At 43.0% G+C, this 57,671-nt stretch carries 51 protein-coding genes, 16 tRNA genes, 2 rRNA genes, 6 pseudogenes, 1 riboswitch and 1 other annotated feature (1 of these 77 only partly in view); of the genes and pseudogenes, 17 read left to right on the top strand and 58 right to left on the bottom strand.

The window, feature by feature from the left end; genetic code table 11:
- The 4 genes from leuS to NXM86_RS02995 all read right to left on the bottom strand — a co-directional run.
- On the bottom strand, positions 1-1,110 hold the 5' end (the start) of the coding sequence (gene leuS / locus NXM86_RS03010) for a leucine--tRNA ligase (RefSeq protein ID WP_062755036.1). The gene continues 1,308 nt to the left of window position 1, outside the view; the window shows 1,110 of its 2,418 coding nt (coding positions 1-1,110); its start codon is at positions 1,108-1,110; the stop codon falls past the left edge of the window.
- 72 nt (positions 1,111-1,182) lie between these two features.
- Positions 1,183-1,415, bottom strand: a binding site (T-box leader).
- Positions 1,416-1,621: 206 nt separating this feature from the next.
- Positions 1,622-2,815 carry an MDR family MFS transporter gene (locus tag NXM86_RS03005; RefSeq protein WP_498958600.1) on the bottom strand — a complete coding sequence of 398 codons (1,194 nt, stop codon included), beginning with the start codon at positions 2,813-2,815 and terminating at the stop codon, positions 1,622-1,624.
- 99 nt (positions 2,816-2,914) lie between these two features.
- Positions 2,915-3,082 carry a hypothetical protein gene (locus NXM86_RS03000; protein WP_062755040.1) on the bottom strand — a complete coding sequence of 56 codons (168 nt, stop codon included), beginning with the start codon at positions 3,080-3,082 and terminating at the stop codon, positions 2,915-2,917.
- Positions 3,083-3,096: 14 nt separating this feature from the next.
- A complete protein-coding gene (locus NXM86_RS02995) occupies positions 3,097-3,360 on the bottom strand; it encodes a YtzC family protein (protein WP_062755042.1) in 264 nt (87 codons plus the stop codon).
- Positions 3,361-3,519: 159 nt separating this feature from the next.
- Between NXM86_RS02995 and mnmL the strand changes: the two genes are divergently transcribed.
- Positions 3,520-4,482, top strand: a complete 963-nt coding sequence (gene mnmL, locus NXM86_RS02990; protein WP_062755044.1) for a tRNA modification radical SAM protein MnmL/YtqA — start codon at positions 3,520-3,522, stop codon at positions 4,480-4,482.
- On the top strand, positions 4,479-5,051 hold the full coding sequence (gene mnmM, locus NXM86_RS02985; protein WP_089098031.1) for a tRNA 5-(aminomethyl)-2-thiouridylate-methyltransferase MnmM: 573 nt from the start codon (positions 4,479-4,481) through the stop codon (positions 5,049-5,051). The genes mnmL and mnmM overlap by 4 nt, the downstream gene beginning before the upstream one ends.
- Before the next feature lie 13 nt (positions 5,052-5,064).
- Here mnmM and tbcS read toward each other — a convergent pair whose 3' ends face one another.
- Together tbcS and NXM86_RS02975 are read right to left on the bottom strand one after the other, a co-directional pair.
- Entirely contained in the window at positions 5,065-6,165 is a 1,101-nt protein-coding gene (gene tbcS, locus NXM86_RS02980; protein ID WP_328268601.1) for a tetraprenyl-beta-curcumene synthase, read from the bottom strand.
- A gap of 29 nt (positions 6,166-6,194) precedes the next feature.
- Entirely contained in the window at positions 6,195-6,986 is a 792-nt protein-coding gene (locus tag NXM86_RS02975; RefSeq protein WP_498958599.1) for an alpha/beta hydrolase, read from the bottom strand.
- 90 nt (positions 6,987-7,076) lie between these two features.
- Here NXM86_RS02975 and NXM86_RS02970 point away from each other — a divergent pair, with 90 nt between their 5' ends.
- Positions 7,077-7,595 (top strand): gamma carbonic anhydrase, encoded by a 519-nt coding sequence (locus NXM86_RS02970; protein WP_062755052.1) that lies wholly within the window; start codon positions 7,077-7,079, stop codon positions 7,593-7,595.
- Between the two features lie 175 nt (positions 7,596-7,770).
- Here NXM86_RS02970 and asnB read toward each other — a convergent pair whose 3' ends face one another.
- Together asnB and metK are read right to left on the bottom strand one after the other, a co-directional pair.
- Positions 7,771-9,669 (bottom strand): asparagine synthase (glutamine-hydrolyzing), encoded by a 1,899-nt coding sequence (asnB, locus tag NXM86_RS02965; protein ID WP_498958598.1) that lies wholly within the window; start codon positions 9,667-9,669, stop codon positions 7,771-7,773.
- Between the two features lie 202 nt (positions 9,670-9,871).
- Complete coding sequence (metK, locus tag NXM86_RS02960; RefSeq protein WP_015864870.1) at positions 9,872-11,083, bottom strand: methionine adenosyltransferase; 1,212 nt, start codon at positions 11,081-11,083, stop codon at positions 9,872-9,874.
- A gap of 180 nt (positions 11,084-11,263) precedes the next feature.
- Positions 11,264-11,378: riboswitch (SAM riboswitch) on the bottom strand.
- Positions 11,379-11,563: 185 nt separating this feature from the next.
- On the opposite strand from metK, the gene pckA reads away from it, so the two are divergent.
- Positions 11,564-13,150 (top strand): phosphoenolpyruvate carboxykinase (ATP), encoded by a 1,587-nt coding sequence (pckA, locus tag NXM86_RS02955; RefSeq protein WP_498958597.1) that lies wholly within the window; start codon positions 11,564-11,566, stop codon positions 13,148-13,150.
- 30 nt (positions 13,151-13,180) lie between these two features.
- On the opposite strand, the gene NXM86_RS02950 is transcribed toward pckA, so the two are convergent.
- Positions 13,181-13,423: a DUF2584 domain-containing protein gene (locus tag NXM86_RS02950; RefSeq protein ID WP_062755058.1), complete on the bottom strand. Its 243-nt coding sequence runs from the start codon at positions 13,421-13,423 to the stop codon at positions 13,181-13,183.
- Positions 13,424-13,452: 29 nt separating this feature from the next.
- Positions 13,453-14,239, bottom strand: a pseudogene (locus NXM86_RS02945) (alpha/beta hydrolase family protein).
- A 104-nt stretch (positions 14,240-14,343) separates the two neighbouring features.
- On the opposite strand from NXM86_RS02945, the gene NXM86_RS02940 reads away from it, so the two are divergent.
- From NXM86_RS02940 to NXM86_RS02930, 3 genes are read left to right on the top strand one after another with little or no spacing between them, the layout of a single operon-like run.
- Positions 14,344-15,342 (top strand): ABC transporter substrate-binding protein, encoded by a 999-nt coding sequence (locus NXM86_RS02940; RefSeq protein WP_015864874.1) that lies wholly within the window; start codon positions 14,344-14,346, stop codon positions 15,340-15,342.
- Between the two features lie 17 nt (positions 15,343-15,359).
- Entirely contained in the window at positions 15,360-16,133 is a 774-nt protein-coding gene (locus NXM86_RS02935) for an ABC transporter ATP-binding protein (RefSeq protein ID WP_015864875.1), read from the top strand.
- Positions 16,117-16,926: an ABC transporter permease gene (locus tag NXM86_RS02930; protein WP_089098034.1), complete on the top strand. Its 810-nt coding sequence runs from the start codon at positions 16,117-16,119 to the stop codon at positions 16,924-16,926. Before NXM86_RS02935 ends, NXM86_RS02930 begins: the two co-directional genes overlap by 17 nt.
- 14 nt (positions 16,927-16,940) lie before the next feature.
- Here NXM86_RS02930 and ytkD read toward each other — a convergent pair whose 3' ends face one another.
- The 4 genes and pseudogenes from ytkD to NXM86_RS02910 form a co-directional block, all read right to left on the bottom strand.
- Entirely contained in the window at positions 16,941-17,402 is a 462-nt protein-coding gene (gene ytkD, locus NXM86_RS02925) for an RNA deprotection pyrophosphohydrolase (protein WP_015864877.1), read from the bottom strand.
- A gap of 86 nt (positions 17,403-17,488) precedes the next feature.
- Positions 17,489-17,832, bottom strand: a pseudogene (locus tag NXM86_RS02920) (hydrolase).
- 61 nt (positions 17,833-17,893) lie between these two features.
- Positions 17,894-18,289 carry a phage holin family protein gene (locus tag NXM86_RS02915; protein ID WP_062755064.1) on the bottom strand — a complete coding sequence of 132 codons (396 nt, stop codon included), beginning with the start codon at positions 18,287-18,289 and terminating at the stop codon, positions 17,894-17,896.
- A gap of 111 nt (positions 18,290-18,400) precedes the next feature.
- Complete coding sequence (locus NXM86_RS02910) at positions 18,401-18,841, bottom strand: Dps family protein (RefSeq protein ID WP_143415047.1); 441 nt, start codon at positions 18,839-18,841, stop codon at positions 18,401-18,403.
- A gap of 209 nt (positions 18,842-19,050) precedes the next feature.
- On the opposite strand from NXM86_RS02910, the gene ytzI reads away from it, so the two are divergent.
- Positions 19,051-19,188: a YtzI protein gene (ytzI, locus tag NXM86_RS02905; protein ID WP_498958596.1), complete on the top strand. Its 138-nt coding sequence runs from the start codon at positions 19,051-19,053 to the stop codon at positions 19,186-19,188.
- 33 nt (positions 19,189-19,221) lie between these two features.
- Here ytzI and NXM86_RS02900 read toward each other — a convergent pair whose 3' ends face one another.
- Complete coding sequence (locus NXM86_RS02900; protein ID WP_062755068.1) at positions 19,222-19,695, bottom strand: S-ribosylhomocysteine lyase; 474 nt, start codon at positions 19,693-19,695, stop codon at positions 19,222-19,224.
- A gap of 158 nt (positions 19,696-19,853) precedes the next feature.
- On the opposite strand from NXM86_RS02900, the gene yidD reads away from it, so the two are divergent.
- Both yidD and NXM86_RS02890 read left to right on the top strand, forming a co-directional pair.
- Complete coding sequence (yidD, locus tag NXM86_RS02895; protein ID WP_041269731.1) at positions 19,854-20,090, top strand: membrane protein insertion efficiency factor YidD; 237 nt, start codon at positions 19,854-19,856, stop codon at positions 20,088-20,090.
- A gap of 314 nt (positions 20,091-20,404) precedes the next feature.
- Entirely contained in the window at positions 20,405-21,349 is a 945-nt protein-coding gene (locus tag NXM86_RS02890; RefSeq protein ID WP_081188757.1) for a metal ABC transporter substrate-binding protein, read from the top strand.
- 131 nt (positions 21,350-21,480) lie between these two features.
- Here the strand turns inward: NXM86_RS02890 and NXM86_RS02885 are convergent, their stop codons facing one another.
- Positions 21,481-22,029, bottom strand: coding sequence for a hypothetical protein (locus tag NXM86_RS02885; protein WP_015864884.1), 549 nt, complete (start codon positions 22,027-22,029; stop codon positions 21,481-21,483).
- Between the two features lie 15 nt (positions 22,030-22,044).
- Positions 22,045-22,335 carry a DUF2325 domain-containing protein gene (locus NXM86_RS02880; RefSeq protein ID WP_062755071.1) on the bottom strand — a complete coding sequence of 97 codons (291 nt, stop codon included), beginning with the start codon at positions 22,333-22,335 and terminating at the stop codon, positions 22,045-22,047.
- Positions 22,336-22,505: 170 nt separating this feature from the next.
- On the opposite strand from NXM86_RS02880, the gene NXM86_RS02875 reads away from it, so the two are divergent.
- Positions 22,506-22,667, top strand: coding sequence for a DUF1540 domain-containing protein (locus NXM86_RS02875; protein WP_015864886.1), 162 nt, complete (start codon positions 22,506-22,508; stop codon positions 22,665-22,667).
- A gap of 86 nt (positions 22,668-22,753) precedes the next feature.
- On the top strand, positions 22,754-22,954 hold the full coding sequence (locus NXM86_RS02870) for a hypothetical protein (protein WP_062755073.1): 201 nt from the start codon (positions 22,754-22,756) through the stop codon (positions 22,952-22,954).
- 14 nt (positions 22,955-22,968) lie between these two features.
- Here NXM86_RS02870 and NXM86_RS02865 read toward each other — a convergent pair whose 3' ends face one another.
- The 5 genes and pseudogenes from NXM86_RS02865 to NXM86_RS02845 all read right to left on the bottom strand — a co-directional run bounded on the left by NXM86_RS02865 (position 22,969) and on the right by NXM86_RS02845 (position 29,475).
- On the bottom strand, positions 22,969-24,447 hold the full coding sequence (locus tag NXM86_RS02865; protein ID WP_062677556.1) for an o-succinylbenzoate--CoA ligase: 1,479 nt from the start codon (positions 24,445-24,447) through the stop codon (positions 22,969-22,971).
- A gap of 272 nt (positions 24,448-24,719) precedes the next feature.
- A complete protein-coding gene (gene menB, locus NXM86_RS02860) occupies positions 24,720-25,538 on the bottom strand; it encodes a 1,4-dihydroxy-2-naphthoyl-CoA synthase (RefSeq protein WP_015864889.1) in 819 nt (272 codons plus the stop codon).
- Complete coding sequence (gene menH / locus NXM86_RS02855) at positions 25,538-26,350, bottom strand: 2-succinyl-6-hydroxy-2,4-cyclohexadiene-1-carboxylate synthase (protein ID WP_015864890.1); 813 nt, start codon at positions 26,348-26,350, stop codon at positions 25,538-25,540. The genes menB and menH overlap by 1 nt, the downstream gene beginning before the upstream one ends.
- Positions 26,347-28,101 (bottom strand): 2-succinyl-5-enolpyruvyl-6-hydroxy-3-cyclohexene-1-carboxylic-acid synthase, encoded by a 1,755-nt coding sequence (menD, locus tag NXM86_RS02850; protein ID WP_328268597.1) that lies wholly within the window; start codon positions 28,099-28,101, stop codon positions 26,347-26,349. The genes menH and menD overlap by 4 nt, the downstream gene beginning before the upstream one ends.
- A pseudogene (locus NXM86_RS02845) lies at positions 28,094-29,475 on the bottom strand (isochorismate synthase). The gene menD and the pseudogene NXM86_RS02845 overlap by 8 nt, the downstream one beginning before the upstream one ends.
- A gap of 171 nt (positions 29,476-29,646) precedes the next feature.
- Here NXM86_RS02845 and NXM86_RS02840 point away from each other — a divergent pair.
- The 3 genes from NXM86_RS02840 (at position 29,647) to NXM86_RS02830 (ending at position 32,314) form a co-directional block, all read left to right on the top strand.
- Positions 29,647-30,585, top strand: a complete 939-nt coding sequence (locus NXM86_RS02840) for a 1,4-dihydroxy-2-naphthoate polyprenyltransferase (protein WP_081188762.1) — start codon at positions 29,647-29,649, stop codon at positions 30,583-30,585.
- Positions 30,586-30,670: 85 nt separating this feature from the next.
- A complete protein-coding gene (locus NXM86_RS02835) occupies positions 30,671-31,432 on the top strand; it encodes a yteA family sporulation protein (protein ID WP_089098039.1) in 762 nt (253 codons plus the stop codon).
- Positions 31,433-31,519: 87 nt separating this feature from the next.
- Complete coding sequence (locus NXM86_RS02830) at positions 31,520-32,314, top strand: TIGR00266 family protein (RefSeq protein ID WP_089098040.1); 795 nt, start codon at positions 31,520-31,522, stop codon at positions 32,312-32,314.
- A gap of 26 nt (positions 32,315-32,340) precedes the next feature.
- On the opposite strand, the pseudogene NXM86_RS02825 reads toward NXM86_RS02830, so the two are convergent.
- From NXM86_RS02825 to glgB, 5 genes and pseudogenes are all read right to left on the bottom strand, one after another.
- Positions 32,341-34,742 (bottom strand): annotated as a pseudogene (locus NXM86_RS02825) (glycogen/starch/alpha-glucan phosphorylase).
- Complete coding sequence (gene glgA, locus NXM86_RS02820; RefSeq protein WP_089098041.1) at positions 34,729-36,183, bottom strand: glycogen synthase GlgA; 1,455 nt, start codon at positions 36,181-36,183, stop codon at positions 34,729-34,731. The pseudogene NXM86_RS02825 and the gene glgA overlap by 14 nt, the downstream one beginning before the upstream one ends.
- A pseudogene (gene glgD, locus NXM86_RS02815) lies at positions 36,180-37,210 on the bottom strand (glucose-1-phosphate adenylyltransferase subunit GlgD). Before glgD ends, glgA begins: the two are co-directional and overlap by 4 nt.
- A gap of 6 nt (positions 37,211-37,216) precedes the next feature.
- The gene (locus tag NXM86_RS02810; RefSeq protein WP_089098043.1) at positions 37,217-38,368 is read right to left on the bottom strand and encodes a glucose-1-phosphate adenylyltransferase; all 1,152 of its coding nucleotides are present in this window, start codon (positions 38,366-38,368) and stop codon (positions 37,217-37,219) included.
- The gene (gene glgB, locus NXM86_RS02805) at positions 38,319-40,250 is read right to left on the bottom strand and encodes a 1,4-alpha-glucan branching enzyme (protein WP_498958594.1); all 1,932 of its coding nucleotides are present in this window, start codon (positions 40,248-40,250) and stop codon (positions 38,319-38,321) included. The genes NXM86_RS02810 and glgB overlap by 50 nt, the downstream gene beginning before the upstream one ends.
- A gap of 199 nt (positions 40,251-40,449) precedes the next feature.
- On the opposite strand from glgB, the gene NXM86_RS02800 reads away from it, so the two are divergent.
- Positions 40,450-41,403: a cation diffusion facilitator family transporter gene (locus NXM86_RS02800; RefSeq protein WP_062677567.1), complete on the top strand. Its 954-nt coding sequence runs from the start codon at positions 40,450-40,452 to the stop codon at positions 41,401-41,403.
- A 118-nt stretch (positions 41,404-41,521) separates the two neighbouring features.
- Here the strand turns inward: NXM86_RS02800 and NXM86_RS02795 are convergent, their stop codons facing one another.
- The 10 genes and pseudogenes from NXM86_RS02795 to NXM86_RS02750 form a co-directional block, all read right to left on the bottom strand.
- On the bottom strand, positions 41,522-42,007 hold the full coding sequence (locus NXM86_RS02795; protein WP_171698907.1) for a processed acidic surface protein: 486 nt from the start codon (positions 42,005-42,007) through the stop codon (positions 41,522-41,524).
- A gap of 153 nt (positions 42,008-42,160) precedes the next feature.
- Positions 42,161-42,325: a hypothetical protein gene (locus NXM86_RS02790; protein ID WP_328267482.1), complete on the bottom strand. Its 165-nt coding sequence runs from the start codon at positions 42,323-42,325 to the stop codon at positions 42,161-42,163.
- 103 nt (positions 42,326-42,428) lie between these two features.
- On the bottom strand, positions 42,429-42,839 hold the full coding sequence (locus NXM86_RS02785; RefSeq protein WP_015864898.1) for a DUF3021 domain-containing protein: 411 nt from the start codon (positions 42,837-42,839) through the stop codon (positions 42,429-42,431).
- Positions 42,836-43,294, bottom strand: a complete 459-nt coding sequence (locus NXM86_RS02780; protein WP_047818056.1) for a LytTR family DNA-binding domain-containing protein — start codon at positions 43,292-43,294, stop codon at positions 42,836-42,838. Before NXM86_RS02780 ends, NXM86_RS02785 begins: the two co-directional genes overlap by 4 nt.
- A gap of 498 nt (positions 43,295-43,792) precedes the next feature.
- Positions 43,793-44,641, bottom strand: a complete 849-nt coding sequence (locus tag NXM86_RS02775; RefSeq protein ID WP_498958592.1) for a sugar phosphate isomerase/epimerase family protein — start codon at positions 44,639-44,641, stop codon at positions 43,793-43,795.
- 33 nt (positions 44,642-44,674) lie between these two features.
- On the bottom strand, positions 44,675-45,319 hold the full coding sequence (locus NXM86_RS02770; RefSeq protein WP_205424481.1) for an SDR family oxidoreductase: 645 nt from the start codon (positions 45,317-45,319) through the stop codon (positions 44,675-44,677).
- 62 nt (positions 45,320-45,381) lie between these two features.
- A complete protein-coding gene (locus NXM86_RS02765; protein ID WP_020961348.1) occupies positions 45,382-46,326 on the bottom strand; it encodes an LLM class oxidoreductase in 945 nt (314 codons plus the stop codon).
- 224 nt (positions 46,327-46,550) lie between these two features.
- Positions 46,551-47,663 (bottom strand): tRNA 2-thiouridine(34) synthase MnmA, encoded by a 1,113-nt coding sequence (mnmA, locus tag NXM86_RS02760; protein WP_089098047.1) that lies wholly within the window; start codon positions 47,661-47,663, stop codon positions 46,551-46,553.
- Between the two features lie 115 nt (positions 47,664-47,778).
- A complete protein-coding gene (locus NXM86_RS02755) occupies positions 47,779-48,189 on the bottom strand; it encodes an RrF2 family transcriptional regulator (RefSeq protein ID WP_015374305.1) in 411 nt (136 codons plus the stop codon).
- Between the two features lie 393 nt (positions 48,190-48,582).
- Positions 48,583-48,705 (bottom strand): annotated as a pseudogene (locus tag NXM86_RS02750) (IS256 family transposase); the annotation flags it as partial.
- Positions 48,706-48,905: 200 nt separating this feature from the next.
- On the opposite strand from NXM86_RS02750, the gene NXM86_RS02745 reads away from it, so the two are divergent.
- Positions 48,906-49,028 (top strand): hypothetical protein, encoded by a 123-nt coding sequence (locus NXM86_RS02745; RefSeq protein WP_255265204.1) that lies wholly within the window; start codon positions 48,906-48,908, stop codon positions 49,026-49,028.
- A 59-nt stretch (positions 49,029-49,087) separates the two neighbouring features.
- Here NXM86_RS02745 and NXM86_RS02740 read toward each other — a convergent pair whose 3' ends face one another.
- The 21 genes from NXM86_RS02740 to NXM86_RS02640 all read right to left on the bottom strand — a co-directional run bounded on the left by NXM86_RS02740 (position 49,088) and on the right by NXM86_RS02640 (position 57,095).
- Positions 49,088-49,465, bottom strand: a complete 378-nt coding sequence (locus NXM86_RS02740; RefSeq protein ID WP_073967997.1) for a tyrosine-type recombinase/integrase — start codon at positions 49,463-49,465, stop codon at positions 49,088-49,090.
- Positions 49,459-49,881, bottom strand: a complete 423-nt coding sequence (locus NXM86_RS02735) for a site-specific integrase (RefSeq protein WP_498958591.1) — start codon at positions 49,879-49,881, stop codon at positions 49,459-49,461. The genes NXM86_RS02740 and NXM86_RS02735 overlap by 7 nt, the downstream gene beginning before the upstream one ends.
- Before the next feature lie 133 nt (positions 49,882-50,014).
- A tRNA-Leu gene (locus NXM86_RS02730) sits at positions 50,015-50,097 on the bottom strand.
- Between the two features lie 56 nt (positions 50,098-50,153).
- Positions 50,154-50,239, bottom strand: a tRNA-Leu gene (locus tag NXM86_RS02725).
- Positions 50,240-50,250: 11 nt separating this feature from the next.
- Positions 50,251-50,324, bottom strand: a tRNA-Cys gene (locus tag NXM86_RS02720).
- A 7-nt stretch (positions 50,325-50,331) separates the two neighbouring features.
- Positions 50,332-50,403 (bottom strand) — tRNA-Gly (locus NXM86_RS02715).
- A gap of 10 nt (positions 50,404-50,413) precedes the next feature.
- A tRNA-Gln gene (locus NXM86_RS02710) sits at positions 50,414-50,488 on the bottom strand.
- Between the two features lie 16 nt (positions 50,489-50,504).
- Positions 50,505-50,577 (bottom strand) — tRNA-His (locus tag NXM86_RS02705).
- Positions 50,578-50,594: 17 nt separating this feature from the next.
- Positions 50,595-50,668, bottom strand: a tRNA-Trp gene (locus NXM86_RS02700).
- A gap of 9 nt (positions 50,669-50,677) precedes the next feature.
- Positions 50,678-50,759, bottom strand: a tRNA-Tyr gene (locus NXM86_RS02695).
- 7 nt (positions 50,760-50,766) lie between these two features.
- A tRNA-Thr gene (locus tag NXM86_RS02690) sits at positions 50,767-50,842 on the bottom strand.
- Between the two features lie 178 nt (positions 50,843-51,020).
- A tRNA-Phe gene (locus tag NXM86_RS02685) sits at positions 51,021-51,096 on the bottom strand.
- A gap of 155 nt (positions 51,097-51,251) precedes the next feature.
- Positions 51,252-51,327, bottom strand: a tRNA-Asp gene (locus tag NXM86_RS02680).
- 5 nt (positions 51,328-51,332) lie between these two features.
- Positions 51,333-51,409: transfer RNA gene (locus tag NXM86_RS02675), tRNA-Met, on the bottom strand.
- A 7-nt stretch (positions 51,410-51,416) separates the two neighbouring features.
- Positions 51,417-51,492: transfer RNA gene (locus NXM86_RS02670), tRNA-Val, on the bottom strand.
- Positions 51,493-51,504: 12 nt separating this feature from the next.
- A tRNA-Glu gene (locus NXM86_RS02665) sits at positions 51,505-51,576 on the bottom strand.
- A gap of 16 nt (positions 51,577-51,592) precedes the next feature.
- Positions 51,593-51,683, bottom strand: a tRNA-Ser gene (locus NXM86_RS02660).
- A gap of 4 nt (positions 51,684-51,687) precedes the next feature.
- Positions 51,688-51,762: transfer RNA gene (locus tag NXM86_RS02655), tRNA-Asn, on the bottom strand.
- Positions 51,763-51,863: 101 nt separating this feature from the next.
- Entirely contained in the window at positions 51,864-52,010 is a 147-nt protein-coding gene (locus NXM86_RS02650; RefSeq protein WP_169712580.1) for a hypothetical protein, read from the bottom strand.
- Positions 52,011-52,071: 61 nt separating this feature from the next.
- Positions 52,072-55,005 (bottom strand): 23S ribosomal RNA (locus NXM86_RS02645).
- 535 nt (positions 55,006-55,540) lie between these two features.
- Positions 55,541-57,095, bottom strand: a 16S ribosomal RNA gene (locus tag NXM86_RS02640).
- The 16S and 23S rRNA genes sit together here, the layout of an rRNA operon.
- Positions 57,096-57,671 lie beyond the last annotated feature (576 nt).

The following is a 57,671-nucleotide window of genomic DNA, read 5'->3' as shown; positions in this document are numbered from 1 at the left end:
ATACGCTTCTTTCGCAATATCGCCGCCGGCGACCACTTCTTTGATTGGCAAATTAAATTTTTTCGCAAATTCATAGTCGCGCTCATCGTGTGCTGGCACGGCCATAATCGCGCCCGTACCGTAGCTCATTAACACATAATCAGCAATCCAAATTGGCAGCTTCTCGCCAGTGACCGGATGAATCGCGTATGCACCGGTGAATACTCCTGTTTTTTCTTTCGCCAAATCCGTACGCTCAAGGTCGCTTTTGCTTTTAATTGTATCTAAATATGCCTCTACTGCCGCTTTTTGTTCCGGAGTTGTAATTTTTTCGACAAGAGGATGTTCAGGCGCCAACACGGTATATGTTGCGCCAAACAGCGTATCTGGGCGAGTTGTAAAGACAGTGAACGTTTCATCATGGCCATCAACTTCAAAACGAATTTCTGCCCCTTCTGAGCGCCCAATCCAGTTTCGCTGCATTTCTTTAACGCTTTCCGGCCAATCTAGCTCTTCTAAGTCTTCCAAAAGGCGATCCGCATACGCTGTAATGCGAAGCAGCCACTGTTTCATCGGTTTGCGGATGACTGGATGGCCGCCGCGTTCGCTTTTTCCGTCAATTACTTCTTCATTTGCCAGCACCGTTCCTAGCGCCGGGCACCAGTTGACCGGAACTTCATCCATATAAGCTAATCCTTTTTCATACATCTTTAAGAAAATCCATTGTGTCCATTTATAGTAATTCGGATCGGTCGTATTAATTTCTCGGTCCCAGTCGTACGAAAATCCTAACGATTTAATTTGGCGGCGGAATGTATTAATGTTTTTCTCCGTAAATTCCGCAGGGTCATTTCCAGTATCAAGAGCGTATTGCTCAGCAGGCAATCCGAAAGCGTCCCATCCCATCGGATGAAGCACGTTATATCCTTGCATTCGCTTCATTCGTGCTAAAATATCCGTCGCTGTGTAGCCTTCCGGGTGTCCGACGTGAAGCCCAGCTCCCGAAGGATACGGGAACATATCTAGCACATAAAATTTCGGTTTGTCATCGTCATCGACCGTTTTAAACGTTTTATTTTTTTCCCAGTATTCTTGCCATTTTTTTTCGATTTCCCGATGATTAAAGCTCATTGTCTTTCCTCCTATTCTTTTTTCATATCCATCATTGTTAACGAAAATACGTATGAAAAAACCCCCCATCCCAAAAGGGACGAGAGGTGAAAATTCCCGCGGTACCACCCTTCTTAGCATGCATCAGCGCATGCTCACTCAATATCGTTAACGCAGATTCACGGCGAACATTACGAGGCAACCACACAGCCGCTCATGTTCGCAACTCCAAGGCGAGTTCGTGAACAAACTTCGGTTGACTCGCACCAGCCGTCAACTCTCTGCAGTCCGTTTTGTTCACTACTACTCCTTTTCACCGTTATTTACCGATATTGTTCGTGTATAATATTTTAAAAAATTTGTCGTTTTATTGCAAGTAGGGAAAATAGAGATTGTCAATATCCGCGCGTCGCTTGTGTTATTCATCTATTCTATGCCACATTTCCCGCGGATTCAGCTCATATATGCCGTTTTCGATGAGGATTGTCAACCTCCATATTTTTTCAGATAAAAAATGAAGCAGAGAACATGTCTACCCTACTGTAAGCGTTTGTTTCCCTTTGCTTTGCTTCTTTGGCAAGTTCCGGTCATAGAAGAACGTCGTGACAAGCGAAAGTGCGGAAAAGAAAACAAGCGCGGCAAACAGTGGTTTCATGCCAGCGTAATCAGCGATCAACCCGCCAAGCACCGGACCGACCATCCGCCCTGCGGTAGCCGTGCTGTTGACAAATCCTTGGTAAAACCCTTCTTTCCCTGCAGGAGCGAGCTCGCTTGCCACCGTTGGAATCGCCGGCCAGACGATCATCTCCGCCATCGTCAAGACGACCATCGCAACGGCAAATTCCACGAATGAATCTGCTTCTAGCAATAAAGCAAACGAAACGACAAAAATCGCAAACCCGACCAGCATTTGCTTCTTGATATAAGGCATCCATCGCCGGATCACGACAGACAAGAGCGGCTGCACCAATACAATCAGCGCGCCGTTGATTGTCCAAAGGAGACTATATTGCCGCAGCGGAATATGAAGTGTCTGCGTATAAGCAGCAATCGTCGTCGGCCATTGCACATAGCTGATCCAGCATAAAAAATAACCGATACAAAGCGTCACTAGCGCGTACCAATTGGCCCGCGCCTCTCCTTTCACTGCTTCCGCCTCCTTTGATTTTGCCGCTTTGACAGCGCGGACATGACGCAATCCAAACACGATAAGCAAGCAAAAGACGGCGTATAGCAATAAATTGGCAAGGAAAATAAGCGTAAACGAATACGATGCGACTACGCCGCCAAGCGCCGAACCAACTGCCACGCCAATATTTTGCGCGACATAAAGCCCGTTAAATGCCCGTCTTCCGCCCTCTGGCCAAATTGCTCCCGCATACGCAGCCGCTACTGGAAATACAATCCCGCTTCCCATCCCGATGATCGTTAAAAAGATGGCGTAATGCGGCCAGCCATGAAAGAAAACAAGGCCAACAAGCGCGGACATCGTCGCGACAATTCCGATCACCATCGACTTAAAACCGCCAATTTTATCAAACAATAGCCCTCCGGCTAAGTTTCCAACCACGCTTGCTCCGGAATTGAGCATGAGCACCATTCCAGCGACAGAGAGTGATTTGCCAAGCTGCTCATGAACGTAAATCGTATTCATCGGCCATAAAAAAGAAGCCCCTGTCACGTTGATGGCCATGCCGATCATTAATATCCAAAGCGCACGGGGCATATGTAATCCTCCTTCAATATTTGAGTAACAAAGTAAATTGTATGTAGATGGATGAAAAAAGGCAATAAAAAAGCTTGTCGACTTTGTCGACAAGCTTTTTCACTCTTCGACGTGCTGTTTCGATTTTTGCGGCTGCCCGCCTGTTTGTTCATACGCTTTTTTCGCTTGTTTCACCGGATCAACATCTTTTCCTAATTCGATATCATGATTGTTGATGCCGTTTCTCGTCTTTTGCTCAGGATTGTTTTGTTTGGAACGTTTTTTCACGACGTACGCCCTCCTTAATGATTAAACAAAATCATTTCATTTTGCAATTGTTGAAGCTGCAAACGCATCCGATGCAGCTGCTCGCGCTGTTGCGCATTACAGCTAAGCGCTAAATGCGCCAAATCATTGATTGCGCTCTCTAACATTTGCTGTGCTTGTGTATATTCAAGGTCATTATAATGCTCTTGCTTTTGCGCCTCTGTATATTGCTCTTTTGCATAGCGAATGACATCTTCGCAATGCTGCAAAAATTCATCGACCGATTGCCGCGTTGCCATTATGTTCCCTCCAAGCGTATAATCGTTTGTTTCATCTTTTAATGTGCACATTTCATTTTGCGAATATCACGTTAATGATTGGCAATAGTCGATTTTTCCCGCTAATCATGTTACAATGCTGAAATGATGTTATTTTAAATAAGGAGGCGGCTGTTTGTTTTGAAACAGTTCAACCCATTTCCATATACAAACGATCATAAACGTTACCATACATGGAATTATCATTTACGACAAACGTTTGGCTATAAAGTATTTAAAGTCGCTCTTGATGGCGGTTTTGATTGTCCGAATCGCGATGGGACAGTCGCTTATGGCGGATGTACGTTTTGCAGCGCGGCAGGTTCTGGCGACTTCGCGGGCAATCGTGCTGATGACCTTGTGACTCAATTTAATAACATTAAGGAAAAAATGCATAAAAAGTGGAAGGATGGGAAATATTTAGCTTATTTCCAAGCTTTTACGAATACACACGCTCCCGTAGATGTATTGCGGGAAAAATACGAAACCGTCCTTAACTTAGACGGAGTTGTAGGATTGTCCATTGCGACTCGCCCGGATTGTCTCCCTGATGATGTGGTCGAATATTTGGCCGAATTGAACGAGCGCACTTATTTATGGGTCGAACTGGGCTTGCAAACCGTTCATGAACAGACAGCCATGCTTATTAACCGTGCACATGATTTTGAATGCTTTGTAAAAGGAGTTGAAAAACTTCGCAAACATGGCATTCGCGTTTGTGCTCATATTATTAACGGGCTTCCGCTTGAAGATTATGATATGATGATGGAAACAGCAAAAACAGTGGCAAGCATGGACATTCAAGGGATTAAAATTCACTTGCTTCATTTGTTAAAAGGAACACCGATGGTAAAGCAATATGAAAAAGGGCTAGTCAAATTTTTGTCATTTGAAGAATACGTGAACCTTGTCTGTGATCAGTTAGAAATTTTACCTCCAGAAATGATTGTGCACCGAATTACAGGGGACGGTCCAATCGACTTAATGATCGGTCCAATGTGGAGTGTAAATAAATGGGAAGTATTAAATGCAATTGATGCGGAACTTGAACGCCGCGACAGCTATCAAGGGAAATATTACAAAAAAGAAGTGATGAAACAATGAAATTGGCCAAAATCCTTCCTTTTACCCGAACATTGATGGATCTTGCGGTGAATGAAGGAGATATCGCCGTCGACGCCACGGTCGGAAACGGGCATGACACGCTTTATTTAGCCCAGCGCGTTGGAGAATCTGGACACGTATTTGGGTTTGACATTCAAAAAGAGGCGATTGCGAAAACATCGGCCCGCCTTCAAGAACACAATATGTTAAACCGAGTAACGTTATTTCAAGCAAGCCACGATCAACTGATCGAAAAAATTCCCTCTATTTATCATGGCCGCATCACCGGAGCAATGTTTAATCTCGGCTACTTGCCTGGCGGTAATAAGCGAATCGTAACAAAACCTGATTCAACGATCCGCGCCATTGAGCAATTGATGCAAATTATGGCGAAAGAAGGGATCATCGTTCTCGTTGTTTATCATGGCCATCCGGAAGGCGCCATCGAACGGGATGCGCTTCTTCATTATGTAAAGTCAATGGATCAAAAGAGCGCTCACGTATTAAAATATGAATTCATCAATCAAAAAAACAATCCTCCTTTTATTATTGCCATCGAAAAACGATAAAAAGGCTGTCCCTTTAGGAAAGAGACAGCCTCTTTTGTTTGGAAGATGATAAAAGCTTGTTTTGCCACAGACGATACGCTCTCCCGTTCCAGTAGAAAAACCAAGAATTGATTCCGCCTAAACGAATAAGCTTTTTCGCAAGGCGGCGGAGTTCTTTTTGTTTCTTTACTTTTTCATCCGATAAATATAAACCAAGAAGTCCTCGATGAATGAGGCGATGAAACTCCCCATGCGGCAATTGATTCACATGGCGGTCCGCCTCTTCGATAAAATGGCAAAGCCGCTCTAACAAAACGGACTGATCGGGATAATAAAAACAAAAATTTAAATCTCCTCCTAAACGATCTTCTTCTTGATCAATAAAATAATCAAGCAAAATATGCAGCCCTTGAATATAAGGAAAATAACCGTTGCGTATTTGTTTTGCCATTTCCTCATGAAATGTTTCTGTAAACGCATAGGCAACTAAGCAAAAAATGCCCAGCGTAGAACCGGAACAAGCAGAAAACTCATACCATTCCATTGGTGGAAGCTGATCTTTATATTGTTTAAACCATTTCTCAAGACGCGGTACTCGCTCGTCTACATGCACATGTTTATGTACTTGTAAATCACAATAATATCCAGCTAATTCATGCAAAAACGGAACAATTTTATCGTAATGTGTCACTTTCTTTAAAACACTTTGACATGTTCGTACAAGGTCATGCAAATAGCCACCGTCATCTTGTTCTTGACGATGGCGGTAATAATTCGAAACTTCGGCATCAATCGATAACGCGTCAGGCATCGATTCATGAAGGGCTCGAAAATCAAGCGGATCTAATGAAGTGCTTCGATCACATAAATTATCAAGATAATCGCTGATCGTTTGATAAGCGACAATAAAACGAATACACTCTTCCATTTCCTTCCCTGCTAATAACGATAAAATGGAGCCTCCTTCACAGTGAAACGTTTTTGTTTCAATACTTGCCAACGCTTGTTTTCGAAGTTCCGGGTCTGGAATATTTTGTGCTCTTTGTTTCCAATAGGCTAATTCGCGATGCACTACCGGAAAGACATCGCGATAGACTTTTTTCATAAGAGTGATCGGATGTGTCGGGATTTTCAACAGGCTCACCTCAGATATGTTTACATTGTCTAGCGATATAGTCGGCATTGTGTATCTAAAAACGATTTTGCATATAAGAAAACATCTTCCCGCTCCGGTTCATTAAAAATTTCATGATATAATTTGTTCCATTCTTTATACATTTTTTCCGATATCGGCAAACGGTCAAACCATTCTTTTACAGCTGTTTTATCGACAATTTTATCGTCCCCGCCTTGCATGAGCAGCAATGGGATATCAGGGAATTTCTGAATACGGCGAGAAGCCAATTCCATCGCCTTTACTAATTCACGATACCAGCGGACAGATACTTTCGTCACATAAAGCTCATCATGTTTATCCGTCTCATGTACTTCTTTATTTCTTGTTGCCAGTTCGACAGACAATCCTGACTCGATCAAAAGGGATGGCGCGATATAATTTAATACTCTTGATAACATATCAAGCCCTTTCGATGGGTACGATACAAGTCCTAAACATGGCGAAGATAAAATAACCCCTTGTACAGAAGGGCGTTTTTCTTGCAATGTACGGATAACAACAAGCCCTCCCATGCTATGTCCAAGAAGGAATACCGGTACATGAAATTGTTTGGCTTCCGTGATCCAATCGGCCACCTCATTAATATATTCATCAAACGATTGGATATGTCCACGTTTTCTTCTCGTTGTCCGCCCTTGTCCAGGCAAATCTCCTGCTACAACATGATAACCGCTTTTCACCCACTGCTCGATCAACCATTGATAGCGCCCGTGGTGCTCCGCGGCTCCGTGGACAATCACAACCGTTCCTTTTCCTTCATTTGCCTCCCATTTCCACATCGTCAATCTCCTCCGTTTACGAATCGTGCCACTATCTGTACAATAATAAATAATACTGAACCATTTTATAAAATGAAAGGAAAGAAGCGTATGATTTATCCGTACAAAGGAAAGTCTCCAAAGATCGCTGAATCTGCCTTCATTGCCGATTATGTCACCATTACCGGTGATGTGGTTATCGGGGAAGAAACAAGCATTTGGTTTAATACTGTTATTCGCGGAGATGTCGCTCCAACGATTATCGGCAATCGCGTCAATATCCAAGATAACTCAATTTTACATCAAAGTCCAAACAATCCGCTTATCATTGAAGATGGTGTAACCGTCGGCCATCAAGTCATTTTACATAGCGCCATCATCCGAAAAAACGCTTTAATCGGCATGGGCTCGATTATTCTCGATGGTGCGGAAATTGGCGAAGGAGCGTTTATCGGTGCCGGAAGCCTTGTCCCACAAGGAAAAAAAATTCCGCCGCACACGCTCGCATTTGGCCGTCCCGCTAAAGTCATTCGTGAATTAACTGACGAAGATGTCCGCGAGATGGAGCGAATTCGCCGCGAGTATGTGGAGAAAGGGCAATATTATAAATCGCTGCAGCAAGATAAATGATAATAGGAAACGCCGAGCAGACCGGTTAACATTACGTCGTTGTTATTATGGGATATGACCAAGATGATATTTATTTCACCGGTCCGCTGACTGATGAAATAAAAAAGCATCCAAAGTCGATTTTTTAAGATGTTGGGAGGCAAATAGGAAGACAGGCATCACCCTATCAGCTTGATTAGATAAGCTGGGAATGCCTGTCTTTTTTATATAGGTGAAAAAAATCATACTTTTTTTCAATATAGACTTGATGCCAAATCATAAATACTAGCACCGTCCAAATTTTGCGGCTATGATCCGCTTTATTGGCACAATGCTCTTCTAACAAGCGATATAACACATCTTTATGGAATAAATGATCGGTTTCACTTTCCTTGATGATTGTTTTTGCCCAATCATGCATTTCATTTTTAAGCCAATGGCGAATCGGCACTGGGAAGCCAAGCTTTTTGCGGTGAAGAACATGATCGGGAACAATGCCTTCTGCCGCTTTGCGCAAAATGTATTTCGTCGTATTATTAGCCGTTTTCATTTCCGGCGGAATTTTTGCCGCCACTTCAAAGACGGCCTTGTCTAAAAATGGGACGCGCAATTCCAACGAATGGGCCATCGTCATTTTGTCGGCCTTTAACAAAATATCTCCGCGCAACCATGTGTGAATATCAATATATTGCATCCGATTCATCGGTGGATAATGGGTTGTCTCTTCATAAAACGGACGAGTAATCTTCGTATATTCCAACCCATGTTTGTAAGATTTCAACAAACCTTGCTTTTCTTCTTCACTATACATTTTCGCATTTCCAATGTAACGTTCTTCCATCGGAGTTAATCCGCGTTCGATAAAGCTTTTTCCTTTGACACCTTCTGGAAGCATATGGGCAATGACGCGCAATGCGGATTTTACCGGGTTAGGGATCCGTTCAAACACTTTTAATGACTGTGGTTCGCAATAAATATTGTACCCTCCAAATAACTCATCTGCTCCCTCTCCAGAAAGAACAACCGTTACATGCTTTCTCGCTTCACGGGCGACGAAATAAAGCGGAACAGCTGCTGGATCGGCAAGCGGATCATCCATATGCCACATAATTTTCGGCAATTCTTCCATGTACTCTTCTGGTGAAATGACGTAGCTAATGTTTTCGACACCTAATTTTTCCGCTGTTTCTTCCGCAACAGTAATTTCGCTAAACCCTTCCCATTCAAAACCAACCGAAAAAGTTTTGATGTTCGGATGAAACTGCTTCGCAATCGAAGCAATCAGCGAAGAATCGATTCCGCCCGATAAAAATGAACCAACCGGCACATCACTGCGCATATGTACGCGTACAGAATCGAATAAAACATTGCGAATTTCTTTCACAAATTCGTCTTCCGATTTCCATACAGGCTGGAACCGCGCTTTCCAATAGCGGTGTACCGTTAATTTTTCACCGACTTTCTTTTTGATATAGTGGCCCGGCTCCAATTTTTTAATCCCAACGGACATGGTCATTGGCTCAGGCACATATTGGAATGTTAAATAGTGCTGCAGTGCATTATAATCAAGAACGTCGTTTTCCATTGCATGCAAAATGCTTTTCTTTTCCGATGCAAAAAACGTACGACCCGCTTCTTCTAAGTAGAAAAACGGCTTAATGCCGAATGGGTCGCGCGCGGCAAAAATCGTTTTTTCTTCTTTATCCCAAATGACAAACGCAAACATGCCGCGAAGCTTTTCTACCGCTTTTTCTTTTTCAGCGCTGTAAAGAGCGATAATGACTTCCGTATCCGAGTTGGTTGCAAATTCATATCCTTTTTCCACTAATTCATCCCGCAGCTCAAGGTAATTGTAAATTTCGCCATTAAAAATAATCCAATACCGCTCATTTTCGTAAGAAAGCGGCTGATGACCTGCTTCTAAATCAATGATGCTTAAGCGGCGGAACCCGAAATGGACATATTCATCAAAATAGTATCCATGATCGTCCGGACCACGATGTGTAATCATATCATTCATCTCTTCGAACGTTTTCTGCCATTGTTCGTCTGGCATTTTCGGCTCATCATGAACGCATCCGATAAACCCACACATGTTTTGTTTCACCTGTTCCTTTTATATTTACCCTATTGGTTATACCATACATAATAGGAATATAGCATTTCGTTTACTCTTTTGAAACAAATTGTTGCCAATCTTTTCTGCAGAGCAGTCGAAGCAGATGCTTTTTCGTTGCGTTTGCCCTTGATTTTGCCAAAAAAAGAGAGCTACATAACGTAACTCCCTTTTCTGTTTGTTATTGCTTTGCTAACGCAAGAGCTTGCTCTTTCAATGTTTCCGCTTTATCAGTGCGCTCCCATGGAAGATCGATGTCCGTGCGTCCGAAATGGCCATAAGCCGCTGTTTGTTTATAAATTGGGCGGCGCAAATCTAACATTTTAATAATGCCAGCAGGACGAAGATCAAAATTGTTGCGCACCACTTCAATTAAAATATCTTCGGATACTTTTCCGGTCCCGAATGTATCAATGGAAATGGAAACTGGTCTTGCAACACCGATCGCATATGCCAACTGCACTTCACATTTATCCGCAAGTCCTGAAGCAACAATGTTTTTCGCTACATAACGCGCTGCATAGGCTGCGGAGCGGTCTACTTTTGTCGGATCTTTACCAGAAAACGCACCGCCGCCATGGCGAGCATAACCGCCATATGTGTCAACGATAATTTTCCGTCCTGTTAAGCCAGCATCGCCTTGAGGTCCGCCGATGACGAAACGGCCTGTCGGGTTAATAAAATATTTTGTGTTTTCATCGATCAGTTCTGCTGGTACAATCGGCTTAATGACATGTTCTTTAATATCGCGCTCAATTTGTTCTTGTGTAATTTCCGGATGATGTTGCGCTGATACAACGATCGTATCGATACGCACTGGTTTTCCATTTTCATCGTATTCTACTGTTACTTGTGTTTTACCATCTGGACGCAAATATGGCAAAATGGCTTCTTTCCGCACTTCTGACAAACGGCGTGCCAAACGATGCGCTAACGAAATCGGAAGCGGCATTAATTCTTTCGTTTCATTGCAAGCAAATCCAAACATTAACCCTTGGTCTCCAGCACCGATCGCTTCAATTTCCTCGTCAGTCATCTGACCTTCGCGGGCTTCTAACGCCTTATCGACTCCCATTGCGATATCTGGAGACTGTTCGTCAATCGATGTCAATACAGCACAAGTATCGGCATCAAAACCATATTTCGCACGAGTATAGCCAATTTCGCGAACCGTATCGCGGACGATTTTCGGGATATCTACATATGTTGATGTCGTAATTTCTCCACTTACGAGCACAAGCCCTGTTGTAACGCTCGTTTCGCATGCGACGCGAGCATTCGGATCCTTCTCTAAAATGGCATCTAAAATGGCATCGGAAATTTGGTCACAAATTTTGTCAGGATGACCTTCCGTTACAGATTCCGAAGTAAATAAACGTCTTTTTTTTGACATTCGTCAGTTTCCTCCTCTTTTCATAATCGAACGTCTAAATATTGTATTCTTGCAAACTGCAGATGATACGGTACTCATTCCCTTTTATTATAGCTTTTATATATCTTGACACATAGACATATAAAAAAACCTTTCCTGTAATTTTGAGGAAAGGTCATTGCAATCATATTGCTCCTTTCACTCTTATCGCTCAAGGACGTTGCCTTGCCACAGGTTAGCACCATTTCACACATTTCCAGTTGTGACGGTTGCTGGGTTTCATCGGGCCTGTCCCTCCACCGGCTCGGGATAAGAGTATCCGTTCAATGAGTTATCATATCGTAATTAAATAAAGAAAGTCAACAAAATTAGACAATTTTTTTATGAACAAAAATGAGAAAAATAAAAGAAAAGAAATTGTCACAAATAGTATGGACTAATAATAAAAATGTGTTATACTATTTTAAGGAGACCATTTCAATAAAAAGGAAGGTTTTGTACATGGGAGTCGCTAATATGACAAGTAAACTTACCACATTATTACAACAGCCAAATGTGTTTCATAATTTATCGGTAGCACAGCTTGTAGAAAAAGTGTTGCAACGAAATGAAGGTCGGTTGACAGCTACCGGAGCAGTTGCGGTAACGACAGGAAAATATACAGGTCGCTCTCCAAAAGATAAATACATTGTAGAAGAAGCTTCGACGAAATCAAAAATCGATTGGGGGACGACGAACCAGCCGATTTCTGAAGAAGTTTTCGAAAACTTATACAATAAGGTAATTGACTATTTAATGAAAAAAGATGAAATATTTGTTTTTAAAGGATTTGCCGGCGCTGATCCCAAATACCGCTTACCTATCCAAGTCATTAATGAATTTGCGTGGCAAAATTTATTTGCACATCAACTATTTATTCGCCCAACAGCGGAAGAACTGCAAACACACAAAGCGGAATTCACCGTTATTTGCGCACCAAACTTTAAAGCAGATCCTGCCGTTGATGGAACAAGATCGGAAACATTTATCATTATTTCTTTTGAACGGCGGATCGTGTTAATCGGTGGCACAGAATATGCTGGCGAAATGAAAAAATCGATTTTCACTGTGATGAATTATCTGCTCCCAGAACAAGGAATTTTATCGATGCATTGTTCGGCAAACGTCGGTAAAGAAGGGGATGTCGCATTATTCTTTGGTCTATCCGGCACGGGAAAAACGACGCTTTCCGCCGATCCAAACCGCCGTCTTATTGGTGATGACGAACACGGCTGGTCCAACCGCGGCATCTTTAATATCGAAGGCGGTTGCTATGCAAAATGCATCAATTTATCACGGGAAAAAGAACCGCAAATTTTTGATGCGATCGGATTCGGTGCGGTGCTCGAAAACGTTATTATCGATGAGCATACAAGACTGCCTAATTATGATGACGCTACGTTAACGGAAAATACCCGCGCTGCTTACCCTATTCAAGCGATTAGCAATATCGTTGATCCGAGCATCGCTGGTCATCCGTCGACGATTATTTTCTTAACGGCAGACGCATTCGGAGTATTGCCGCCGATTAGCAAGCTAACGCGCGAACAAGCGATGTATCATTTCTTAAGCGGCTATACGAGCAAGCTGGCGGGTACAGAACGCGGCATCACTTCTCCGCAAGCGACATTCTCTACTTGCTTTGGAGCTCCGTTTTTACCGCTTCCAGCTGTGCAATATGCGGAAATGCTCGGTAAAAAAATCGTTGAACATAACGTGCGAGTGTTCCTCGTTAACACAGGATGGACAGGTGGAGAATACGGAGTCGGCAGCCGCATAAAGCTTGCCTATACCCGTGCAATGGTGCAAGCAGCTGTCGAAGGAGAACTCGACAATGTCGAAACAGTGAAGGACCCTATTTTCGGTTTAGAAATTCCGATTCATATTCCTGGTGTACCAGATGAAGTGCTGCAGCCAAAAAATACATGGGCCGATAAGCAAGCATATGAACAAAAAGCAAAAGAACTTGCCACAAAATTCCGGGAAAACTTCCAAAAGTTTAAACATATCGCTCCGGAAATCGAAGCGCTGGGCGGTCCAATCGTATAACTTCCAAGGAGGGAATCATTCCCTCCTTTTTTAATTTATCGAATGCAACGAAATCAGCTCATACGTTACAATCGTCCGATTGTTGGCAAGTTCCAGCTTTTTTACCACTGCTTGGCCGCTCGCTTCGCTTTGCAACGTTCTTCTCACTTCAAGCGGAATATCGATCGGATAAATACGATACCCTTCCTTTTCTAGAATAAATAGATTGTCTTTCACTCTCTTTTCCTTGCCTTTTGTCACAATGAGTGTTTGAAATTCCAGCGGCATGCCCATTGAAACACACCCCTTTTCTTTTTATCGTATCATACATTTGGTTGTCGTTTCATCCATTCCGTTAACCGACGAACTGTTTCGCGGTTATCTTTCGGTGGAAAGTAATGAGTAAAGTTTGGAAAATACCATGCCGTCACTTGTTTATTTGCCTCTTTTAGGCTTTTTTCAAGGCGATACGCGTGTTCAATCGAAACGTTTCGATCTTTCTCTCCATGAATGATTAACACAGGGCTTGAATCTTTTCGATCTCATACAATGGGGTTCGCCACCGGTAGCGCTCTGGATATTTCGTTGGCGTTCCGCCTATTACCCGTTTCATCATTCTCCGCAAATCTTCTCGCTCCCAATATGTCAATGCAATATCAGATACTCCGCCCCAGACGACGATGGAACAAACCGCAGGCTCCAAAATCGCTGTATGAAGCGCCATCGCTCCGCCGCGAGAAAAGCCAAATACGTGAATGCGTTTTGTATTCACCCAGGGATGCTGCTGCAAAAGGCGGAAACTTGCGAGGGCGTCATACCGATCTTCCCCCACAAAATCTTCATTTCCTTCTCCCCCTTGATTTCCTCGATAAAATGGCGCCATGACAACAAATCCGTACGAAGCAAACTGTGTAATGCGAGATAGGCGCACTTGCCCGACGTTTTTAATTCCGCCGCGCAAGTATAAAAAACCATCGTATATTCCAGGTGTTTTCGGCTGGGCCAAAAAACCTTTAATTTTCAGCCCTTGACATAAATACGTGACGAGAAATACATCCACATGCGGGTTGGGGAAGGAAATCTATATTGATCCACGATATATCCGTCCATCTCCATATATTTCTTCCTTTCCATTAGGCATTCACACATTTTTGTCTTGCGCATACGATAAGGTGAAGTAAGTTTCATTTCACCTTTCCAAGGAGGTTCCCTGCATGAAAAAGATTGCTATGATATCGCTTTTTCTCTTCCTTCTTATTATTCCGCTAGCTGCTTGCAACAAGCAAACGAAGGAAGAAATAAAGACAGTACGTGTTGCGGAAGTAACTCGTTCGATTTTCTATGCCCCGCAATATGTTGCCCTATCGAAAGGATTTTTTAAAAACGAAGGATTAAAGGTCGAACTCACCACAACATGGGGCGGCGATAAAACGATGACAACTCTTCTTTCGGGAGGAGCCGATATCGCCCTCGTCGGTTCAGAAACATCCATTTATGTCTACAGCCAAGGAACAAATGATCCAGTCATTAACTTCGCGCAGTTGACGCAAACGGACGGAACTTTTCTTGTCTCCCGCAATAAAATTGAAAACTTTACTTGGGACCAACTTAAAGGTAGCACATTTCTTGGCCAGCGCAAAGGCGGTATGCCGCAAATGGTCGGAGAGTTTGTCTTGAAAAAGCATGGCATCGATCCACATAAAGATTTAAAGCTAATTCAAAACGTCGATTTTGCTAATATCGCGAACGCATTTGCCAGCGGTACAGGTGATTTCGTCCAACTATTTGAACCAACAGCAAGCATTTTCGAACAGGAAGGCAAAGGGTATATTGTCGCATCATTTGGCACGGAATCCGGCCACGTCCCGTATACGACTTTTATGGCAAAACAAAGCTTTATTAAAAACAACAAAGATACGATCGAAAAATTCACACGCGCACTTTATAAAGCCGAGCAATGGGTGGAAACACATAGCGCAGCAGAAGTGGCAAAAGCAATTCAGCCTTACTTTAAAGATACGGATATTCAAATTATCGAAAAAGTCGTCGATCGTTATAAAAGCCAAGGGACATATGCGACAAATCCGGTTCTTGACAAAGAAGAATGGAATAATTTGCAAAACATTATGGACGAAGCGGGTGAATTGCCAAAACGCATCGATCATGAAACACTTGTCGATAATTCATTCGCGGAAAAAGTGATGTCCAAATAACGAAAGCGGGTGAAAATATGAGTTTTTTAGCCGTTGACCGCGTTTCCCACACATATTTTACGGAAAAAACAGCCGTTATCGCCCTTGAAAATATATCGTTTACAGTAGAGAAAGGGGAATTTGTCTCCTTTCTCGGCCCTAGCGGCTGTGGCAAAACAACGTTGCTTTCGATTATCGCCGCATTAATCCAGCCGACAGAAGGAGCGGTTTTCGTCGAAGGAAAAGAATTGGACCGCGCTCATCCAACAGCTGGATACATGTTGCAGCAAGACTATTTATTTCCTTGGAAAACGATTGAGGAAAACATTTTGCTTGGCTTAAAAATCATGGGAACATTGACGGAAGAAACAAAAAAACGGGCGCTGGATTTGCTTGCCTACATCGGTTTAAAAGGGGTCGAAACACATTATCCAAATCAGCTCTCAGGCGGTATGCGTCAGCGCGTCGCACTCGTAAGAACTCTTGCGACAGACCCAAAAATGTTACTTTTGGATGAACCGTTTTCCGCTCTCGATCACCAAACGAAATTAAAACTGGAAGAGTTAGTGTGGCAAACACTAAAGGATTACGGAAAAACTGCGCTTCTTGTTACGCATGATATCAGTGAAGCGATTGCGATGAGCGACCGTATTTTTCTGTTTTCCGCAAAACCAGGGCGAATCGCGCGCATCTTTATTGTTCCCGATGAATTGCGCCGTTTATCTCCATTTGCGGCACGTCAGCACCCGCAATTTTCCTCGCTATTCCAATCCATTTGGAAGGAGCTTGATCAACTTGAAACAAACAAATGAACACGTTCGTTCTCTTCATCAGCAGTACATCGCCACATTGAAAAAAGAAAAGCGGCTCATCCGCTTTTTTCAGTTCATTATCTTTGTCTCCTTTTTCCTGCTATGGGAGGCGGCAAGCAGATATAACTGGGTCGACCCGCTTTTGTTCAGCTCTCCGTCAGCGATTTGGAACTTATTTGCTCAAAAGATTGCGGATCACTCTCTTATTACCCATACGCTCGTCACGTTGTTTGAAACCGTATTAGGATTTATTATCGGCACGTTGGCAGGCGCATGCTTGGGCGCTCTCCTATGGTGGTTTCCGCGCCTATCGAAAACGCTCGATCCATATTTAGTCGTATTTAATGCCATGCCAAAAGTAGCGCTCGCTCCCATTCTCATCGTCGCGCTCGGTCCGGGATTTACTTCGATTATCGCAATGGGAGTCATTATCTCTGTCATCATCACGACGATCGTCGTTTATTCTGCCTTTCAAGAAGTGGATGCCAACTATCTCAAAGTGCTAAAAACATTCGGCGCTACCCGCTACCAATGCTTCAAAGAAGCGGTATTGCCGTCATCGTTTCCTACCATTATTTCTACGTTAAAAGTCAATGTCGGTTTATCGTGGGTCGGAGTCATTACCGGCGAATTTCTTGTCTCGAAACAAGGGCTTGGCTATATGATTATTTACGGGTTCCAAGTTTTTAACTTTACGCTTGTCTTAATGAGCCTGCTTGTCATTGCGCTTTTATCGACCATTATGTATCAAGCTGTCAGCATCATTGAAAAAAAATTAATGAAACATCGCTAGAGACGTTCACCGCGTTATAAAGAACGTCTCTTTATTTCTTCTAACACTAAGCGCAGCACATCATCTTTCATAATAAAGCTGAACCGATCGTCCGACCGAATATGTTCCGGCAACTCCGGAAACAACACCGGACCGTTTGTTTCTAAATAAGAAGGCTGCTTAACCATCGCTGCAATTTCCGCAAAGTATATATTTTTTATGATGGACGGTTCTACTTTATATTGGCCAATATACGTTAACGAACCGACAATTCCCCCCGTTTCTTCTTTCACTTCACGAACCGCAGCTTGTTCCGGCGTTTCTCCCTTTTCCACTTTCCCGCCTGGGAACTCTAATCCTCGCTGTGAATGATTCGTCAACAACCATTGCCCCTGATAGCGGCAGACCATCCACACATGGCCGGGGGATGGGGAAAATGGATGATCAGCAAACGATAACCAAACACGATTCCCGTAGTAATCCAAAAACGTATACATGATTCCATACCCTCATTCCATTTTTCTCTTTATTTATTATACTGACAAATGACATAACAAAAAAAGCCGCCAACATGGTTGGCAGCTCATTTATCTTTTGTCTCCTCCGAGAGAATGCCAAGCGAACGAATATGTTCCTTTGCTTCTTCGTTGCCAAGCTTATAAATGAGTTGATAAATTTTCGTTAGCGTTTCATCATAAGCATCGTTTTGACGATCATAATGATATTGAACATATGGAACGTGAGCGCGCCAAAACGCTTGCCAATCTGTAGAATAGTTTTGATCAAAGTACTCACGCAATTGAATAATTTCGTCATCTGTAGCTTCAATTTGAAAATCCCAAGGGAAGCGGTTTTTACTTGCGAAATTTCTCCCGTCGCGATCGACACATAATAGGTTTTTTTTTGCTGTTCCGCCACACTTGTCATCTCCTTATGATCACTTTCTTTATGTTTAGTGTGGGTGAATGGAAAAAAATTATGCTAAAAATTAGTTTATCTCGTCTTTAAAAAGTTCGATCGCTTTCCTTAAAAAGGATGGAATCGGAACACCTGCTCTTCCTGCATTTTCAACAATGGAGATGAATTCATTTGTGATATAAAAAAAGATAATCGCATCACGAATAAAATGATTGTTCCAGCCAATCGCGATCTCTAATAAATGGGAAACAGCCACTAAAACAAAAATAAGCAGCTTACGGACAATGCCGCGAAATCCGACTTGACTTGACAATCTTCCTTCAATAGCGCTAGCGATCAGTCCTGTTACATAGTCTGCTATCACAAAACAAAGTAAAATCATTACCAATGAGTCCATGCTTCCAATTAGAAATGAAACGAACGACCCAACTAACGAAATGCCAAACATCGACGCATACTTTTGCATCCTCTCTCCTCCTGTGAATAAGCATTATTATGATATGCGCAAAGGAGGAAAGAGGCATAGACAACCTCCTACAAAAAAATCACTCCTTCGTCATCGAAGGAGTGATTCATTTTATCGGTCAAGAAACGATTTCAACATCCATACATGTTTTTCTAAGCTTTGATGAATCCCAAGCAACATATCGCCTGTTGTTTCATCCCCGACTTCCTCGGCAACTTGCATTCCTTCTTTTAATTCTCCGATCATTGTTTCAAAATCGCTCACAATGGTTGCGACCATTTGTTCCGCTGTTTCTTGCCCAGTCGCTTCTTTTACGGATGATTGTTCAAGACATTCTTTCATCGTAGCGATCGGCGCTCCGCCAAGCGCGAGAAGACGTTCCGCCAACTCGTCAATATGTAACGCTGCCTCATTGTACAATTGTTCAAATTTCTCATGAAGCGTAAAAAATTGCGGACCTTTGACATACCAATGATAATTATGGAGCTTAATGTAAAGAACACTCCAGTTGGCAATTTGCTTGTTTACAATGTCTGTTAATTGTTTGGACATATCCTCATTCCTCCTCTAATATGAATGTGTACAATTGGATAACCTTGAGATATATTCATAATCAAACTATATTATTTGCTATTACCTAACACATATTCATTACCAATAATCACCAAAATTGTGCCTGTTATTTATCCATTCGTGCAAAGTGTCATCTCACCAATACGATGATAATGTGTTACAATGGAAAGAAAAAAGGTGAATTAGCGATGTATTTGACTGTAGTGGCATCACTGATCATTGCTGCGCTCATTCTTGCTTTAACCTTGATTGCTACATCAAAAGCATATAAGTACAAACACACAATCGACCCGCCTTCTGAAAAGGATCATTCGCAAAATGAATAAGGTTATCATCAATATAATGATAGCCTTTCCACTTTATCCAAATACTTTCTTTAACTCCTCTTTATCATGCTCTAGCCAGAAACGCATGAGCCGCTTTGCCCCTTCGAGGTCGTGCAGCTTCGCTTGCCCGCATTGCCGCTCTGTCGCTGCTGGGACTTCAGTCGCGTTTAGCGCATCTTTCATCGTTTCCTCAAGCAAATCAATGATTTCATCCACTGTCGGCGATCCGCTCACAACAAGATAAAATCCTGTTTGGCAGCCCATCGGCGAAATATCAATAATATCAAAGTGATCATACTTTTCCGCATGTTTACGAATGGTGTAAGCTAATAAATGTTCCAGCGTATGAATCGCATCTGGCTTCATCGCCTGTTTGTTCGGCTGGCAAAAACGAATATCGAATTTATTCACAACTCCATCGCTTCCGACTTTATGAACACCACAATGTCTCACATACGGCGCTTTCACAGCGCAGTGGTCCAATTCAAAGCTTTCTACTGAAGGCATACAAATCACTCCTACTTCATTTTCTCTTTTCATCATACACTGAAATCCGATTTTTTTCATCTTTTTTACATCATTAGTTGCGAGACACAATATACGTATTTGTTTCACATTTATGATACATTATTAACGAAATCATTTATTGATTGGGTGTATGGGAAGTGGTGAAAAAATTATTGATTTCCTTCATCCGTTTTTACCAAATTTTCATTTCTCCGTTAAAGCCGCCGACATGCCGGTTTTATCCAACCTGCTCGCACTATGGTCTAGAAGCGGTGAAACGGTTTGGCGCCATTAAAGGCGGATGGCTGACAATAAAGCGAATTTTAAAGTGCCACCCGTTTCATCCCGGTGGATTCGACCCCGTTCCCGAGAAGCAGGAAAACGGCAAATCGTAAGCAGCGATTTTTTGTCAGCAATATACTCGAACGAGAAAGCTATCGGGCAGCATTAGTATGCCTGAACCTTTCTCGTTCGGTTCTAATGAAAACTATTTTAACCACTTATCATCGATGTTAGTGATATCTCCTGTCTGCTTCCTCCTCGTTTCATCGCAAGACATTCGTCCTCTAAAAAATTTTTAATGACGCCAAAATAACCGTTGCCGTTTTGGATATTTTTTTGTATGATTAGCTTTGTTAAATCGTAATTATTACGATGTAATAACAAAGAAGTTTGCTTGTTAAACACATTTACTAGGAAGGGGCTTAACATGAAAACAAAATCATTGATTTTATCCCTTTTACTTGTCGTCTCTGCTTTTTTGTACGGTTGCAATGCTGAAAAAAATCACGAACAGACTGAAAAAACAAAAGACGTTTTAACGATTTATACGACCGTTTATCCACTTGAAGATTTTACGAAAAAAATCGGGGGCGACTATGTTAACGTGAAAAGCATTTATCCTCCGGGCGTCGAGGCACATACCTTTGAGCCAACGACAAAAACGATGAAACAGTTGGCGGATGCGGATGCGTTTATTTATATTGGACAAGGGATGGAAAGCTTTGCTGATAAAATAAAAGAAACATTAGAGAATGAACAGGTTCATTTTCTCGCTGCTGCTGAAGGGATCAAACTGTTAGACTCCGCACATGAAGAGCATGCGCACGAGCATGAACACGAGCATCACGGCGATAAAGACCCGCACGTATGGCTTGATCCAGTACGCTCTATTACAATGGCTGAACATATTCGCGATTTGCTCATCGAACTAAAGCCAGAGAAGAAAGAAATATTTACAAAAAACTTTGAATCATTGAAAGCAAAATTAGAACATCTTGACCAACAATTTCAAACAGTCGTAAAGAAAGCTCCGAAAAAAGAAATTCTCGTTGCACATGCTGCATACGGATACTGGGAAGAACGCTATGGCATTAAACAGCTGAGCGTTTCCGGGCTTTCGCCAACGAATGAGCCTTCTCAGAAAGAATTAGCTAAAATCGTTAAAACAGCCAAACAACATCACATTAAATATGTCATTTTTGAGCAAAATACAACGTCCAAAATTACTGAAATTGTAAAAAACGAGATTGGAGCTGACTCACTCCGGCTGCACAACTTAGAATCACTAACTTCCGAAGATATAAAAGCAAATAAAGATTATTTTTCCATTATGGAAGAAAATATTCGAGTGCTTCAAAAAGCGCTTCAATGAAAGTTACCGTCTGTCCCATTCTCTGAGACAGACGGTTTTTTTGGGGGCTTTTTTTGATGGATGATTTATCCATTCATTGTGTGTTAGGGCTTCTCATTTTATTTCCAGGCTTCGTGTGCTTTAAACGTAAACTATTTTTTGTAACCAATATAAGGTGGTTGAATATCGATCATTTCAACCGTCCGTTTCCCCGTAAGAACAGACCAAAACTCGATCCTTTTTGGGAAAAAACCAAACGTTTGTCGACAAGCAACCGGAGCCATTTGTGTATAATGCTGAACAAGACGTTGATTGTCTTCCAACAACAGCTTTCGGACCGTGTACGTTCCGGCATCTTTATAAGCAAAATCAATATCCACATGCGTTTTTTGATATCTTTTCCAATGCCGATAGACTGCTTGTTCAAACAAAAGAAATGGAGACCGTTGCACTTCTTCGGAAGAGGTAAAAAATTGAAGTAAATGATCGGTGATTTTTGCTAAAACGGTGTAATAATGAATTGGTGACTCAAATAAATGGGGATGAAGCAGCTGTCGATATGTTTCCATAAGTTTTAACATGTAAAAGGGAGATCGTAATGATGGAGCGGCATGATAATATTCAATCATCACGCTGCGTATCACATTTTTCACGTCTTGCTGCCATGTTCGGTCTCCTTCATGGCGAATGATCGCTTTCATCGCTATGTACCTCCGTTATTTCGTTTTTTCTATTTTTTGAATAACAGAATGAATCGAGCTCCAGGAACGCTTAACAAAATAAATTGGCTTTTCTTTACTTTTCGCTTTTTGCTTAATTGTTTTTGCTAAATTATGATTAACGTAATCGGTCATGACGAAAACAATATCCACATGTTCCGGAATGTCGCGTTTCACCATATTCACTTTTCGACCATCAAGATGGATAATTTCTCGAAATCCTGAATCGATTAGTTTATCTGTAATATTTCCTAAATGATCTGCACCTACCACTAATAAAGATGTCATCGCCATTCCCCCTCCATTTGTCTCTTCTTATTTTTATTCTAATTGAGAATGATTTTCTATGTCAATGATAAATATTTTCAATAAAAATTACTTATTGTTTCCTTCATAACTTTTTTTCAAAAAGCCAAACTAAACGTGTAACTCATTTTTTACAATGGGGGGAGTTTATTATGGCAAAAGATGTACTTTGTGAAGTGAAAAACTGCTATTATTGGGCAGAAGGAAACCGCTGCAACGCGGAATCGATTTACGTTGTAAGCCATACGGGGAAAATGGCGTCTGATTCCACTGAAACCGATTGCAAAACATTCGTCCCTTCAAGTGAAATGTAAAGAAGAAAAACCCGAAGCCTTTGGCGCGTTTTAGCGCCAGAGGCGCAGCGCCTACATAGTTTAGCAAAGAGAGGCGACGTGCTGAGATGAAAAAGGACAGTTTAATTAAAGCATTGAAAGAAGAAGTAAAACGATCAAATCCAATAACATTTCCGATCTACGTCGACTCATTTACAAATTTATGGCAATATGAATTTGGATCATTGGATGACCTGCCGCCAGAAGTGGAGAGACTAATTTCCTATCGCATTATGGAATTAGGTTTAATGGATGACGATGAGATTTAAAAAACGGGGCTTAATTATAAAGCCCCGTTTTCATTGTTTGGAATGAGCTGCTTTAACTGATGGCGCAATAATTTCTGTGAAGCGTTGCGCGGCAGTTCATCGACAAAATAGATTTGTTTTGGAATTTTATATTTCGCTAAATGGGCTTGGCAAAACTGTTTTAACTGTTCGACGGTGACAGAATAACCGCGTTTTCGTTTCACAAACGCACACGGCACTTGTCCCCATGTTTCATCATCGATCCCTGTTACCCCTGCTTCCTCTACCGCTTCATGTGAAAGAAGCACCGCTTCAATTTCAGCCGGATAAACGTTTTCTCCACCGGAAATGATAAGGTCAGAACGACGGTCTAATACATAAAGAAATCCATCTTCATCTATATATCCGATATCTCCCGTATAAAACCAGCCGCCGCGAATCGCTTTCGCCGTTGCATCCGGACGATGCAAATATCCCTTCGTGACATTTGGCCCTTTTACAACAATTTCTCCTGGTTCATACGGACGAGCAACTTGACCGTCCTTTTCAATGCGAAGCTGTGATGGAAACAATGGTTTTCCTGCAGAACCGAGTTTGGTTAAACTATATTCCGGCGCAAGGGTGGCAATTTGCGATGCGGTTTCCGTCATGCCATACGTTTGATAGACAGGAATTCCTTTTGCTTTACACACTTCTAACAGCGGTTTCGGAGCAGGCCCGCCGCCAAGCAGCATGCAGCGAAATGTCTCAGGATATCGTCTTTCGCCAAGGTCAGCGATCATTTTTTGCAACATCGCACTGACAACAGACATAATGGTAACTTTTCCGCCGATAATGAGCTCATTTGCTTTTTTCGCATCGAAAGCGCGCATCACATACATGCTCATGCCATATATAACGCTTCTCATCATAATCGACAAACCGCTGATGTGAAAAAACGGCACAGCCGCAAGCCAGCAGTCATTTTCATTCAATCCTAAATTTAACGCCGAACCAATAGCGCTCCACCAATGATTTTCGTATGTTTGCAGCACTCCTTTTGGCTTTCCTGTTGTCCCTGATGTATACATAATCGTAGCGATGTCATCGAAATGATAATATTGCTGAAACTCAACATTTTCCTCAGGCAATGCGGACAATTCACTCATGGTAATAACACGAATGTTTCCTTCTATACGGTCCGCCAACTCATCATCGGCAATTACGTATACCGCTCCGCTGTCTTTTAATTGCCATGCAAGCTCATGCGAAGTTAAACGTGTATTTTGCAGCAAAACAATCGCGCCAATATAATGAAGGGCATGAATGCATTCGATCATCGCCACACTGTTTTTCATGAAAACAGCGACAATATCTCCTTTACGCACCCCGGTGTTTGCAAGTTGACGTGCCCGCTTCATCACAGACTCATGGAGCTCCATAAACGTTTTTTTTCCTTGCCCATCGTAAACCGCAATACGTTCAGGAGTTAAAAACGCCCGCTGCATAAGCCAATTTGGAATCGATGTTTGCATGATGACACTCTCCTTTTCCCAATAAAAGAAACAGCTTGATGGAACTCACCAAGCTGCTTTGGAAAAACCCGCCTTCCGCTTTTCTTATTGCTGCGGCGGCAACACATTGAGTTAACTTCTCTGAGCAACCCACGCAAGACCAAACTTTGTTTGGTCTGAGCCTCCTCGCGGGTCCTCCAGCGCGTATCGCGGAGCCAGGGATGGCGACATTTCGCCGTTGCCCACAGGATGTGGGCAGCCTTTAGGCGAAATAGAGGCGCCTTCCGCTTTTCTTATGGAAAACGTGGGAATTGTTTAAAGTTTGGTTTGCGTTTTTCTTTAAATGCATCTCGTCCTTCTTTTGCCTCATCGGTTGTATAGAATAGCAACGTTGCATCACCGGCAAGCTGTTGAATACCAGCTAAACCGTCAGAATCAGCGTTAAATGCCGCTTTTAAGAAGCGAATCGCCGTTGGGCTTTTCTCTAAAATTTCCTGCGCCCATTTTACTGTTTCTTCTTCCAATTGCTCTAATGGCACCACTTTATTGACAAGTCCCATTTCTAATGCTTCTTGCGCGGTATATTGACGGCATAAATACCAAATTTCACGCGCTTTTTTGTGACCAACAATACGCGCTAAATAGCCTGCACCATATCCACCATCGAAACTTCCTACTTTTGGACCAGTTTGTCCAAAAATCGCGTTATCTGCGGCAATCGTTAAATCACAAACAACATGCAATACATGACCGCCGCCAATGGCATAACCTGCCACCATGGCAATAACAGGTTTTGGAATGATGCGAATTAATCGTTGCAAATCTAACACATTTAGCCGCGGGATTTGATCTTCACCGACGTATCCTCCGTGGCCGCGCACTTTTTGGTCCCCACCGGAACAAAACGCTTTTCCGCCTGCACCTGTTAAAATAATAACACCAATATTTGCGTCATCGCGCGCATAAGAAAATGCATCGATTAATTCCTCGACAGTTTTTGGACGGAACGCGTTATGTACTTCTGGACGGTTAATCGTAATTTTCGCAATCCCATTGTACGTTTCGTATATAATATCCTCATACTCGCGTTCCTTTACCCATTCGATAGCCATTATACTCTCCTCCTTGTTATAAACCTACTTACTATTTTAGCAAAAATTTCTCGTTGTTCCACATGAATTGCATGACCTGCTTCGGGAACTTTTATCATTTCGCAATTAGGAAGATATTCTTTCATCTCTTCAGCGATACGGCAAAATTTTTGATCCCATTCTCCACACAAAAGCAAAGTCGGTACGTTTACTTTGGATAAACGATTCCAAAAGGAAGGCTGTCTTCCAGTCCCCATCCCGCGCAAACTATTTGCTAATCCAAGCGCATTATTGTTTAGCCGTTCATTACGGATTTGCTGCTGCACGCTAAGAGGCAAGCGCTTTTGGGATGCGAAAAGCGGCATGTTTTCCCACTTTTCGACAAATGCTGTAACGCCATATTGCTCTATTTCTTCCGCTAACGCTTCATCTCTTTTCATTCGTTCCCGTCTTTCCTGCATCGTTTTTAATCCCGGAGAACTGCTTTCTAATATCAATGTCCGAACACGATGAGGATAAAGAATTGCAAATGTCAGCGCAAGACGCCCGCCCATGGAATATCCTAACACATGTGCATCTTGCAAATGAAAATACCGCAATATTTCGTCCAGATCAGCAGCTGCTTTTTCCATCTCATATCGAGCTGGATCATTTGGCGAATCGGTAAGGCCATGCCCGATAATATCAACAAGAACGAGCTGATAATCACGCCAATATGGGAGAAAAGGTTTCCACGTTTCAACGCTGCCAGTAAATCCGTGCAACAGTAAAAGCGGTTCTCCATCTCCGTATCGTTCAACATGATAGGAAACCCCGTTGACGAAAATATTCATACCGTTCTCCCTTTTTCGAGAAATTCCGCTATTTCCTGGGAAACCTTTTCCCACAAAAGACGATGTTTTCTTACATTATTTTCTCTTGACGTGCATACTTCCATCACGTGAAGGCCATCTGTTGTCAACGATTGTGTAACATAATGGCGAAATTCATCCCATGTCTTGATTTTCTGGTAATTTCCTTCATACATGCGGACAGCATGCTCAAATTGCAAATCTGTTGGCGTGCCAAACAACATTTCAAAATGTTTTTTGTGTTTCGCTTGCGGCAAAAACGAGAAAATTCCGCCGCCGTTATTATTAAGAACGATGATCGTCGCGTGTAGTCCATGCATTTTTGCGGCTAATAGCCCATTCAAATCATGATAAAAGGAAAGATCGCCAATGACAAGCACAAGCGGTTCGGTAACAGCACTGGCTCCTAGCGCGCTTGACACAACGCCGTCAATCCCATTTGCGCCACGGTTCGCCAAAATGCGTATTTGCTTGTCGTTTGTAAAGAAAAATGTATCCGTATCGCGAATCGGCATACTATTGCCAACAAATAAGGTAGCACCGTCCGGAAGCAATTGCGAAAGTTCCGTAAACACTTTTCCTTCGAATAATTCCTCTTCCATCGTTGCTTCAAGAAGTACAGATTTTGCGATATCGTTGATCATTTTCCACGTCGTTGACCATTGACTTTTGCTCTGCTTCGACGCCCCAATATCGATAAGTCGGCGGCAAAATTCAACCTCATCGCAATACACCATGTACGATGCCATTAATGTCGGTTCCCGCCATCCGCCTTCTCCATCCACAACGATTTGTTTAATGGATGGATATCGTTTCAGCAAAAGAAATAGTGGCTTAGAAACCGGCATGGCGCCGAAACGAATAACGACATCCGGAACTAATGAAGCGGCAATCGTTTCATCTTTTAATATCGCGTCATAACTGTCAATAATATACTCTTTTGCATGTGTTCCGCTGCGCAGTTGAGAAAGCGGATCCGCTAAAATAGGATAATCGAGCATTTCCGCTAGCTTCGTGACCGCCTCAGCAAACGCTGGCTGATCGATTTGTCCGCAAACGATCAGCCCTTTTTCAGCCGAAGAAAGTTCATTGTATAACTCCTGAATTTGTTCCATGCCGATCGTCATTTTCCCCGGAATGACCATCGTATAAGACGGCTCTTTCGCTTCGATTTGTTCCCACGTTTCTTCATGAACGATCGGCACAAGCGGTTCACGCAACGGAAAATTTAGATGAACAGGGCCTGCCGGGGCGCTGATTGCTACCCCTGCCGCTCTTGCTGCCATCGTCCGCGCATAGCGGAGCATGTCTGTCGACTTTTCTGGCAGCGCCATTTCTACAAACCATTTGGCATATCTTCCATATATGTTCAGCTGGTCAATTGCTTGCGGCGCCCCGACATCCCGTAATTCATGCGGGCGATCTGCCGTAATGACGATAAGAGGCACACGCGAATAATAAGCTTCCACCACCGCTGGAAAATAGTTCGCAACCGCCGTTCCTGACGTACAAAGAAGAGCGATAGGATGCCGTTTTGCTTTCGCCATGCCGAGAGCAAAAAATGCGGCGGAGCGCTCATCAATGTTTATATGTACGCGCATCGCCGGATGTTCTGCCATCATAATGGCAAGCGGTGTCGAACGCGATCCTGGGCTAACCACCACATCTTGCACGCCGATTTTCGCTAACTCATCCACAAAAGCTGCTATATATAATGTTAGTGCTTCATTCATCTCGCTCCACTCCCAGCGCCGATAACATCGGGGTAAATTTCACTTTCGTTTCTTCATATTCACTCATCGGGTCAGAATCGCCGACTACACCGCAACCTGCAAAAATGGACGCTTCTTTTCCCTGTAAAAGCCCGAACGAATGGCTACGGCAAATTCTCCGTTTCCTTCTGCATCCATCCATCCGATTGGTGCCGCATACCATCCCCTGTCTAATGGTTCGGCTTCCCGAATTTCTTTGATCGCCTTTTCTCGCGGTGTTCCGCCAAGCGCCGGCGTCGGATGCATTTGTTCTACGATCGATAAAACAGAAGCGGCGCGGCACTTTTCCCCGATCACAGGCGTATATAAATGTTGAATATGCTGTAATTTTAACAGTTGCGGTGAAGATGGGATTTGTACACGCTTGCAAACCGCTTCTATCGCTTCTTTAATCATCTGAACAACAAATTGATGTTCACGAAGGTTTTTCTCATCATTCATTAGCCATTTCCCGAGCTGTTCATCTTCTTGAAGTGTTTTTCCACGGCGTATTGACCCAGCTAAACAAATAGAATAACATGTATCTTTTTCCTTCTTCACAAGCTGTTCCGGAGAAGCGCCAATAAAACATTGCCCTTCTTGTTCAAATGCAAAAATATAGCTAAATGGCTGTTGTTCACGCAATTGCTGCAAAACGACGCTTGGATCGATCGCATCAGCAAACGATAAACGCGCTTCTCTCGCCAGCACTACTTTATCGAATTTTCCTTTGCGAATATTCTCGATTGTTTTTTTGACCGCATCAAACCACTCTTCTTTTTGCACTTCCTTATATGTTATTAATGGCGGCAATGAAGATGTTTGCTGTTTTTGTTCCTGATATAATAACCGAATCAACATTCCTATTTTTTTTATTATTTCTTCATTCTGTTCGGAACGCATCGTCACCGTTAATGTTGCTTTTCCATTTTTGAGCGATAAAAGAACCGTCGGCACTATCATTTTTGCATGAGGAAAAGCGCGCCATTTCTCTGTTCTAGGCTTGAATGGATCAAACGAAAAACCTCCAAATATAATAGGAACTGCATCTGTTCCGTTCGAATAAGAAGCTGTTTGTTCCATCCATCGCTTCCACTCTGTCTCTACTGTGCGAAACCGTTGTTCTTTTTCTTCTGTTTCAATGATATATGTGCAGCCCAGTCCTACATAGACAGTTTCGTTCGTGCGATCAGACCAATAAAACCGCTGACGAAAGGAACAGGCTTGTCCTAATGAAAAAAAATAAACCGGATCTACATGATCAATTTCCTCGCTCCAGCTAATAAACGGACGATTCGCTTTTTTTCCGATGAAACGCAATTGTTCTTGAATTTTATGCTGGTATAAAATCGCCACTGTAATCCCGCTTTCTTGTTTTATTACTTATTTTCTATTTTCCATTATATATAATAGGAAATAATTTATCTATTCTAAAGGGGTTGACACCTTATAACCGTTTTCCTACACTTATTGTGAACGTTTGTAAAGCATTACTTTATATTTTATCCGAATATGAGGGGTATGATTATGCAATCTTCATTGCAAACAGATCGTCGTTTTCCGCCGGTCAATCGCCGCCGCGATTGGCGTGTTTGGTGGAGGTTAACGCGTCCGCATACATTGACTGCCGCATTTGTTCCTGTTTCTATTGGCACAGCACTAGCATTTCACGAAACAAATATTCGCATTTCGCTATTTATCGCAATGCTTGCAGCTTCTTTGTTCATTCAAGCCGCAACAAATATGTTTAACGAATATTATGACTTTAAACGCGGGCTTGACTCACCGGAATCCGTAGGGATTGGCGGGGCAATTGTCCGCGAAGGAATCCATCCAAAAGCAGTTTTATATTTAGCTATTTTCCTTTTCGCCATCGCAATGCTAATCGGTGTCTATATTTGCGTGAATAGCAGCTGGTGGCTTGCACTGATTGGTTCCATTTGTATGGCGGCTGGATATTTCTATACAGGCGGTCCTGTACCAATTGCGTATACCCCGTTTGGGGAGCTTGCTGCCGGATTTTTTATGGGACTAGTTATCATTTTAATTTCCTTTTTCATTCAAACTGGAGAAGTGACAAAGACAGCGATTTTGATTTCTGTTCCGATTGCCATTTTAGTCGGAGCGATTTTGCTGGCAAACAACATTCGCGACCTCGATGGAGACAAAGAGAACGGGCGAAAAACATTAGCAATTTTAGTCGGACGAAACAATGCGATTCGCATTCTTGCCGGCATGTTTGCCATATCGTTTATTTGGATGATTGGCTTAGTCCTTTTCCACCTTGTTTCCGTCTGGACGTTGCTCGTCTTTTTCAGCGTGCCAAAAGCGATTACAGCGACGAAAGGATTTATCGGCAAAACAAAGCCGATTGAAATGATGCCGGCGATGAAAGCAACAGCACAAACGAATACACAGTTTGGCTTTCTATTGGCAATTGGTTTGCTTATTAGCTATTGGTTGTAACACGGTCTGAATGAACCGTGTTTTTTTTTATTTTTCGTTCATACTACAAGATAAACGGTTTATTTTTAGGAAGGAGTTATGAAATATGTTAACACACAAACAGTTATCTGCCTTCCAGATGCAGCTTCTTAAGGCAAAACATGATATTGAAGAACGTTTACGTCATAATGACCATTTTGGCAAAGAACGAAGCCATGCCCATGACTCGGTCGGCGAGCTCTCTAGTTTTGACAACCATCCGGCGGATGAAGCAACGGAGCTATACGAACGCGAAAAAGATTTGGCACTAAACGAACATACAGAACGAGAATTAAAGGAAATTGAACATGCACTGGAGGCCATTCAAAACGGCACGTACGGCACATGCGAAGTTTGCGGAAAGCCAATTCCGTACGAACGGCTCGAAGCATTGCCGACAACAACGTTTTGTAAGGAACATAGCTCTGATCAAACGGTTTCTCAAAAGCGGCCGCTCGAAGAAGGAGTGTTGATTCCTCCATTTGGAAAATTTGATTTCGATGACCGCGACGAATCAGTAGCATATGACGCGGAAGATGCGTGGCAAGAAGTAGCCCGTTATGGCACATCCGATACTCCTTCCGATTTAGGGAAAAATGTCGACTATTATGGGGAAGTATATGCGGAATCAGAAGAAAATGTCGGTTATGTTGAGGATTTAGAAAATTTTGCAGCGGTAGATTTATACGGAAAAAATGTGAAAGTATATCCAACAAGAGAACACGAACAGTTGGAAAATATTTTGGATGATGAAGGAATCATGTCCAATATTGGCGATTTGCCAGCATATGAAAAAGACCCTTATACTGAAAAAGAAGACCATCGATAATGATGGTCTTCTTTTTTGAAACAAAAAGGAATCTAAACTCGTATAGAGAATATGTACCAAAGAAACAATGATATTGAGGTGAAGACAATGAATGCCCATGAAATCGACTACAAGCTATATGGAGACGATATGCAATTTGTTGAAATTGAATTAGATCCCCAAGAGAGCGTCATCGCGGAAGCTGGAGGCATGATGATGATGGAAGATGGCATTACGATGGAGACGATCTTTGGAGATGGCACTGATTCTGGAAAAGGGTTGTTCAACAAATTAGTTGGAGCGGGAAAACGACTGTTGACAGGCGAAAGCTTATTTATGACCGTGTTTACAAACAACAGCGCAGAAAAACGCCGCGTCTCGTTTGCCGCTCCATATCCAGGGAAAATTATTCCAGTGGATTTGAGCGAACTTGGCGGCAAAGTGATTTGCCAAAAAGATTCCTTCCTTTGTGCGGCGAAAGGCGTTTCCGTCGGCATCGATTTTCAACGTAAACTTGGCACTGGCTTTTTCGGTGGAGAAGGATTTATTATGCAAAAACTCGAAGGAGACGGCCTTGCCTTTTTACATGCAGGCGGAACCATTTACAAGCGCCAGCTAGAGCCTGGTGAGAAATTGCGCATCGATACCGGCTGTTTAGTTGCAATGACAAAAGAGGTCGATTATGACATCGAATATGTAGGCAAAATTAAAACCGCCTTTTTTAGCGGCGAAGGATTGTTTTTTGCAACATTAACAGGCCCGGGAACCGTTTGGGTGCAGTCGCTTCCATTCAGCCGGCTTGCTGATCGAATTATTGCCTCTGCTCCAAGCTCGGGAGGCCGATCTGTCGGAGAAGGAAGCATTCTCGGCAGCATTGGCGATTGGTTCGATGGAGATGATTAAGAGAGAGGCGAAAAACCTCTCTTTTTTTATTTATTCAACGGATGAATATTCCATATTTCATTTGCATACTCCTGAACCGTCCGGTCACTGGAAAAACAACCAGAATGAGCAATGTTAATCGCGCTCATTTTCAGCCATCGTTCACGCTGCCTATACGCCTCTTCTACTTTTTCTTGTGTTTCCACATATGATGCAAAATCACGCAGCACAAAATATTCATCGTTTTGTGTTAAAAGCGAATCATAAATCGGCTCAAAATGGTCATGGACATCTGGAAAAAATCCGTTGACTAACTGATCGACGACCTGCTTAATCCGTTTATCGTGATGATAATATTCGTGCGCGCGGTATCCGCCATTTTGATAGTAGTTTAACACTTCTTCCGCAGTAAGCCCAAAGATGAATATATTTTCTTCCCCGACCGCCTCCAATATTTCAATATTCGCTCCATCTAGCGTTCCAAGCGTAATCGCTCCATTCATCATAAATTTCATATTGCCGGTTCCAGATGCTTCTTTACTTGCCGTTGAAATTTGCTCGCTTACATCCGCCGCTGGAAAAATTTCTTCCGCTAGTGAAACGCGATAGTTTTCTAAAAAATCACTTTTAATTGTTCGTTTGTCTTTTTATCATTGTTCACTTTTTCAGCGACAGAATGAATGAGCTTAATAATCCGTTTTGCATAATAGTATCCAGGGGAAGCTTTGGCGCCAAAAATAAATGTGCGCGGATAAATCGAAAAGCTCGAATCTTCTTTCAGGCGGTTATACAGATACATAATGTGGAGAACATTTAACAATTGCCGCTTATAAGCATGGAGCCGTTTTACTTGTACATCAAAAATCGATGATTCATTCACGACGATCCCCGTCTTTTCATAAATGCGCTTCGCTAATTTCGCTTTGCGCTGTTGCTTGACGTTTGCGAGTTCCTGCAGAAACGACGAATCAAAAGCATATGGCTTTAAATGAATTAACGCTTGCGGTTCTTTTATCCAACTGGTGCCGATCGCCTTTGTAATTAACGAAGAAAGCTCTGGATTCGCCTTTAACAGCCAACGCCGGTGCGTCACTCCATTCGTCTTGTTATTAAATTTTTGCGGCTGGAACTCGTAAAACCGCTTCATTTCCCGCTTCTTTAAAATTTCCGAATGCAATTTTGCCACTCCGTTCACACTATGGCTGCCAACAATCGCTAAATGCGCCATTTTCACAAGACCGTGCGCGATAATCGCCATCTCTTCAATTCGCTTCCAATCGCCGGGATAATGATTCCAAAGTTCGCGGCAAAATCGCTCATTAATCTCCTCCACAATCATGTAAATGCGCGGCAGCAGCGGCTGGAAAATATGAATTGGCCATTTCTCCAACGCCTCTGATAATGTCGTATGGTTCGTATAAGAAATCGTATTTGTCGTAATATGCCAGGCATCTTCCCAGCTCATTCCCTCTTCATCTAGTAAAATCCTCATCAGTTCCGGAATCGCCAAAACCGGATGAGTATCATTCACATGAATCGCCACATACTTATGCAGCTCGTACAAGTGCCCATGCTGGCGGCGATGAGCGCGAACAATGCTGCCAACGCTTGCAGCAACAAGAAAATATTGTTGTTTTAATCGCAAAATTTTCCCTTCGTCATGGGTATCATCAGGATATAAAAACTCCGAAATCGCCTCTGTTTCCCGTTTGTATTGCATCACGCTTTTATGAGGCGGAAAGGTTTTTGCTGGTTCTGCGCTCCAAAGCCGCAGCGTATTCACTGTTTTCGTATCATAACCGATGACTGGCATATCATATGGAACCGCCATTACTTTCTCACTGTCAATATGGCGGAATGTCAGACGGCCGTTTTGGTTGGATATTTCTACTTTTCCCCAAAAATTCACTTCAACCGCTAATTCCTCTTTTCTAATTTCCCATACATTTCCGTGGCGCAGCCATTGTTCTGGCAGCTCCACCTGATATCCATCAACAATTTTTTGGTCAAAAAGCCCATGTTTATAGCGAATTCCACAACCGTGACCAGGCAAATCAAGAGAAGCAAGCGAATCTAAAAAACAAGCAGCAAGGCGGCCAAGACCGCCATTGCCTAGCCCCGCATCCGCCTCGACTTCTTCCATGTCATCCAAGCGAATTCCTAAATCGTTCAGCCCTTCTTCCACAACATTGCGAATGCCAAGGTTAAGCAAATTGCTGCCAAGGAGACGTCCTAACAAAAATTCAATCGACAAATAATATACTTGCTTCTGCTTTCGCGCACGATTTCGCTCATTCGTCTGAATCCAGTTTTGGCTAATATATTCACGAACCATGTTTCCTAATGTATTATATTGATCACGCAGCGTTGATTCTTCAAACCGTTTGCCGCACAGCATCTCAAGCCGTTTTAAAAACGTTTTTTTAAATTCTTCTTTATTCGAGAACATGATGTTCACTCCCGGCCATTAAATCTGCATATACTTGGTTATACTTAAACGCTGATTGCCCCCAGCTATAATCACGGCTCATTGCTTCTTTCATTAGCTTTTCCCATATTTGTTTTTCCTTATAAAACATAAGCGCGCGGCGAATGGTATATAACATATCGTGAGCATTGAAGTTCGTAAAACTAAACCCGTTTCCTTCTCCCGTAAACTCATTATACGATTGTACCGTATCGTTTAATCCTCCCGTTTCCCGCACAATCGGAATCGTTCCGTATCGAAGAGCAATCATTTGGCTGAGACCGCACGGTTCAAATTTAGATGGCATTAAAAATAGATCAGCTCCCGCGTAAATTTTATGTGCTAACTCTTCGTTAAAGCCGATACACACTTTTGCTTTATCTGGATACGTTACCGCCATATCATAGAAAAATTGCTCAAACTTTTTGTCACCCGTCCCTAGCAAAATGAATTGAACATCTTCGGCAATAATTTCATGGAAAACGCACTTGACTAAATCCATCCCTTTTTGCTCTGTCAAACGGGTTACCATCGCAATGACCGGGACGTCTTCCCTTATCGATAAACCAAAATATTGTTGAAGCGCGCGTTTATTTATTTGTTTTCTGGCAATAGTCTGTATATCGTATGGCACCGCAATAAATGGGTCCTTTTTCGGATTATACATTTCATCGTCGATACCGTTTAAAATTCCGATTAAATCACGCTGGCGCGCCCGTAATAGACCATCGAGCCGCTCTCCGTAATATTCCGTCTGAATTTCTTCTTTGTATGTCGGACTGACCGTTGTAATAATATCGGCAGAAACAAGCGCTCCCTTCATAAAGCTCACATTCCCATAAAACTCTAAATACTCAATCGTAAAATAACGGTCACTTAAATTCAATAAATCTCCTAAAATTTCGCGTGGAAAAATTCCTTGAAACTGTAAATTATGAATCGTAAACACGGTGCGGATTCGTTCATAAAATGAATTTTTTCGATATTCTTCGCGCAATAAAAATGGAATCATACCGGTATGCCAATCGTGGCAATGAATAATATCTGGACGAAACGGAATCGCAGGAAGCGCGTCTAAAACAGCGCGGCAAAAATACGAAAACCGTTCTCCATCATCATAATGTCCGTATAACTGATGGCGTTTAAAGTAGTATTCATTGTCCACAAAATAATAAATAACTCCTTCGTACTCCATCATTTCAATTCCGCAATATTGCCGTCTCCATCCAACTCTTACCACAAGCTCGGCAATTTTTTTCATTTCTTTTTTATAGTTTTCCGGGATTGTTTCATATTTTGGCATGATTACCCGAACGTCTGTCCCTAATTTTCGCAATTGTTTCGGCAACGCTCCGGCAACGTCCGCTAATCCTCCCGACTTAACAAACGGTACGCATTCCGACACGACAAATAATACATTCACGAGCTGATCAACTCTCCTTGTACTGTTCCTTTACGAATCACAAATGGAACCCGTTCCGTTCCACGTAAAGAAACGTTATTTTCTACTTTCGCATCTTTGTCAACAATGACACAATCTAGTTCACAATGTTCGCCAATTTGGCTTTTTTGCATAATAATGCTATTTTTTATGACCGTTCCTTTTCCAATTTTCACGGAACGAAAAATGATGCTGTTTTCCACATGGCCTTCGATAATGCAGCCATTGGCAATCATCGAATTTTTCACGACTGCTTTTTCTGTATATTTCGTTGGCGGTTCATCTTTCACTTTCGTATAAATCGGACGTGACTGGATAAACAACTGCTGCCAAACATCTCTATTTAGCAACTCCATACTATGCCGAAAATAATTTTCAATCGAATCAATAACAGCTGCGTATCCGTCATGTTCATAGTCACAAATTTTTAAGGAATGGCGATGGTCGCGAACAACATCTACAATACTGTAATAGCCGGTATTCCGGTGATTAGTGATTAAATCGAGCAACAATGATGTTTCTAACACAAACATTTCAAGCGAACGCCCTTGATAACGAACTTCGGTAATATCACATTCGTTTGCAATATGACGCTCTAACACCGCTTCATAATCGATATTGCAAATCGTATAACTATTGCAAATAACGGCATATTTTTGTCTGCTGCGCAAAAAATAGTCAATATGTTGTTCAAAATGGGCGAATGCTCCAACATGATGCATTGAAATCGATAAATCCGAAGATGGGAAGAAAAACAATCCGTCCCGTTTTCGGTTTAAATCCCAATTTTTACCTGATCCTAATGATCCATTAATGAGCGGTATTGATATTTTGGAAAAATCGCCACACTCTCAATTCCCGAATGAACCATACTCGACAATACAAAATCGATTAATCGATATCTCCCCGCAAACGGCACAGCTGCAACAGAGCGGTGCAATGTTAACGGTTGAAGCGGCTCGATATACGTTGTTGCGTCAATAACTCCCAGCATCCATTTATTATTCACTGTTGCTCATCCTTTCCGAATATCTTCCATTTTCCGTTCTGTTAACCATTCCTTTGTAACAAGAAGAATATCATCGGAGCAAATAACTGAATGTGGCGGAATTTCTACGTCCGGCGGCACGATCGCTCTTTCGATATATACCCCCTCGCCAATCACCGCATCCGGCATAATGACGCAATCTTTCACGATTGCTCCTTTCCCGACATGAACCCCTTGAAATAATACGGAATGCTCGACATTCCCTTCCACCATGCATCCCTCGTTCACAAGCGAATTAATGATGACGGCCTCATCGGAAATGTATTGTGGCGGCTGATTCGGATTGACAGAATAAATCCGCCATGAATGGTCAAATAAATTTAATTCATTTTCTTCGTCCAATAAATCCATATTGGCCTCCCATAAACTTTGTACCGTTCCAACATCTTTCCAATAGCCTTTAAATGGATAGGCAACAAGCCGCTTCTTCTCCCGAAGCAATAACGGAATCACATCTTTTCCAAAGTCGTGGCTGGAATGTGGATTTTCGTTGTCTATTTGCAAATATTCTTTTAAAAGCGGCCAGTTAAACATATAAATGCCCATCGAAGCAAGGTTGTTTTTCGGATTCGCCGGTTTTTCTTCAAATTCAATAATTTCCATTTGTTCATTGGTATTCATAATGCCGAACCGGCTTGCCTCTGCCCAAGGCACTTCAATAACAGAAATGGTTACATCCGCTTGTTTCGCAATATGATAATCCAACATTTTTCGATAATCCATTTTATAAATATGGTCGCCCGATAACACTAGAACGTAATCCGGATCATATTGTTCAATGTAATTGATATTTTGATAAACGGCGTTTGCCGTTCCTTCGTACCATTTCACACCAGACGACACCGAATATGGAGGGAGAACAGTGACACCGCCATTTTTCCTGTCTAAATCCCAAGCGCTGCCAATACCGATATAAGAGTGTAATAAAAGCGGCTGATATTGCGTTAATACGCCGACCGCATCGATGCCGGAATTTGTGCAGTTGCTCAATGTAAAATCAATAATTCGATATTTTCCGCCAAATGGAACCGCTGGCTTTGCAATGTTTTCCGTCAATGAGCATAGACGGCTACCTTGCCCTCCTGCCAATAACATGGCGATGCACTTTTTCTTTACCATTAATGTTTCTCTCCCCTCGTTTTTTTACTGGTCTTAAAATAGAAATGCCAAACGGCGGAATCGTCATCCGAATGTGATACGGTTTTCCATGAAACGGCTCTTTGACCGCTGCAATCGGCTTCGCATTGATATTCCCCCATCCCCCGAACTCGACTGCATCGCTATTGATTATTTCTCGATATGCAGCAAACAGCGGCACGCCAACTTTATAATCGTGGTACACTTTATTGGTGAAGTTGCAAACAATAACAAGTAAATCGTTCTCTTTTTTTCCCCTGCGAACAAATGAGAAAATGCATTGTTCAGCATTATGAACATCAATCCACTCAAACCCATCTGGAGAATGATCTAGCTCATAAAGAGGTTTATGGCGCTTATAACATTTCAATAATTGTTTCACATAAATATTCATATTCCGATGCAGATCAAAATTAAAAAGCACCCAATCAAGCTGCTCTAAATCTTTCCATTCATCAAATTGAGCAAATTCACCGCCCATAAACAATAACTTCTTACCGGGATGTGTCAACAAATATCCATACAGCAACCTTAATTGTGCAAACTTTTCCTCATATGTCCCCGGCATTTTATTTAATAATGATTTCTTTCCATGCACGACTTCGTCATGGGAAAAAGGTAAAATGAAATTTTCTGAATACGCGTACAAAAGGGAAAAGGTTACTTTATTGTGCACGTATTTTCGCTGTTCAGGCGGCGTTTCCATATAAGTTAAAATATCGTTCATCCATCCCATGTTCCATTTATAGTTAAATCCCAACCCTCCGTCGTACGTTGGGGCAGTGACGCGCGGCCAGTCTGTCGAATCTTCGGCAATCATTAAAATGCTTGGGTCATACGCAAATACGGTTTCATTTAATTTTTGCAGAAACTGCACAGCATACGGATTCTTATGCAGTACATCACTATTTGGCCAATATAGCATATTTGCTACTGCGTCCACTCGAAATCCATCCACATGGAAATATTCCATCCAAAATAACGCATTGGAAATTAAAAAACTGCGAACTTCCGGCCTGCCAAGATCAAAATTCGCCGTTCCCCACACGTAATTTTCTCGGTCTTGCATGTTGGCATATTCATAGGTAGGAGCGCCGTCAAACATATATAGCCCATGGGCATCTTTGCAAAAATGGCCAGGGACCCAATCGATAATCACACCGATTCCCGCTTGGTGGCAGCGGTCAATAAAATGCATCAAATCATGCGGTGTCCCGTAACGGCTTGTTGCTGAATAATAACCTGTTCCTTGGTATCCCCAAGAGCGGTCGAGCGGATGCTCGACAAGCGGAAGCAATTCAATATGAGTAAAGCCATGTTCAAGAACATAAGGGATTAGCTCATCCGCCATCTCTTGATATGTATAAAAACTGCCATCCTCCTTCTTTTTCCATGAACCAAAGTGGAGCTCATAAATAAATAAAGGCTGATCATAAATTCGTTTTTGCCGCTTCTTTCGTCGCCATGCTTGGTCATTCCATTGATATCCTTTTATGTTGTAGACAATGGAGGCAGTATGGGGGCGCAATTCGGAGTAAAACGCATATGGATCCGATTTGAGCAGGACATTCCCATCGCTAGTTTTAATCTCATATTTATATAAATGCCCTTCTAAGTTTTCGGGAATAAAAATCATCCATACGCCTTGATCATTTGCTTTCATCAGGTTAAAATTAGTTCCGTTCCATTCATTAAAACTGCCGACTAACCGCACTTCCCGCGCATGCGGAGCCCACACACAAAATCGAGTTCCAACCATGCCGTTTTTCTTTATCACATGTGCACCAAACAATTCATAACTTTTATATAAGCTGCCTTCATGAAATAAATAAATTTCTAAATCAGTGGGACTGACGGAGATCAATCTGCATCGCGTCCTTTCCTAAATTTTCTTGCTGTTGATACTTATATTCCACAACGGTGTATAAATTCCTTGAGAAAAAATTTTCTATTTTTTGATATTTTCCAACAAAACGAGCCGAAAATTTTTTTTTTTGCACAATTTTAGATGATTATATTATAATATATATAAACTAATAATTATTATAAAGTAGAGGTGTGCCATGTCACCAATCCAATACGATTATCACCATCTTCCTCATGTAAAAACGCAAAATCAATCCAAAAAAACGCTTTGGATCACTCTTGGTTTAACATTGTTTTTTACGATTGTGGAAATTATTGGAGGACTATTATCTAATTCCTTGGCTTTGCTTTCCGACTCTGCCCATATGGCATCTGACGTATTGGCGCTTGGGCTTAGCATGATCGCTCTTTACCTTGCCACGCGTCCGCCAAATCATCGATTTACGTTCGGCTATTTGCGATTTGAAATTATTACGTCCTTTTTAAACGGTCTTACGTTGGCTATTATTTCCATTTGGATTTTTTGGGAAGGGATTAAACGATTCATTTCTCCCGAACCAATCGATTTTCGCTTAATGCTGACTATTTCCTCGATTGGTTTCATTGTGAATCTCATATTGACCATTGTCCTTAGCCGAAGTACAAAAGAAGAGGAAAACTTAAATATTAAAAGCGCCTTATGGCATTTTATCGGAGATCTTCTTAGCTCCATCGGTGTCATTATTTCAGCAATACTCATTTATTTTACTGGTTTTTATTTTTTCGACCCGCTTATCAGCATTATTATTGCTGCCATCATCTTCACAGGCGGGGCAAAAATTATTCGCGAATCGTATCTCATTTTAATGGAAGCGGTGCCTGATCAGTTTCATCTCGACCAGATTAGAGAGGACATCCGCCAAGTCGAAGGAGTCGAAGATGTACACGACATGCACTTATGGGCCGTTTCCACCGACCACTATTCATTAACCGCACACGTATTTATCAGCGAGCATATCCAGCCGTTTTGTGTCATCTTGGCCATTAACGAGATGCTAAACAAAAAATACGGAATCAAACATACGACCATCCAGGTTGAGCATGCGATGATTCACGATCACGGCAGCTATGGAAAAGAATTTTTGCTTCAGAAAACGAAAACAAAAATGTAAGTCAAATAAACCTTCGAGGCAAATGATACCAACTAAAAAACCCCACAGAAACTCTGTGGGGTTTTTGCATGTAAAAGGATTTTTGACTCACATTTGATAGAGATAAAGGGATAAGACATCAATTCCTTGCCTCCACTAAGTTAGCGACAAGGATATACCGCTTCGGTGCTGCGCCGATGTAGTTGAATGGATAGCACGTAGATACGGTTAATGTGGCTTTTGGTTTTGGCACAATCACGGTTCTGTCATCGGCGTCTACAATTCGCACTTTACGGACTTTGTAGGTAAACTCTCCAGCGACCGTTTTATCGATAAGAAGTTGTTTTAATTCCTCTTTCGTTAAGCCATAATCTTCAAGCAATTGTTGTAAATTTTCTTCTGTCAATACATCGCCAAGCTCGCTGCGAAGCTCATCGACATCTTGAAAATCTTCTAATGTGTAGCCATCGTAGTCTAAATATTCTTTCAGCTCTTCCTGGGTCATACCGATCTCGTTTAGATAGCTTTGGAGTTCAGGATCATTGGATTCAATCGCAAAAGCAGAAGCAGGCAATGTTGCGATGGCAAGGGATGCCGCAACAGCAAAAGGAATCAATTTTTTCATAAAATAACCCCCATAGTAAAATAATATAAATATACGAGTTTAGTATAAATGAAAGCAAAATGATTTAATATTGTAAAATATATAACATTAATGTAATAAATTTCATAATGAACAAAAAAAGAAAAGCCTAGGCAATTAGCTTAGGCTTGCTCGTCAATAGTCGTCCTCTTCTAAATATTTACGTTTTGCTTTTATTATCAAATGCTCTTTGGAATAATACAGGTCGTACATCTTATCAAACAATTTCCAACGTTCTTCATTGCTCATTTTTTGGATCGCTTCCAAAATTTCATCTGCAGTCATTTGCTTGTTTGCCATTGTTCATTTCAACTCCTCTCCTATTTCTAATGTTTTTTTATCCGCATCAGCAAACAAAGGACCAAACTGTGAAAATCCGATCCTGACTGAAGGGGATATTTATTTATATTTTCTCTAAATCTTCATTCATTTGATTTGCTAAGTTTTTGAAATATAAATAGTAGCAACCCCATATAACTAAATAGACTACAATAAATATAGCTGCTGAAATAAGGATGTTTTTCAAATCAAACGGGATCCACCCAATTCCCAAGGACAGGATAAAATATAAAACAATTACTGTAACAAAGTGCAATGCCGTTTGTTGCGACAGACGGAGCGATTCTAATTCAAAATAAAGCGAAGATACGGCAAAAAACCATCCACAAAATATGCTCCCAAATGAGTTTTTTATAAATTCTTCACCATTAATGACAGGGAAATGACCGAAATAGATGATAGAGCTAGTTACCACTACTGCGATAAAGGAACCGATCAATATCCCGATGATGCTTCTGTATAAGAATTTTTTCATTCTTTTTTCCCCCTATTCATTTTTAATGCTTTTTTGATGGCATGAACATAACGTCGAGAAACGTACTCTTTCACTCCTGATTTAAAATAAACGCATAGAGTGCCATTGAACGATGCTTCAAACCGGCTCAACTCATAGAGATTTACAATGACCGACTTAGAAATGCGAACAAACTTGTTAGAGGGAAGCAATTTTTCGAGCTCATACAGCTTTTCCTTCAATTTAAATGTTCCCTCGGCTGTCACCGCCTCGATGCTATCCCCATGAGCACGAAAAAAATGGATCTCATTTGGCTTTAATATATAATGCATATCACCATTTTTTCCGACAATAAATTCCGTCTCCATCCCTTTTAAAAAATCAAGAATTTCTTTAATCGTGTCATCTACTTCCTTACAGTGAATGGTCACGATTGTCTCAGCGTAATCGCTGTCAATATCCAAAGACACTTTCATTCTGCCCGCCTCCTTTACATTCATCTTTTTTATTAAATTGTATTCGTTATGCTAGCTGTTGTCTTCATGATAAAGGTAAAAGGTTGTTTTTCCATCCCATCCGGCAAAAATCGTCCTTTCAAATGCATACGATACATGAAGCTCTCCCACCTCGGACGCTATACCGAAACTTCGATGAAACTGGACGATCCGGCCCAAAAAGACCACCTAGCACGGCGATTGTTTTTTTCCTTTATTTACGACATAGTGAAAGATCTCTACTCTGAAATCGTATTCGGCAAATAAAAAAACAAGGAATTCCACATAAGTGGAATCCCTTGTCTCTATCCAACTATAACGAAAAACGAATATAAACAAAATACGGCAAGAGTCCGGTGGAATGCCGAACTCTTGCCGCATAAGGTTCACTCTTTTATACGTATCTATTTGACAGGTATTATTATTTAGCCAACCTGTATCCTTTAAACGAATCAATCAAAGGAGCGGATGAAGGAATGATTATGGAGTTAATCTTAAATCCGCCCAATGTGGGTGTGCCTCAAGTCTACGCTCCATATCGCGGAACGCTTTGAGTGAACGGCTTAGCTTGCTGTAAGCGTCGCCTCCTTCACCCCAACCTTGGTAGCCAATCATCCCATTATAGCCCATCTTTTTAAGCTGTCCAAGCAACGCAAAATTATCTAACTCCCCGACATCCAAAGGCTCGATTGTCGCCACTCCCCCAAAACCGTGAGGATCTCGGCGGCTGCCAGAAATGTTTACTTGTTTTAAGTAAGGGGATACCGCTCTAAGCGTACCTAATAGGTTTGTTCCATCGACTGCGTACCAATGGTAGCCGCAAAATACAATGCCGAGATTAGGATGATTGAGACGCTTGCAAAGTCTTACTGCATCTTCATGGCGTTCAACCCAGAATGATAAGTGTGTGTAAAGTAAGATATTAATGTTTCTTCGTTCCGCAATCTTCAGTGCTTTTTCCAGCCACTTCACAGCGATGTCGTCCCCTTTAGGGTCTGAAGGGCGTATATGATGTCCGACAGATTGAATCGCCAGCTCGACCGTGGAGCATCCTTCCATGATCTCCAGCATTTTTAAAATACCCGTATTTCTTGGATGGTCCTCACCTAATGAAAGGTCTAACACAACGTACACGCCAGCGACATCCAGTCCATATTTCTCCTCAACGTTTTTCAGCTTCTCTACATCTCTCCACCGTTCTCCGTGCCAGACGGATAAATGGGTCGCATCATACCCGATCTCTTTTAGCATTTCACACCGAGCTTCAAAGCTATAAATGCCCATGGAGTTATAAAAAGCAAAATCCATTGCATAAAATTTGTAAGCCATGTTTCTAAATTCTCCCTTCGGATGAATGCTTCATTACAGTGATTTCAATGCTTCCGCAATCTCTGTATCCCCCGACATTAAATCGAATGCTTTTTTATACGTATTTGGTTCATCAAGAGATTGAACGATTGTTCTTGCTACATCTTCACGTGGAATGCTCCCGACATTTAAGTTTTCTGCTACAGTAACCAACCCTGTGCCTTTTTCATTAAGAAGATATCCAGGACGAATAATCGTATAATTTAAACCACTATTCATTAACATACGGTCAGCATAATGTTTAGCGACATAATAAGGTTTGAGGTTTTCTGGCCAGTTCTCACGGTTGTGGGCCTGGAATGAGCTCACCATGACAAATCGTTTAATTCCGACTTTTTCTGCAGCTTCCATCGCTTTTACGGCACCGTCTAAATCGACAAGCAATGTCTTATCCGCTCCTGTGTGTCCACCTGAACCGGCGGAGAATACGATCGCGTCACAGCCTTTGGCTGCTTCGGCAATTTCATCGACAGTACCTTCAAGATCAGCGAGCACCGCTTCAATTCCTTTTTTCTGAAAAGCCTCCAATTGCTCTTGTTTTCGAACCATTGCACGAACGGTGTGCCGCTCATGCGCATGAAGCATGCTCACCACTTGTTGGCCTACTTTTCCGTTGGCACCAATGACCAAAACTTTCATACGCATCCTCCCTTTCTTATATTTACGTCTTTAAAGGTTATCAACCAAATGGATTGTCCTCATCATGATAAAGCCGGAAAGTGTGGAAGCACAAATTCACCTAATTCTTCGATCACTTCTTCTACTGGGCGTTGGCCATATTTTAAGTTGATGATGACATGGTTCACACCTGCATCTCGTAAAGCTTCAAGAAATTCGATAAGGAAAACGCGGCCTGTACGGAATCCAAGATGAATCGGTATTGGTACATGATATGGGTCTTCCGCCAAATCAACATAAAGCGATTGGGTAAATGGCTTAAATTCCTCTGTTAACGAACGCCAATTCTCGATTAATGCTCTTTGAAATTTGAGTGCACGTGGATAGTAAATCCAGCCATCACTATGTTCAGCAATCCATTCAGGAGACTGTCCACTGTGACCTGTCACCATTACTGGTATGTCTGACAATTTCGGTTTTGGCAAAAGATCTCCATTTGTCATATGCACTCGTAAAGAGTCAATGACAGGAAAATGCTCTTTCCATGCTTTTTTCATGACACCAATTGCTTCTCGGAATAATTCGCTCCGATCTTCTGGATTCACAGAAAAAGCTGGAAACTCGATTGGACGGTCACCTGTTGCGACACCGAGAATAAGTCTTTCACCAGATAATCTGTCTACAGAAGCCGCCGCTTTTGCGACATGAAGAGGATGGCGCAATGTTAAAATAATACTTCCCGTTCCCAAGGCAATCTTTTCTGTGTTGGCAGCAACATACCCTAAATACGTAAACGGGTCATATATTTGCCCGACATCCCCGAAATTAGGATCGCGCAACGGTACATCTCTCACAAATAATGAAGCGAAATTGAGTTCTTCTGCTCGTTTGGCTAACTTCATTTGCTTTTCTATATTCATCTCAGGGACATCGCCCATATACGATTCAATCGGAAAGAACAATCCTAAAGTTAGTTTGTTTTCTTGATACATGCGTGAATACCCTTTGTGATTTTTAAATTTTTCCATTTCACATCTACCTTCCAATTATTTTTTAATTTCGTTGTATCTAGAAAAACGTTCCATCAAAACATAAAATATCTTAAAGATGATTCAGTATGATGTTTTGTAGTTACTCTTTGTATGATAGCCGATAAAATTCCCCGAGATTTATTCCTTATCACAGCACTTATTATTCCTGACAAGATAGCGTGCATACAGGGTGTCATTCTATAGTCAAATAGTGTATTGTTTTAAGATGCCGCAGTGGCAGTTGAAGCATCCATTTTTATCACTTCGTCAATAATCGCACTGCCAAGACAAACATCATTGTCATAAAATACCGCTACTTGTCCTGGAGTAACGGCTTTAACTGGTTTTTCGAATTCCACAAAAGCCGTTCCATTCGGACGAATATGAACGGTTACTTTCTGATCTTCTTGACGGTATCTGAATTTAGCTGTACATGCAAATGTACGTGGACGAACATCCCCGTTAATAAAGCTAATGTTCGATGCAATAAGACCGGTAGAAAACAGAGCAGGATGATTTTTACCTTGAGCGACGAGTAAAACGTTGTTTTCTAAATCTTTATCGACGACATACCAAGGTTCCCCTGTTCCTTTTCCACCGATTCCAAGTCCTTTTCGTTGGCCAATCGTATAGTACATCAACCCATCATGAGTACCTAGCACTTCTCCATCTAGAGAACGAATTTCTCCGGGCTGTGCCGGTAAATAATTCTTTAAAAAGCTTTTGAAATTTCTTTCTCCAATAAAACAGATTCCTGTACTATCTTTTTTATTGGCGTTAACAAGGTTCAATTCTTGAGCGATTTTTCGTACTTCATCTTTCGTTAATTCTCCAATAGGAAACAGGACTTTTGACAAATGCTCTGCTGTTAATTGGCTAAGAAAATACGTTTGATCTTTATTGGGATCTTTTCCACGCAATAAGGCGATTTGGCCATTTTCTCTGCTGATTCTTGCGTAATGGCCTGTCGCGATATAATCAGCATCTAGTGAAAGAGCGTAGTCAACAAACGCTTTAAACTTAATTTCTGTATTGCATAAAACATCTGGATTTGGTGTTCGCCCCCGTTTCAACTCATCTATAAAGTACGTAAACACACGATCCCAATATTCTTTTTCGAAGTTCACACTATAATAAGGAATCCCGAGTTGATTGGCAACTCTCTTAACATCTTCGTAATCTTCCGTTGCTGTACATACACCATCGTCATTGGTGTCATCCCAATTTTTCATAAATACACCGATTACGTCATACCCCTCTTGTTTTAAAAGGTAGGCTGCCACAGAGGAATCAACCCCACCCGACATTCCAACGACAACCCGTTTTTTCTTCAACCTTATTCACCTTCTTAAACTGAAATATTTTTTGTTACAGTTATGTTTAAAAAAAATTGATGGAGCATAACTAACATAAAAACATTAGTCGTACTTTTGTTTCAGGCATGAAAACCTAACTACTATTGATTTCATCAATGATATCTTTGATCGTTACACCTTTTAAATAATTTAAAAAGTGTTCTTCCGCATTGTGAAAAACGCGAATGAGTATATTTGATAGGTTTCTGCCTATTGGACAATTCTCATTGGAATCAGGGCATTTCGGTACAAGCGTTTCCTCACTAGTGATTTTAAATATTTTGTCTAACGTAATATGTTCCGGTGAATCGTTTAAAGAGAATCCGCCTTTTGCCCCTTCTTTAGAAGTAATAATATTTTCTTTCCTTAATATGCTCAAAATTTTCCTTAATCTTGCTGGGTGGACAGAAACACTTTGGGCAATGTCTTCACTGGTCACTCGTTGGCTTTGCTTTTGGGCCAGGTAAGCGACGCAGTGAACGGCAATCGAAAAATCGCTATTCATAATGAACCTTCCTCCTAACTGTAATAATAATGATTACAGTTGATATTGTCAATTGCAAATAATTTCTAAAGTCCTTCAGTTTCGAGTGTTGGTAAATCATTATATATATCTTCAATTTTCATCTTCACACTTCCCCCAAGAGCTTTTTACTTGTAATATTCTGTCTCTTTGTACAATTCCCCTTCTTCAACTAAACTGTCCCATTAGCCCATCGCTTCGCGGCACCACAGATTAAAGAAGAATTTCCGTTCTCCCATGGGAGATAGCATATATTTATTGCACCAATTTTGATACTTAATCGTAAATATGAAGATAGGGGCTATAATTCTTGTGTCCTTATTCTTTTTTACAGAGTTAACAACTCGAAATATATTTTAAATTTATTACATCGTGTTCTATTTCGAGGAAATTCTTGATTTCTTCCCGCATGATCAGTTCTAATTTTTCCTTTACAAACTGACGAATGACACTTTCCAGTTGATTTGCCCAGTCGACATTCGGTATACTTTTAGATATAGGTAGGGTTCTCCTTTCTCTGGAATGTGTTGTGGTCCAAATCAGAGAATACCCTACCTTTTTTCTTTTGTTCTAGCAAAATGCTTTACACAAACTTTTATACATCATCGATTTATCAGAAAAATTAACGATTAATTAAATTCAATATGTTATAATCTTTATGTATTGTAAATTAAATCAAGAAATGGGGGGAATAGAAAATGGGAATTGGTGATTTCTTTTTTCAGGCTTCTTCAGTTCTTATTATTTTTGTTTCTGTCGCTTTAGTTTTTCTAGTATTTAGATTTTTATTTAGAAAATCAAAAAAAGAGGAAAATTATTAAATGTATTTACATTAGATAGACATCATTCTTCTAAAAAGTAGCAAAATTTTAATAAAAATTCAGATAAATATTGTTATAAAAGTAATAAATGACGTACCAAAACTGAAACTGATGTCAGTTTGTACGTCATTTTTATAGCTGGATTTACCTAAATATGGTTCACTATCGTAGTGACAATACAACAGTGTATCTTGAATAGGAACAAAACGTTCGAAGCGACCTTTTGTATTTCGAATGCGGATGACTTTTTGCTCCCAAATAATATCCGTTGTTTTTATACTTACTAATTCATTTACTCGAACCCCTGTTTCCAACAGCAACATCATAATCGTATAATCCCTTAAACCTACAAACGTGCGAAGGTCGCATGCTTTAAATAACGCCTTTATCTGCTGGTTATCAAATGTTTCTACAATCCTTTTTCTATCCCTCAGCAATTGATGTCTTTCATCGGATTGCTTTTTATGAGATTTCGTCCTTCCAAAAAGTTAAAAAACGCCCTTAAAGCCCTCAAACGGGAATTGATACTGACTGTCTTAAGACCTTTTTCTTTCATGTACATAATGACATTTCGCTTAATGGTTTCTCCTGTCCATTCGTTTACACGTAATTCGATTTCTTGCTCTTTCAGCAGTTTTATAAACGCATTTAACTCACTGCGGTAATAAATCGTATGTTCCCGCAAATTTCTTAGTTCGCAATCCTCAATAAATATCTCTAACAATTCCTCAAATGTGTATTCAATTTCTGTGTTGTCGTCAGATATTAGCAACAACTCCTCACGACTCAACTCTCCTCTTCTTCCTCTCCTGCTCTTTCTCTGCAATTTTCTCTCATTTTCTATTCTTTTCACTTTCCATTTCACCTCACCGAACACGATTAGTCGCACACGATTTTTCTTACTCGAATCGTATTCGGTAAAAATAAAGAAAGGGTTCCCACATTCGTGAGAACCCTTGATCCTAAAGCCTTCTCCCTATTTTCGATGCCGATGGTGGGAGTCGAACCCACACGGGCAAAGCCCACACGATTTTGAGTCGTGCGCGTCTGCCAATTCCGCCACATCGGCGTAAAGACGTATATAATTTTACATTACAAATAATATAAAGTCAACTGTTTATTTCATGCCGAGGGCCGGACTCGAACCGGCACGGTAGTTACCTACCCCAGGATTTTAAGTCCTGTGCGTCTGCCAATTCCGCCACCCCGGCTCTGCCATATATGGAGGCGGCACCCGGATTCGAACCGGGGATAAAGGTTTTGCAGACCTCTGCCTTACCACTTGGCTATGCCGCCGCAGGGAAGCGGAAGACGGGACTCGAACCCGCGACCCCCACCTTGGCAAGGTGGTGTTCTACCACTGAACTACTTCCGCATCGTGATCATGGCTGGGGTAGCTGGATTCGAACCAACGCATCACGGAGTCAAAGTCCGTTGCCTTACCGCTTGGCTATACCCCAAAAAAATAGAAGGAAGGGCGACTAGTGGGAATCGAACCCACGCATGCCAGAGCCACAATCTGGTGCGTTAACCACTTCGCCATAGTCGCCATACATATTTATTTTATGGCAGGGGCAGTAGGAATCGAACCCACACCGGAGGTTTTGGAGACCTCTGTTCTACCATTAAACTATGCCCCTAGTATAAAATGGAGGGGGACGGATTCGAACCGCCGAACCCAAAGGGAGCGGATTTACAGTCCGCCGCGTTTGGCCACTTCGCTACCCCTCCGTAACCATGGTGCCGACTGCAGGACTTGAACCCGCAACCTACTGATTACGATTCAGTTGCTCTACCAATTGAGCTAAGTCGGCATAAGAAACATTGATATACCCTTAGTTTTTTGTGTCCCTTCCTCTGCTAGCTTATTCAATGATGTTAGATGCGTCGGGACAACTCGGAGCAAATTCATAGAAGCTTAAGCTCGTCTCTACCAGTTGAGCTAAGTCGGCACATCAGCCAGAAAAACTTCAAACTTATTTAAAGAGTAAATGGTGGCTCGGGACGGAATCGAACCGCCGACACAAGGATTTTCAGTCCTTTGCTCTACCGACTGAGCTACCGAGCCATTTTATTATCTTAATTTAAATTCTGTGTTGTCGTGTCCCTTCCTCTTCTAGCTCATTCAGCGATGTTAGATGCGTCGGGACAACTCGCAGCATATTCATGGAAGTATCGCTCGTCGCTACCGAGCCATTTTTTTAATTAGCATTAATTCCATTGTGGCGGTCCCGACGGGACTCGAACCCGCGATCTCCTGCGTGACAGGCAGGCATGTTAACCACTACACTACGGGACCAATATTGGTTGCGGGGGCAGGATTTGAACCTGCGACCTTCGGGTTATGAGCCCGACGAGCTACCGGACTGCTCCACCCCGCGACGATGATGGTGGAGGATGACGGGATCGAACCGCCGACCCCTTGCTTGTAAGGCAAGTGCTCTCCCAGCTGAGCTAATCCTCCACAAAAAGAAAGTGACCCGTACGGGATTCGAACCCGTGTTACCGCCGTGAAAGGGCGGTGTCTTAACCACTTGACCAACGGGCCATAGTAACAAAATTAGTGGCGGAGAGCAAGGGATTCGAACCCTTGAGGCGCTATTCGCGCCTACACGATTTCCAATCGTGCTCCTTCGACCACTCGGACAGCTCTCCAAGATGGCTCCGCAGGCAGGATTCGAACCTGCGACCAATCGGTTAACAGCCGATTGCTCTACCACTGAGCTACTGCGGAATAATATGAAGGAGTTATATAATAAATTGTTATAAACTTTTTCATTGATTGGACAAATATTATTATAATGACCAATATTACCATGTCAAGAGTTTTTTTATTTATTTCATTCCCTCAAAACTAGACAACCGTCTGTTTGGAAGAAGCCGTTTTGCATAGGCGGCTAAACAGTCGCCTCCGCTTTTCGCTTTGTCCAGCTCCGGCTCGCAGCGCCTTCCGGAAAATAACCTTCCTCCGTCGACATGCAAGCATGTCTCGTCGGAAGAACATTTTCCTTTTGGCGCTAAGCGCTCGCCTCCGCTTTTCCGCTTGGTTAAGTCCTCGATCGATTAGTATCCGTCAGCTCCACGTGTCGCCACGCTTCCACCTCGGACCTATCGACCTCGTCATCTTCGAGGGATCTTACTCGCTTGACGCGATGGGAAATCTCATCTTGAGGGGGGCTTCACGCTTAGATGCTTTCAGCGCTTATCCCTTCCGCACATAGCTACCCAGCGGTGCCCCTGGCGGGACAACTGGTACACCAGCGGTGCGTCCATCCCGGTCCTCTCGTACTAAGGACAGCTCCTCTCAAATTTCCTGCGCCCGCGACGGATAGGGACCGAACTGTCTCACGACGTTCTGAACCCAGCTCGCGTACCGCTTTAATGGGCGAACAGCCCAACCCTTGGGACCGACTACAGCCCCAGGATGCGATGAGCCGACATCGAGGTGCCAAACCTCCCGTCGATGTGGACTCTTGGGGGAGATCAGCCTGTTATCCCCGGGGTAGCTTTTATCCGTTGAGCGATGGCCCTTCCATACGGAACCACCGGATCACTAAGCCCGACTTTCGTCCCTGCTCGACCTGTCCGTCTCGCAGTCAAGCTCCCTTGTGCCTTTGCACTCTACGAATGATTTCCAACCATTCTGAGGGAACCTTTGGGCGCCTCCGTTACCTTTTGGGAGGCGACCGCCCCAGTCAAACTGCCCACCTGACACTGTCTCCCACCCCGATAAGGGGTGCGGGTTAGAATTTCAATACCGCCAGGGTGGTATCCCACCGGCGCCTCCACCGAAGCTGGCGCTCCGGCTTCTCAGGCTCCCACCTATCCTGTACAAGCGATACCAAAATTCCATATCAGGCTGCAGTAAAGCTCCACGGGGTCTTTCCGTCCTGTCGCGGGTAACCTGCATCTTCACAGGTAGTATGATTTCACCGGGTCTCTCGTTGAGACAGTGCCCAAGTCGTTACACCTTTCGTGCGGGTCGGAACTTACCCGACAAGGAATTTCGCTACCTTAGGACCGTTATAGTTACGGCCGCCGTTTACTGGGGCTTCGGTTCGCACCTTCAGCCTTGCGGCTTAAGCGCTCCCCTTAACCTTCCAGCACCGGGCAGGTGTCAGCCCCTATACTTCGCCTTTCGGCTTCGCAGAGACCTGTGTTTTTGGTAAACAGTCGCTTGGGCCTTTTCACTGCGGCTCTCTCGGGCTCATCACCCAAGAGAGCACCCCTTCTCCCGAAGTTACGGGGTCATTTTGCCGAGTTCCTTAACGAGAGTTCTCCCGCGCACCTTAGGATTCTCTCCTCGCCTACCTGTGTCGGTTTGCGGTACGGGCACCTCTCACCTCGCTAGAGGCTTTTCTTGGCAGTGTAGGATCGGGGACTTCGGGACCGATGGTCCCTTCGCCATCACGGCTCAGCCTTTGCGCCAGACGGATTTGCCTATCTGGCAGCCTAACCGCTTGGACAGGCTATTCCAGCAGCCTGCTCGCCCTACCTTCCTGCGTCCCCCCATTGCTCAAACGGTGAGGAGGTGGTACAGGAATCTCAACCTGTTGCCCATCACCTACGCCTTTCGGCCTCGGCTTAGGTCCCGACTAACCCTGAGCGGACGAACCTTCCTCAGGAAACCTTAGGCTTTCGGTGCAGAGGATTCTCACCTCTGTTTTCGCTACTCACACCGGCATTCTCACTTCTAAGCGCTCCACGAGTCCTTCCGGTCCCGCTTCGGCGCGCTTAGAACGCTCCCCTACCGATGACCAACGGTCATCCCACAGCTTCGGTGGCACGTTTAGCCCCGGTACATTTTCGGCGCAGAGTCACTCGACCAGTGAGCTATTACGCACTCTTTAAATGATGGCTGCTTCTAAGCCAACATCCTGGTTGTCTGGGCAACTCCACATCCTTTTCCACTTAACGTGCACTTTGGGACCTTAGCTGGTGGTCTGGGCTGTTTCCCTCTCGACCACGGATCTTATCACTCGTAGTCTGACTCCCAAGGATAAGTCGTTGGCATTCGGAGTTTGACTGAGTTCGGTAACCCGATGAGGGCCCCTAGCTCAATCAGTGCTCTACCTCCAAGACTCTTCCCTTGAGGCTAGCCCTAAAGCTATTTCGGGGAGAACCAGCTATCTCCAGGTTCGATTGGCATTTCACCCCTACCCACACCTCATCCCCGCACTTTTCAACGTACGTGGGTTCGGGCCTCCAGTAGGTGTTACCCTACCTTCACCCTGGACATGGGTAGATCACCTGGTTTCGGGTCTACGACGACGTACTTAACGCCCTATTCAGACTCGCTTTCGCTGCGGCTCCGTCTCTTCGACTTAACCTCGCACGTCATCGTAACTCGCCGGTTCATTCTACAAAAGGCACGCCATCACCCATAAACGGGCTCTGACTACTTGTAGGCACACGGTTTCAGGTTCTCTTTCACTCCCCTTCCGGGGTGCTTTTCACCTTTCCCTCACGGTACTGGTTCACTATCGGTCACTAGGGAGTATTTAGCCTTGGGAGATGGTCCTCCCTGCTTCCGACGGGATTCCCCGTGTCCCGCCGTACTCAGGATCCACTCGGGAGGGAACGAAGTTTCGACTACAGGGCTGTCACCTTCTCTGGCGGGCCTTTCCAGACCGCTTCGTCTACCCCGTTCCTTTGTAACTCCCATGTGAGTGGTCCTACAACCCCAAGAGGCAAGCCTCTTGGTTTGGGCTGTTCCCGTTTCGCTCGCCGCTACTCAGGGAATCGCGGTTGCTTTCTTCTCCTCCGGGTACTTAGATGTTTCAGTTCCCCGGGTGTGCCCTCCATACCCTATGGATTCAGGTATGGATACTGCCCCATTACGGGCAGTGGGTTTCCCCATTCGGACATCTCCGGATCAACGCTTGCTTACAGCTCCCCGAAGCGTTTCGGCGTTTGCCCCGTCCTTCATCGGCTCCTAGTGCCAAGGCATCCACCGTGCGCCCTTTCTAACTTAACCATGCGAAAACAGCTTCATGCTTGCCGCCTTCGCTTCTCGGCTTCTTCCACTGTCTAGCTTCGACGCCTAGCTCTCTTGTGCCAAATAACCTTCCCCCTCGAAGTACAAGCACTTCTGTGGGTGAAGAACATTTGGCTTCGAGAGCTAATCGCGGCGCCTCCGCTTTTCTTCTCGGTTATCTAGTTTTCAAGGAACGAAGCTACTACTTTGAGTTCGCTTCTCTGCAGCTTTGTGCCGAGGAACCTAACTCCCTCGAACCTGCTTGTAGACGCAGGCACAAGACTGCTTCTGACACAAAGCCTCTGTTTTGAAAGAACATTAAACATGCTCCCTCAAAACTGAACAAGGCTACTACCTTGAATCAACTTCTCTGCTGCCTTGCGTCGAGGAATCCAACTTCCTTGAATTCACTAGAAGACGCAGACGCAAAACGACTGAAGGAGTGAAATGCTCCCTCAAAACTGAACAAACCCGAAGCGTCCACTTCCGACTAGCCCATAAGGGCAGTCGCTTCCGCTTTTCGTATCATCCTTAGAAAGGAGGTGATCCAGCCGCACCTTCCGGTACGGCTACCTTGTTACGACTTCACCCCAATCACTTGCCCCACCTTCGGCGGCTGGCTCCCTTACGGGTTACCTCACCGACTTCGGGTGTTGCAAGCTCTCGTGGTGTGACGGGCGGTGTGTACAAGGCCCGGGAACGTATTCACCGCGGCATGCTGATCCGCGATTACTAGCGATTCCGGCTTCATGCAGGCGAGTTGCAGCCTGCAATCCGAACTGAGAGCGGCTTTTTGGGATTCGCTCCCCCTCGCGGGTTCGCAGCCCTTTGTACCGCCCATTGTAGCACGTGTGTAGCCCAGGTCATAAGGGGCATGATGATTTGACGTCATCCCCACCTTCCTCCGGTTTGTCACCGGCAGTCCCCCTAGAGTGCCCAACTGAATGCTGGCAACTAGGGGCGAGGGTTGCGCTCGTTGCGGGACTTAACCCAACATCTCACGACACGAGCTGACGACAACCATGCACCACCTGTCACCCTGTCCCCCGAAGGGGGAACGCCCTGTCTCCAGGGTTGTCAGGGGATGTCAAGACCTGGTAAGGTTCTTCGCGTTGCTTCGAATTAAACCACATGCTCCACCGCTTGTGCGGGCCCCCGTCAATTCCTTTGAGTTTCAGCCTTGCGGCCGTACTCCCCAGGCGGAGTGCTTAACGCGTTAGCTACAGCACTAAAGGGAAAACCCCTCTAACACTTAGCACTCATCGTTTACGGCGTGGACTACCAGGGTATCTAATCCTGTTTGCTCCCCACGCTTTCGCGCCTCAGCGTCAGTTACAGACCAGAGAGCCGCCTTCGCCACTGGTGTTCCTCCACATCTCTACGCATTTCACCGCTACACGTGGAATTCCGCTCTCCTCTTCTGCACTCAAGTCCCCCAGTTTCCAATGACCCTCCACGGTTGAGCCGTGGGCTTTCACATCAGACTTAAGGGACCGCCTGCGCGCGCTTTACGCCCAATAATTCCGGACAACGCTCGCCCCCTACGTATTACCGCGGCTGCTGGCACGTAGTTAGCCGGGGCTTTCTCGTTAGGTACCGTCACCGTACCGCCCTATTCGAACGGTACTTCTTCTTCCCTAACAACAGAGCTTTACGATCCGAAGACCTTCTTCGCTCACGCGGCGTCGCTCCGTCAGACTTTCGTCCATTGCGGAAGATTCCCTACTGCTGCCTCCCGTAGGAGTCTGGGCCGTGTCTCAGTCCCAGTGTGGCCGGTCACCCTCTCAGGCCGGCTACGCATCGTCGCCTTGGTGAGCCGTTACCTCACCAACTAGCTAATGCGCCGCGGGCCCATCCGTAAGTGGTAGCAAAAGCCACCTTTCAACCAAAGACCATGCGGTCTTCGGTGTTATCCGGTATTAGCCCCGGTTTCCCGGAGTTATCCCGGTCTTACGGGCAGGTTACCCACGTGTTACTCACCCGTCCGCCGCTAACCGAACAGAAGCAAGCTTCCGTTCGGTCCGCTCGACTTGCATGTATTAGGCACGCCGCCAGCGTTCGTCCTGAGCCAGGATCAAACTCTCCAAAAAGAAAGTTGATTGGCTTATTTACTTCGGCACCGACACCGAAGGTGTCAAGCGCTTCAGCTTTTCTTATTGTCCAGCTTCAGCGCCTAGCTCTCTTGTGCCAAATAACCTTCCCCCTCGAAGTGCAAACACTTCAGCGGGTGAAGAACATTTGGCTTCGAGAGCTGATCGCGGCGCTTCAGCTTTTCGTTGTGGACGCTTCGTTTTGTTCAGTTTTCAAAGAACATTTGCTACTCAAAACAGCTTCTTAATAATATCACAGCGTTTTTTTATTGTCAACTAATTTTTTCGTTATCAAGATTGTTCAATTAATTCATTAGCGACGCTATTTAATATAACACCTTAATCTAAAAAATGCAACCCCTTTTTTATATTTTTTTGTTCCTTCAAATTTATTTAAATGGCGCAATTAACTTTTTCACAACAATCGGAATTGGACATTCTCATTTCAACTGTTTACGATTACAACTTTAACCGAATTATTTATTACAAATCAACTATACACCGCTTTATAACATAATAATTACACATATCTCATACATATAAATTAAATAATATTGCCGTTTTTCATCGATTCGT

The sequence above is a fragment of the Geobacillus sp. CX412 genome, assembly GCF_027942335.1.
GTDB classification, from domain to species: Bacteria; Bacillota; Bacilli; order Bacillales; family Anoxybacillaceae; genus Parageobacillus_B; species Parageobacillus_B toebii.
The sequence above is the reverse complement of the archived record's forward strand: the minus strand, read 5'-3'. Positions and strand labels throughout refer to the sequence as shown.

What these genes read in the sequence shown, in the direction of transcription:
- NXM86_RS03005 (WP_498958600.1), bottom strand. Translation starts at nt 2,815, where the DNA reads ATGCCCCGTGCGCTTTGGATATTAATGATCGGCATGGCCATCAACGTG.
- NXM86_RS02995 (WP_062755042.1), bottom strand. Translation starts at nt 3,360, where the DNA reads ATGGCAACGCGGCAATCGGTCGATGAATTTTTGCAGCATTGCGAAGAT.
- mnmM (WP_089098031.1), top strand. Translation starts at nt 4,479, where the DNA reads ATGAAATTGGCCAAAATCCTTCCTTTTACCCGAACATTGATGGATCTT.
- NXM86_RS02975 (WP_498958599.1), bottom strand. Translation starts at nt 6,986, where the DNA reads ATGTGGAAATGGGAGGCAAATGAAGGAAAAGGAACGGTTGTGATTGTC.
- NXM86_RS02970 (WP_062755052.1), top strand. Translation starts at nt 7,077, where the DNA reads ATGATTTATCCGTACAAAGGAAAGTCTCCAAAGATCGCTGAATCTGCC.
- asnB (WP_498958598.1), bottom strand. Translation starts at nt 9,669, where the DNA reads ATGTGTGGGTTTATCGGATGCGTTCATGATGAGCCGAAAATGCCAGAC.
- metK (WP_015864870.1), bottom strand. Translation starts at nt 11,083, where the DNA reads ATGTCAAAAAAAAGACGTTTATTTACTTCGGAATCTGTAACGGAAGGT.
- pckA (WP_498958597.1), top strand. Translation starts at nt 11,564, where the DNA reads ATGGGAGTCGCTAATATGACAAGTAAACTTACCACATTATTACAACAG.
- NXM86_RS02950 (WP_062755058.1), bottom strand. Translation starts at nt 13,423, where the DNA reads ATGGGCATGCCGCTGGAATTTCAAACACTCATTGTGACAAAAGGCAAG.
- NXM86_RS02940 (WP_015864874.1), top strand. Translation starts at nt 14,344, where the DNA reads ATGAAAAAGATTGCTATGATATCGCTTTTTCTCTTCCTTCTTATTATT.
- NXM86_RS02935 (WP_015864875.1), top strand. Translation starts at nt 15,360, where the DNA reads ATGAGTTTTTTAGCCGTTGACCGCGTTTCCCACACATATTTTACGGAA.
- ytkD (WP_015864877.1), bottom strand. Translation starts at nt 17,402, where the DNA reads ATGTATACGTTTTTGGATTACTACGGGAATCGTGTTTGGTTATCGTTT.
- NXM86_RS02915 (WP_062755064.1), bottom strand. Translation starts at nt 18,289, where the DNA reads ATGCAAAAGTATGCGTCGATGTTTGGCATTTCGTTAGTTGGGTCGTTC.
- NXM86_RS02910 (WP_143415047.1), bottom strand. Translation starts at nt 18,841, where the DNA reads ATGTCCAAACAATTAACAGACATTGTAAACAAGCAAATTGCCAACTGG.
- ytzI (WP_498958596.1), top strand. Translation starts at nt 19,051, where the DNA reads ATGTATTTGACTGTAGTGGCATCACTGATCATTGCTGCGCTCATTCTT.
- NXM86_RS02900 (WP_062755068.1), bottom strand. Translation starts at nt 19,695, where the DNA reads ATGCCTTCAGTAGAAAGCTTTGAATTGGACCACTGCGCTGTGAAAGCG.
- NXM86_RS02890 (WP_081188757.1), top strand. Translation starts at nt 20,405, where the DNA reads ATGAAAACAAAATCATTGATTTTATCCCTTTTACTTGTCGTCTCTGCT.
- NXM86_RS02885 (WP_015864884.1), bottom strand. Translation starts at nt 22,029, where the DNA reads ATGAAAGCGATCATTCGCCATGAAGGAGACCGAACATGGCAGCAAGAC.
- NXM86_RS02880 (WP_062755071.1), bottom strand. Translation starts at nt 22,335, where the DNA reads ATGACATCTTTATTAGTGGTAGGTGCAGATCATTTAGGAAATATTACA.
- NXM86_RS02875 (WP_015864886.1), top strand. Translation starts at nt 22,506, where the DNA reads ATGGCAAAAGATGTACTTTGTGAAGTGAAAAACTGCTATTATTGGGCA.
- NXM86_RS02870 (WP_062755073.1), top strand. Translation starts at nt 22,754, where the DNA reads ATGAAAAAGGACAGTTTAATTAAAGCATTGAAAGAAGAAGTAAAACGA.
- NXM86_RS02865 (WP_062677556.1), bottom strand. Translation starts at nt 24,447, where the DNA reads ATGCAAACATCGATTCCAAATTGGCTTATGCAGCGGGCGTTTTTAACT.
- menB (WP_015864889.1), bottom strand. Translation starts at nt 25,538, where the DNA reads ATGGCTATCGAATGGGTAAAGGAACGCGAGTATGAGGATATTATATAC.
- menH (WP_015864890.1), bottom strand. Translation starts at nt 26,350, where the DNA reads ATGAATATTTTCGTCAACGGGGTTTCCTATCATGTTGAACGATACGGA.
- menD (WP_328268597.1), bottom strand. Translation starts at nt 28,101, where the DNA reads ATGAATGAAGCACTAACATTATATATAGCAGCTTTTGTGGATGAGTTA.
- NXM86_RS02840 (WP_081188762.1), top strand. Translation starts at nt 29,647, where the DNA reads ATGCAATCTTCATTGCAAACAGATCGTCGTTTTCCGCCGGTCAATCGC.
- NXM86_RS02835 (WP_089098039.1), top strand. Translation starts at nt 30,671, where the DNA reads ATGTTAACACACAAACAGTTATCTGCCTTCCAGATGCAGCTTCTTAAG.
- NXM86_RS02830 (WP_089098040.1), top strand. Translation starts at nt 31,520, where the DNA reads ATGAATGCCCATGAAATCGACTACAAGCTATATGGAGACGATATGCAA.
- NXM86_RS02810 (WP_089098043.1), bottom strand. Translation starts at nt 38,368, where the DNA reads ATGGTAAAGAAAAAGTGCATCGCCATGTTATTGGCAGGAGGGCAAGGT.
- NXM86_RS02800 (WP_062677567.1), top strand. Translation starts at nt 40,450, where the DNA reads ATGTCACCAATCCAATACGATTATCACCATCTTCCTCATGTAAAAACG.
- NXM86_RS02795 (WP_171698907.1), bottom strand. Translation starts at nt 42,007, where the DNA reads ATGAAAAAATTGATTCCTTTTGCTGTTGCGGCATCCCTTGCCATCGCA.
- NXM86_RS02790 (WP_328267482.1), bottom strand. Translation starts at nt 42,325, where the DNA reads ATGGCAAACAAGCAAATGACTGCAGATGAAATTTTGGAAGCGATCCAA.
- NXM86_RS02785 (WP_015864898.1), bottom strand. Translation starts at nt 42,839, where the DNA reads ATGAAAAAATTCTTATACAGAAGCATCATCGGGATATTGATCGGTTCC.
- NXM86_RS02780 (WP_047818056.1), bottom strand. Translation starts at nt 43,294, where the DNA reads ATGAAAGTGTCTTTGGATATTGACAGCGATTACGCTGAGACAATCGTG.
- NXM86_RS02775 (WP_498958592.1), bottom strand. Translation starts at nt 44,641, where the DNA reads ATGGCTTACAAATTTTATGCAATGGATTTTGCTTTTTATAACTCCATG.
- NXM86_RS02770 (WP_205424481.1), bottom strand. Translation starts at nt 45,319, where the DNA reads ATGAAAGTTTTGGTCATTGGTGCCAACGGAAAAGTAGGCCAACAAGTG.
- NXM86_RS02765 (WP_020961348.1), bottom strand. Translation starts at nt 46,326, where the DNA reads ATGGAAAAATTTAAAAATCACAAAGGGTATTCACGCATGTATCAAGAA.
- NXM86_RS02755 (WP_015374305.1), bottom strand. Translation starts at nt 48,189, where the DNA reads ATGAATAGCGATTTTTCGATTGCCGTTCACTGCGTCGCTTACCTGGCC.
- NXM86_RS02745 (WP_255265204.1), top strand. Translation starts at nt 48,906, where the DNA reads ATGGGAATTGGTGATTTCTTTTTTCAGGCTTCTTCAGTTCTTATTATT.